35 protein-coding genes are annotated in these 42,096 nt (G+C 72.2%); 19 read left to right on the top strand and 16 right to left on the bottom strand.

Annotation, left to right across the window (positions count from 1 at the left end):
- Positions 1-2,058 precede the first annotated feature (2,058 nt).
- The 4 genes from ABT336_RS14235 to ABT336_RS14220 all read right to left on the bottom strand — a co-directional run bounded on the left by ABT336_RS14235 (position 2,059) and on the right by ABT336_RS14220 (position 4,756).
- Positions 2,059-2,217 (bottom strand): DUF6760 family protein, encoded by a 159-nt coding sequence (locus tag ABT336_RS14235; RefSeq protein WP_350897000.1) that lies wholly within the window; start codon positions 2,215-2,217, stop codon positions 2,059-2,061.
- The gene (locus ABT336_RS14230; RefSeq protein WP_350896999.1) at positions 2,214-2,693 is read right to left on the bottom strand and encodes a hypothetical protein; all 480 of its coding nucleotides are present in this window, start codon (positions 2,691-2,693) and stop codon (positions 2,214-2,216) included. The genes ABT336_RS14235 and ABT336_RS14230 overlap by 4 nt, the downstream gene beginning before the upstream one ends.
- A complete protein-coding gene (locus tag ABT336_RS14225; RefSeq protein WP_350896998.1) occupies positions 2,690-3,130 on the bottom strand; it encodes a phage tail protein in 441 nt (146 codons plus the stop codon). The genes ABT336_RS14230 and ABT336_RS14225 overlap by 4 nt, the downstream gene beginning before the upstream one ends.
- A 75-nt stretch (positions 3,131-3,205) precedes the next feature.
- The gene (locus tag ABT336_RS14220; protein WP_350896997.1) at positions 3,206-4,756 is read right to left on the bottom strand and encodes a phage tail sheath family protein; all 1,551 of its coding nucleotides are present in this window, start codon (positions 4,754-4,756) and stop codon (positions 3,206-3,208) included.
- 199 nt (positions 4,757-4,955) lie between these two features.
- Between ABT336_RS14220 and ABT336_RS14215 the strand changes: the two genes are divergently transcribed.
- The gene (locus ABT336_RS14215) at positions 4,956-7,619 is read left to right on the top strand and encodes an eCIS core domain-containing protein (protein ID WP_350896996.1); all 2,664 of its coding nucleotides are present in this window, start codon (positions 4,956-4,958) and stop codon (positions 7,617-7,619) included.
- On the opposite strand, the gene ABT336_RS14210 is transcribed toward ABT336_RS14215, so the two are convergent.
- From ABT336_RS14210 to ABT336_RS14195, 4 genes are all read right to left on the bottom strand, one after another.
- Positions 7,600-9,756: an ATP-binding protein gene (locus tag ABT336_RS14210; protein ID WP_350896995.1), complete on the bottom strand. Its 2,157-nt coding sequence runs from the start codon at positions 9,754-9,756 to the stop codon at positions 7,600-7,602. The two genes, ABT336_RS14215 and ABT336_RS14210, sit on opposite strands and share 20 nt — an antisense overlap.
- Positions 9,753-10,478 carry a Pvc16 family protein gene (locus tag ABT336_RS14205; protein ID WP_350896994.1) on the bottom strand — a complete coding sequence of 242 codons (726 nt, stop codon included), beginning with the start codon at positions 10,476-10,478 and terminating at the stop codon, positions 9,753-9,755. The genes ABT336_RS14210 and ABT336_RS14205 overlap by 4 nt, the downstream gene beginning before the upstream one ends.
- A gap of 28 nt (positions 10,479-10,506) precedes the next feature.
- Positions 10,507-13,641 (bottom strand): hypothetical protein, encoded by a 3,135-nt coding sequence (locus tag ABT336_RS14200; protein ID WP_350896993.1) that lies wholly within the window; start codon positions 13,639-13,641, stop codon positions 10,507-10,509.
- 159 nt (positions 13,642-13,800) lie between these two features.
- Positions 13,801-14,421, bottom strand: a complete 621-nt coding sequence (locus ABT336_RS14195) for a helix-turn-helix transcriptional regulator (RefSeq protein ID WP_350896992.1) — start codon at positions 14,419-14,421, stop codon at positions 13,801-13,803.
- A 169-nt stretch (positions 14,422-14,590) separates the two neighbouring features.
- On the opposite strand from ABT336_RS14195, the gene ABT336_RS14190 reads away from it, so the two are divergent.
- Entirely contained in the window at positions 14,591-15,904 is a 1,314-nt protein-coding gene (locus ABT336_RS14190; protein WP_350896991.1) for a COG1470 family protein, read from the top strand.
- Positions 15,905-15,910: 6 nt separating this feature from the next.
- On the opposite strand, the gene ABT336_RS14185 is transcribed toward ABT336_RS14190, so the two are convergent.
- From ABT336_RS14185 to ABT336_RS14175, 3 genes are all read right to left on the bottom strand, one after another.
- Positions 15,911-17,851, bottom strand: coding sequence for a protein kinase domain-containing protein (locus ABT336_RS14185; protein ID WP_350896990.1), 1,941 nt, complete (start codon positions 17,849-17,851; stop codon positions 15,911-15,913).
- Between the two features lie 183 nt (positions 17,852-18,034).
- Positions 18,035-18,667 (bottom strand): hypothetical protein, encoded by a 633-nt coding sequence (locus ABT336_RS14180; RefSeq protein WP_350896989.1) that lies wholly within the window; start codon positions 18,665-18,667, stop codon positions 18,035-18,037.
- A gap of 102 nt (positions 18,668-18,769) precedes the next feature.
- A complete protein-coding gene (locus tag ABT336_RS14175) occupies positions 18,770-23,251 on the bottom strand; it encodes a cation-translocating P-type ATPase (protein ID WP_350896988.1) in 4,482 nt (1,493 codons plus the stop codon).
- Positions 23,252-23,405: 154 nt separating this feature from the next.
- On the opposite strand from ABT336_RS14175, the gene ABT336_RS14170 reads away from it, so the two are divergent.
- From ABT336_RS14170 to ABT336_RS14155, 4 genes are all read left to right on the top strand, one after another.
- Positions 23,406-23,666: a hypothetical protein gene (locus ABT336_RS14170; protein ID WP_350896987.1), complete on the top strand. Its 261-nt coding sequence runs from the start codon at positions 23,406-23,408 to the stop codon at positions 23,664-23,666.
- A gap of 57 nt (positions 23,667-23,723) precedes the next feature.
- Positions 23,724-25,094 carry an MFS transporter gene (locus ABT336_RS14165; protein ID WP_350896986.1) on the top strand — a complete coding sequence of 457 codons (1,371 nt, stop codon included), beginning with the start codon at positions 23,724-23,726 and terminating at the stop codon, positions 25,092-25,094.
- A 160-nt stretch (positions 25,095-25,254) separates the two neighbouring features.
- On the top strand, positions 25,255-25,449 hold the full coding sequence (locus tag ABT336_RS14160) for a hypothetical protein (RefSeq protein ID WP_350896985.1): 195 nt from the start codon (positions 25,255-25,257) through the stop codon (positions 25,447-25,449).
- A gap of 66 nt (positions 25,450-25,515) precedes the next feature.
- A complete protein-coding gene (locus ABT336_RS14155; RefSeq protein WP_350896984.1) occupies positions 25,516-26,067 on the top strand; it encodes a YbaK/EbsC family protein in 552 nt (183 codons plus the stop codon).
- Between the two features lie 63 nt (positions 26,068-26,130).
- Here ABT336_RS14155 and ABT336_RS14150 read toward each other — a convergent pair whose 3' ends face one another.
- The 4 genes from ABT336_RS14150 to ABT336_RS14135 form a co-directional block, all read right to left on the bottom strand.
- Positions 26,131-26,766 carry a DsbA family oxidoreductase gene (locus ABT336_RS14150; RefSeq protein WP_350896983.1) on the bottom strand — a complete coding sequence of 212 codons (636 nt, stop codon included), beginning with the start codon at positions 26,764-26,766 and terminating at the stop codon, positions 26,131-26,133.
- Between the two features lie 67 nt (positions 26,767-26,833).
- A complete protein-coding gene (locus tag ABT336_RS14145; RefSeq protein ID WP_350896982.1) occupies positions 26,834-27,265 on the bottom strand; it encodes a SufE family protein in 432 nt (143 codons plus the stop codon).
- A gap of 153 nt (positions 27,266-27,418) precedes the next feature.
- Positions 27,419-27,844 (bottom strand): CBS domain-containing protein, encoded by a 426-nt coding sequence (locus ABT336_RS14140; protein WP_350896981.1) that lies wholly within the window; start codon positions 27,842-27,844, stop codon positions 27,419-27,421.
- 111 nt (positions 27,845-27,955) lie between these two features.
- Positions 27,956-28,156 carry a DUF397 domain-containing protein gene (locus tag ABT336_RS14135; RefSeq protein WP_350897003.1) on the bottom strand — a complete coding sequence of 67 codons (201 nt, stop codon included), beginning with the start codon at positions 28,154-28,156 and terminating at the stop codon, positions 27,956-27,958.
- A gap of 199 nt (positions 28,157-28,355) precedes the next feature.
- On the opposite strand from ABT336_RS14135, the gene ABT336_RS14130 reads away from it, so the two are divergent.
- From ABT336_RS14130 to ABT336_RS14110, 5 genes are all read left to right on the top strand, one after another.
- On the top strand, positions 28,356-28,526 hold the full coding sequence (locus ABT336_RS14130) for a hypothetical protein (RefSeq protein WP_350896980.1): 171 nt from the start codon (positions 28,356-28,358) through the stop codon (positions 28,524-28,526).
- Positions 28,526-28,849: a hypothetical protein gene (locus tag ABT336_RS14125; protein WP_502891178.1), complete on the top strand. Its 324-nt coding sequence runs from the start codon at positions 28,526-28,528 to the stop codon at positions 28,847-28,849. The genes ABT336_RS14130 and ABT336_RS14125 overlap by 1 nt, the downstream gene beginning before the upstream one ends.
- Positions 28,850-28,978: 129 nt before the next feature.
- Positions 28,979-29,767 (top strand): SGNH/GDSL hydrolase family protein, encoded by a 789-nt coding sequence (locus tag ABT336_RS14120; protein ID WP_350896979.1) that lies wholly within the window; start codon positions 28,979-28,981, stop codon positions 29,765-29,767.
- 103 nt (positions 29,768-29,870) lie between these two features.
- On the top strand, positions 29,871-30,773 hold the full coding sequence (locus tag ABT336_RS14115) for a sulfurtransferase (RefSeq protein ID WP_350896978.1): 903 nt from the start codon (positions 29,871-29,873) through the stop codon (positions 30,771-30,773).
- 140 nt (positions 30,774-30,913) lie between these two features.
- On the top strand, positions 30,914-32,551 hold the full coding sequence (locus ABT336_RS14110; RefSeq protein ID WP_350896977.1) for a hypothetical protein: 1,638 nt from the start codon (positions 30,914-30,916) through the stop codon (positions 32,549-32,551).
- Here the strand turns inward: ABT336_RS14110 and ABT336_RS14105 are convergent.
- Positions 32,520-33,032: a DUF7144 family membrane protein gene (locus ABT336_RS14105; protein ID WP_350896976.1), complete on the bottom strand. Its 513-nt coding sequence runs from the start codon at positions 33,030-33,032 to the stop codon at positions 32,520-32,522. The genes ABT336_RS14110 and ABT336_RS14105 overlap by 32 nt on opposite strands.
- A 127-nt stretch (positions 33,033-33,159) precedes the next feature.
- On the opposite strand from ABT336_RS14105, the gene ABT336_RS14100 reads away from it, so the two are divergent.
- The 8 genes from ABT336_RS14100 to ABT336_RS14065 all read left to right on the top strand — a co-directional run.
- The gene (locus ABT336_RS14100) at positions 33,160-33,768 is read left to right on the top strand and encodes a TetR/AcrR family transcriptional regulator (protein ID WP_350896975.1); all 609 of its coding nucleotides are present in this window, start codon (positions 33,160-33,162) and stop codon (positions 33,766-33,768) included.
- An 89-nt stretch (positions 33,769-33,857) separates the two neighbouring features.
- The gene (locus ABT336_RS14095; protein ID WP_350896974.1) at positions 33,858-34,880 is read left to right on the top strand and encodes a hypothetical protein; all 1,023 of its coding nucleotides are present in this window, start codon (positions 33,858-33,860) and stop codon (positions 34,878-34,880) included.
- A 37-nt stretch (positions 34,881-34,917) separates the two neighbouring features.
- Positions 34,918-35,955 (top strand): hypothetical protein, encoded by a 1,038-nt coding sequence (locus ABT336_RS14090; RefSeq protein WP_350896973.1) that lies wholly within the window; start codon positions 34,918-34,920, stop codon positions 35,953-35,955.
- A 90-nt stretch (positions 35,956-36,045) separates the two neighbouring features.
- Positions 36,046-37,383 (top strand): acetyl-CoA carboxylase biotin carboxylase subunit, encoded by a 1,338-nt coding sequence (locus ABT336_RS14085; RefSeq protein ID WP_350896972.1) that lies wholly within the window; start codon positions 36,046-36,048, stop codon positions 37,381-37,383.
- 459 nt (positions 37,384-37,842) lie between these two features.
- A complete protein-coding gene (locus tag ABT336_RS14080) occupies positions 37,843-39,003 on the top strand; it encodes a nitric oxide synthase oxygenase (protein WP_350897001.1) in 1,161 nt (386 codons plus the stop codon).
- 3 nt (positions 39,004-39,006) lie between these two features.
- On the top strand, positions 39,007-40,239 hold the full coding sequence (locus tag ABT336_RS14075) for a globin domain-containing protein (RefSeq protein ID WP_350896971.1): 1,233 nt from the start codon (positions 39,007-39,009) through the stop codon (positions 40,237-40,239).
- The gene (locus ABT336_RS14070) at positions 40,236-40,934 is read left to right on the top strand and encodes a hypothetical protein (protein ID WP_350896970.1); all 699 of its coding nucleotides are present in this window, start codon (positions 40,236-40,238) and stop codon (positions 40,932-40,934) included. The genes ABT336_RS14075 and ABT336_RS14070 overlap by 4 nt, the downstream gene beginning before the upstream one ends.
- 212 nt (positions 40,935-41,146) lie before the next feature.
- A partial coding sequence (locus ABT336_RS14065) for a hydroxymethylglutaryl-CoA lyase (protein WP_350896969.1) occupies positions 41,147-42,096 on the top strand: 950 nt, incomplete at its 3' end.

Raw genomic sequence — 42,096 nt, 5'->3', positions numbered from 1 at the left:
GGACCGGTCGGTGGCGGACCGGTCGGTGGCGGACCGGTCGGTGGCGGACCGGTCGGGGGCGGACCGGTCGGGGGCGGTGGAACGGGTCACCGGGGTGGGGTTACCCGGGCCGGTGGCGCGGCGCAGGACCGCGTCCGGCCCGGGTGTCCGTGGCGGTTCCGACAGCGGGGGTACGGGTGTCGGGGGCGCAGAGGAACGCCACGTGCCCGAAGGGTCGACGTCGGCCCCGGCACCAGCCTCGGCCCGGGAACCGGCAGCGGGTCGGAGGGCGTTCGGGATGCCGGAGCCTGGCCGGGTCGTGCCGGTGGCCGGGGGACCGACACCGGGTCGGGGAGAGCCGGTGCCCGGGTCGGGTCGGGGAGAGCCGGTGGTCGGGGAGCCGGGGTCGAAGGTTGCTCCAGTTCGACCGGCGTCGGTGCGGGCACGCTGGACCGTCGGACGGTCGGCGGAACCACCACCTGCGGAACTGCCACCTGCGGAGCCGGGGCGGGCGGGAGGGTGCGGGGTGACCACCGGCGGAGTGGTGCCGGTGGGAAGTGGTGCGCCGAGGCCACCTCGTCGAGGCGTGTCACCTGCTTCCGGTGCACCGTCGCCGCCGGTCACCGGTCCGCCCGCCTGTTCGGAAGGTGGCGGTGCCGTCGGGGCGGCCGGGCGCGGTTGGGCGGGGCGGTGCGGTCCGGAGGGCGCCGTACCAGGTGTGCGCTGTACAGCCGGTGTCAAGGAATGCTGCCCGCCGGTGATCTGCTGCTGATCCGGTGGGGTACGGCGCGCAGGGCTGGCGGGTGCCCACGCTGGTGGCGGCCCACCACTGCGGCCGGTGGCTCCCGGGGGGCGGGCGGTGTCGGGCATCCCGGTCAGCGGTTCCCCCAGCCCGAGGCGGGGACGGTGGCGGACCGGAGGTGCCGTGCCGGGATCCGCCCCGGCCGGGCGTCGGCCCGACGCAGGTTCACCGGGGTTCGGCAGAGGCGGGCGGTGCTCCGGCCCGAAACCCGTCTGGCGGTCCGCCCGGCCCGACGCTTGGTCACCGAAACCCGTCTGGCGGTCCGCCCGGCCCGACGCTTGGTCACGGGAACCGGTCGGGCGGTCCGCTCCGTCCGGAGACGGGTGACCAGGGGGCGTCCGGCCCGGGGACGGGTCACCGGGGGGCGTCGAGGGAGCCGCCCGGCCCGACGGCTGGTCACCGGGGTGCGTCGAGGTGGTTCGCTGCAACGTCGGGAGGTCGGACCGTACTGGAGGCGGGTCTTCGACCGGGTCGCGTACCGAGGATGGGTCCTCGGCCGGACCGGGGCGGACGGCGCTGGTCGGGGCCGCCCCGCCGGGGCGGTCACCGGGGGGTACGGGACTCCGGGCGGGAGGGGGTGTCCGCGCTGCCCCGGTCAGCCGCCGGATCGGTGACGGTGGGCGGGCGGTGACCAGGCGACCCGTGGAGGCCGGGCGGTGGAGGGTGCTCCGGGGCGGCCGACCGGGTTCGACCGCCGGGGCAGGGCCGGTGTCGGCGGGCGTGCCGGTGGCGGCTCGTCGCTGGAGGGTGGGCGGCGGTTCCGTGGTGGCGGAACGGTGCGGGGAGGTGGGCGGTGGTGTCGAGGTGGCGGAGCGGTGCTGGGGGGTGGGCGGCGGTGCCGAGGTGGACCTCGGGTGCTGCGGTGCCCGGTTCGTGGGGCGGACCAGGTCCCGGATGACCCCGAGCGGAGCCTGGTCGGTGACCAGGTGGTCGAGGGGGGTACGCAGGGTCGGATCCTGGTGGGTGGCGAGCCTGTCGGTGAACCGGGCCAGCTCGCTGACCAGCGGCGACCCGTCCCCCAGGGTCCGCTGGATCGGCACCACCTCCCGCCAACCACTCCCGCCGAGAACGGCGTCGCTCGCTGAATCTTGGACACTTCCCGTTCGTAGCGAACGGGAACTGTCCAAGATCTCCTCGGAGCCAGCGCCGGAGGCGCTGGCGGAGCGGGGAGCGCCCGCACCAGTGGCGGAGGTGGGGGAAGGGTCAGTGGCGGAGGTGGGGCGGCGGGGGGTACGGGCGGCCAGGTGCCGCAGCCTGTCGCGTAGCCCCATCGCGCCTCACTGACCTTCGTTCATCCGGGTGTTGATGCGGGCGATCTCCGAGACGTACCGGGCCCGGTCGGCGTGGGTGAGGTCGAGGATCTCCGCTCGTGGCCAGTGGAAGTGGTAGGCGACGTACGAGACCTCCTCGTGGAGCCGGTCGGTCCCGTACGTCACGATTCCCCCGGTACACCACCGGCCAGGTCCACCTCGAAGACCGTCTCGCAGGACGGGCAGGTGACCTCGGCGAGGGTGTGCCCCTCGGCGTTGATCCGCCGGTACAGGTCCTGGAGGAACGCCAGGTCGGAGGCGAAGAGCCGTTCGACCACCTCCGCCCGGACCTGGGTGATCGTGCCCAGCCGGGTCACCACCAGGCTGAGCAGGACGATCGACAGGTACGCCGGGTTCTGCTTGACCCGCAGGTCGACAAGGGGCGCCAACTCGTCGCGTGCCGTGGCGAGCCGCATTGTCCCCTCCCGGTGCACGGTGCCGTCCTCGTCGACGTACCCCCGGGGTAGGTGGAAGGTGAACTCGGTCTGGAGTCGGACCGGCGCGGGTGGAGTGGGCAGCGGCTGCGTCGGCGCGTCCGACGGCCCGCCGGGGTCGGCCGAGGGGACGTCGAGGGTTCCGGCGGAGACGCCACGCCGTCTCATGAAGTGCTGATCTCCTCGTACACGACGGTGACCTTCTCGGTCGCCGCTGTGGTGTCGCCGGCCTTCAGCGCCGGTCCCTCCCACCGGCTGACCCACGCGTTGGTCAGGTCGAACCGCCGGTTCTGCGACTTGTCGGCGTTGGTGATGATGATGCTGATGTTCTGCCGGGCGGCCTCGACAGCGCCCTTGAGGAACGTCTCCTTGATCCACTCGGTGAAGGAGCTGCTCTGGTCCAGCCCCCGGGTGATGGTCACCTCGCCCGCCTTCCGGGCCCCGGGGATCTTGCGGATGATCAGCTCACCGGTGGGGGTGACCTGCTTGACCTCGATCGAGTCCAACTCGACGGTCAGCCCGCTGACCTCCTCCACCAACTCCACCTGGATGCCGCCCAGCTCCACCTGGAAGGTGTGCACGACAAAGCTGTCACCAGTGGCCATCGTGGCCGCCTCTCGTCATCGTCGGTTCGTCGTACCCGGGTCGGGGTGGTCGCCCACCCCGTCGGCCTCGGCTGGTCAGTCGTTGACCAGGCTGGTGCTGTCGGAGAACTGCGACAGGCGGAAGACGACGAACTCGGCGGGCTTGACCGGGCAGATGCCGATCTCGCAGACCACCTGACCCCGGTCGACCACCTCCGGCGGGTTGGTCTCGCGGTCGCACTTGACGTAGAAGGCCTCCGCCGCCGTCGCCCCGAACAGGGCACCCCGCCGCCACTCCTCGGTGAGGAAGGCGGTGATGTTGCGCCGGATCGTGCCCCACAGCCGCTGGTCGTTCGGCTCGAAGACCACCCACTGGGTGCCGAGGAGGATCGACTCCTCGACGTAGTTGAACAGCCGCCGGACGTTGATGTAGCGCCAGGCCGGGTCGGAGGAGAGGGTCCGTGCCCCCCAGACCCGGATGCCCCGGCCGGGGAAGGCCCGGATGCAGTTCACCCCGATCGGGTTGAGCAGATCCTGCTCCCCCTTGGTGACGTTGTTCTGGAGGTCGACGACGCCCCGGATCACCTCGTTGGCAGGGGCCTTGTGGACGCCGCGCTCGGTGTCGTTGCGCGACCACAGGCCCGCCAGGTGACCGCTGGGCGGCATGAACACGCCGCGCCCGGTGGCCGGGTCGAAGATCTTGATCCAGGGGTAGTAGAGCGCGGCGAACCGGGAGTCGTAACCGGCTTCGTCCTGCCGCCAGGCGCGCACCTGCTGGGCGGTCAGCTCCGGCGGCGAGTCGAGCAGGGCGATCCGGTCGCCCATCTGCTCGCAGTGCGAGATCAACGCGAGTTGGCCGGCCTTCACCGCGGTCAGGTCGATCACCCCCGCCTGGTACGCCCCCATCAGGTCGGGCGCGGCGACCATGGTGATCTCGTCGATCGCCTCCAACCCGGCCAGGCCGGTACGGGAGTCGACGTCCCCGGTGAACTCGTCGGCCGAGAGGGTGGCCGGTACGGCCTCACCCGGTGCGGTCGGCGGTGCCAGGGTGACCGTCTGCTTGGCCGGACGGGCCAACGCGTTGGCCGCCGTGGCCTCCTCCATGGCGATCAGCTTGGACCGCTCCCGGACCTGGTTCACCACGTAGCTCTTGTTGCTCTTGCGGAACGAGGCGTCGTACTCCTCGGTCGGCTGCCCGTCCGCCCGGACGACCAACCGGAACCGGTCCTCGCCGACACCCTCCCCCTCGACGTCGGTGACCTCGACGGTCACCTCGCTCCCGGCGGTGGGGAGGGCGGCCACCCGGAAGGTCCCCAGCTGGGACGGCTCACCGGCGGGCAGTTCCTTCTGTCCGCCCCGCCCGCCACCCTTACGGCTGGTGGAGGGGTCGCCGATGCGGACGATGTAGCAGATGCCGCCGCCGTTGGCGAAGTACCCGTACACCGCCTGTGCCAGGTAGGCGCCCTCGACCATGCCACCGAACAGCTGGACGTACTGGCTCCAGTTGGTGACCAGGGTCGGAGTGTGGAAGGGGCCCTTCTCGGCGAACCCCACGAAGGCCGCGACGGCGGTTCCGACGCCCTCGATGGGACGCGAACCGCTCGGGACCTCCTCCACGTACACGCCTGGGGACAGGTACGTCGGCATGCAAGCTCCTCTGCCAGGTCGGCGGACGCTGGCCAGCCTCGCGCGGCCTCGAACCGACGGGAAGGTCCCTACGGGCCAGTGCCGGGGCACTGTTGCGTACCTCAGGGGCAGCCGAGCCCGTGATCCTGGCCGGACGAACCTCGGTCGGTCGGCTCCCACGGAACTACCCTGTGGGTCGATGCCGAGGAGGTGGCCGGCCGTGCGTCTACAGGGATCCGACCGGGGGTCGCAGCGCCAGGACCGTCCCGAGCAGGTCCGGTCCGGCCCGACCACCGACCGGGAGGAGGCCGCACCGCAGGCCACGGGTGCGGACCGGAGCCCGGGGGAGCTTCTCGCCCTGCAACGCGCGGTGGGCAACCGTGCCGTCGGGTGGACCCTCCAGCTCGACCGGGACCAGCACGAACACGGTGCCGACTGTGGGCACCTCCCCGCAGACCCGGTGCAGCGCACGGTCGACCCCGTGCAGCGGTCGGTCGCCTCGGTGCTGGGTTCGGGCGGGCGGCCGTTGGACGACTCGACCCGCACCGACATGGAGTCCCGGCTCGGGGCGGACTTCTCCGACGTACGCATCCACGACGACGCGGCGGCCCGGGAGTCGGCCACCGGGGTCGGTGCGCGGGCCTACACCTCCGGCAACCACGTGGTGATCGGGGCGGGTGGCGGCGACCGGCACACCCTGGCCCACGAGCTGACCCACGTCATCCAGCAACGGTTGGGTCCGGTGGCGGGCACCGACGACGGTTCCGGGCTGCGGGTCAGCGATCCGGGTGACCGGTTCGAGCGGGAGGCCGAGGCGAACGCCCATCGTGCCCTGGCCTCCACGCCCACGTCGGCGACCGGGTCACCTGCCGCCGAGTCGTCCGACGCGCCGGCACCCGCCACTGCCGGGCCGACGGTGCAACGGGCGCTGATCGCCCAGGTCACCGCGAACGCCGAGGAGCAGGTGGAGGGCCTCAACATCGTCGGCCGCCCGGATTCTCCCTACAGCGGGACGATGGGGGACCACACGACCGGGTTCGTCGTCCACAAGGAGGCGCTGCGGCGGGCGGTCGCGGGCAAGTCGGCGGCCGGAGCGGCTGAGGCGATCATGGATCTGGTCAAGACGGTCGACGCGCTGCCGAGCCAGAAGCTGGCCGCGAATCTGGAGGGCAAACACAAGAAGCGGTTCGACGATAGTCGTACGGAGCTCGACAAGCAGCACAAGGAGATCACCACGGGTGACGGAGGGCTGCTCTCGCTCCAGTCGATGGCGGAGACCTTCCTCCAGTACCGCGAGTTGGTCCCGCTGACCACCATCAAGGTCAACGAGGGGTCGCAGGGCCTTGCCGGTAAGGGACAGGGCGAGTCCGGCCACCACAGGGTGTTGACGAATCCGTCGGCCACGCCGGAGCAGATCCAGCAGGCAGTCCTCGGGCTCCTCGGTGACCTGGCGGTGACCATGGTGGCGACCGCCTCGTCGGCGCAACTGTCCGAGATGGCACCGGGCCTCAAGGACGAGTCGTCCGACGAGCGGGTCCGGCTGATCCTGCTCCAGCATCTGGGGTCGATCGAGGAGGCGTACCCGACGGCGCTGACGACCGGCTGGCCCGAGACCTCGACGGACCTGTCCGAGCCGCTGGCCTGGCTCACCGAGAAGCTGAAGCCGCAGATCGAGGCACGCAGGACGGCGGACCGGGAGTACTACGAGGACAGGCTCAAGAAGACCGACGAGACGATCAACCTGAGCCTGATGAGTGCTTCGAGACCCAAGGACCGAGAGGCGGTCTGGTCGGAGTGGCGGGAGAAGCGCGACGAGTTGGTGGAAGGGCTGGAACGTAGCGGCGGGACGGCACCCGCAGAGCCGACGGGCGTGCTGGAGGGACGTCGGCAGCGCAAGCCGGCCTCCCAGCCGAGCGCAGCGGAGCCCTCGGCCAAGACCGGCGGGGCGAAGTCGGCAGCCAAGAGCAGCAAGGCGAAGTCGTCGGGCGCGAGCAGCAAGGCGAAGTCGACGTCGGCCGACCCGGCGGACCTCGTTGCCGACCTCGAAGCGGTGAAGCTCTCCGCGGAGCAGGACCCGGGCGGGGAGACGTCGGCTGAGGGCGGCGGGGCGGCAGGGTCGGTGGAGGAGACGGCGGCCGAGCCGAGCTCGACAGTCGACGTCGACGCGGATCCGATCGTGGAGGAGATGAGCGCCGCGCCGGTCGCGTCGAGGATCACCCTCGACGGGGAGCGGATCATCGGCTACGAGTCCGCCGGACGTCCCCCGTCACCGTTCCCGGGCGGGACGATGGGGGCGCACACCACCGCCTGGACTGTCTACCTGGATCTCGTCAGGGCGAAGGTGGTCGACAAGTCCGTGCCGGACGCCGTCGCCGGGATCGCCTCACTGTTCGTTGAGGCAGTCGACACGTACGCGGACCGCCAGGACAAGTTCGGGGAGTCCGGTCCACTAAAGAAACTGGTGAGCGAGACCAGAGATCGGCTGGAGAAGGCCGTGGACGACGCCAAGGCGGCGACCGGCCAGCTGGCGGCGATCCGGTTGCAGACGGCGATCAACGAGCTCCTGACCCTGTGGAACTACATTCCCGGTGCCACTCTGGAGTCCGCCGACACCGGCGGCAAGGGTGAGGGCACGACCCGCAAGGCCCTGCTGGCTCACGAGCAGGATGGGAAGCTCAGCCCGTCCCAGGCGGAGGACCACCTGTGGCAACTGCTCGACCTGAACGTGGTCGAGAATGAGGAAGACCAGAAGATGCTCGTCGAGCATCACTACGACCTGGTCAGCGTGGCCTACCCGAAGTCGGTGGAGACGGCGAGGCTGAAGAAGGATCCGGACAAACTGCTCGCGCGGTGGAAGAAGTTCGTCAGCGGGAAGTCGACATGACGGCTGTGGGAGGAGAACCCGGCCGGGGCGGCGATCCGGGCCGGGCCGGGCCGGTCGGCAGGACCAGGCGGCCCAGCTTGCGGTACTCGGCCTCGGCGGCGGCGACCACCATCGCCATCGTCACCGGGCCACCCGCCTCGGCGGCGAGATAGCCGGCGCTCACCGCGCACGCCCGGATCCCGCCCCCGCTCAGCTCGAAGGACCGCGCACAGGCGGCCAGGTCCAGGTCGTCGGCGCGGGGCAGGACCGTGCCGAGGCACCGGTCCCAGAGCGCCGACCGCAACGCGACGTCCGGCACCGGGAAGTCCACGATCACGTCGAGGCGGCGCAGGAACGCCTCGTCCAGGTTGGCCCGCAGGTTGGTGGTGAGCACCGCCACCCCGTCGAACGACTCCATGCGCTGCAACAGGTACGCGCTCTCCAGGTTTGCGTACCTGTCGTGTGCGTCGCTGACCTCGGACCGTTTGCCGAAGATCGCGTCGGCCTCGTCGAAGAGGAGGACCCCGTTCACCCCGGCCGCCTCGGTGAAGATCCGTTCCAGGTTCTTCTCGGTCTGACCGACGTACTTGTCGACGACTGTGGAGAGGTCGACGACGTACAGGTCGAGGCCGAGGTCGGCGGCGACCACCTCGGCGGACATCGTCTTCCCGGTGCCGGAGTCCCCGGCGAACAGGGCCGTCACCCCACGACCCCGCCCGCCGCCGGGACGCATCCGCCACCGGCCGAGGACCTGCTCCCGGTGCCGTACCCGCAGGGCCAGCCCGGTGAGCTGTTCCCGGGCGGCGTCCGGCAGCACCAGGTCGTCCCACCCGACGGCGGGCTCCACCCGACGGGCCAGCCGTTCCAGACCCGCCGCGTTCTGCGCCCGCACGCCCGCCCGTACGTGTGCGACAGTGACCCGGTCGGAGCCGACCAGCCGGGCCTGCTGGGCTGCGGTGGCCGCCGCCCGGCGGAGCTGGCCCGGGGCGAGGACGTACGCCGACAGTTCGCGTACCGGATCGACGTCGTCGGCCGGCATCGCCGACTGGGCGGCAAGGGCCTCCCGCCACAGGTGGACTCGTCGGGCTGCCCCGGTCGGCGGGGCGGTCTCCAGCACCGGCGACCGGTCCGACCAGTACGGATCCCACCGGACCCGCCCGGTGAGCAACACCGGTACGGGGAGTGTGGTCAGCCGACGCAGCAGCCGCAGGTGGGCCGGTTCGGTCTGCGGGTCCAGGGCGTCGACCGGCCCGACGACGAGCCCCGCCCGGCGCAGCCGGGCCTCGCGTACCGCCACGGCGAGGGTCCGGACCGGGTCGGGGTCGGCGTGCAGCGTCGGCAGGTCGAGGGTGAGGACCGACAGGTCGGCGGCGTGCAGGGCGGCGGCGGCCCGCTCGTCCGCCGCGCCCCCCGGCTCCTCCCGCAGGTAGACGAGGTCGTCCCCGGCCCGGATCGCCGCCGCCAACCCGTCCGGGGCCGGATCAGGGTCGGTGCTCGGGCGGATCAGGCCGTCGAGCCGGGGGTCGACGGCGGCCATCCCGAGCAGGTGCCCGGCGACCCGGTCCGGCACCCGCAGGGAACGGGTCAGGAAGGGCCGGTCCACCTCCTCGACCAGCAGCAACCCGTCGGCGACGAGGGGACCGGCGCTCAACGCGGCCCGCCCGGCAGCGCCGACCGGGGAGAGTCCGCACAGGCGCAGGGCCAGCCCGATCGTGGCCCGGCGGCGGGTCACGTCGTCGTTGAGATAGCCGTACAGCTTCTCGTAGCGGTGGTCGAGGTCGGGCAGGAGCGCGATCAGCAGCAGCTCCACGTCGAGCGGGGTGAGGGCGAACTCCTCGGCCAGGTCACGCAGGGGGATCCGGGCTCCGGCGGCCCGGGAGTCCTCGGCCCACCGGTCGGCGGCTTGCACCGCGTCCGCCGCGATGTCGTCCGGCCCGGCCGACGACGCCTCGTCCACCAGCCGCCAGGCGTCCTCGTCGGAGACGTACAGCCCGCGCAGGTGGTCGTCGGGAGTCGGGTCGGCCGCCCGTGCGGCCACGACAGCCCGCCGGACCCGCTGCTCGACCAGGAAGAGCCGAGCCTGCAGGTACGCGGTGCCCGGGTCGGTCCGCTCCGCCGGATCCGCCGCCCCGGCAAGGACGTACGGCGGTGCGGTCACCGATTTCCGTCCCGGATCGGCCCGCCGGTGCCCGGGCGGCCCTGCCTGTCGGCGGCGGTGCCCCTGACGCGGCGGACCCCGACCGGGGTGGCGTCGGCACCGTCCGCCGGATCCGGATACCGCAGCCGCCGGGCCTCGGTGGGGTCACCGCCGGACCTGTCGACGGTACGCAGCAACAGGCCGTCGGTGACCGGCCGGGCGGCGAACGCAGTGGCCGAGGCGATCGGAGTGGTCACCACCAGGTCCAGCGAGGGCTTCAGCGAACCACCGAGGGCCGACCAGATGTCTGCCAACCCCCGGTCCCGCTTCGGCGGCACCGCGATGGTGATCGGCACCGTCAGCCCCAGGTCGGCGAGGCTGCCGACCAGACGCTGACCGGGCAGGACGTCGTGCCCGAGCAGGCCGGTCAGCAGCAGGGAGAGCAGCCGGTGTTCGTCCTCGGGTCGGGCCGTCCAGGCGGTGACCAGGTACGACAGGGCGAAGTACCGGGGCGGGGAACGTTCGGCGACGACCACCCCGTCGGCGTCGTACTCCTCGATCCGGCCCTCCCGCCGGTGGGCCAACTCCTCCCGGATGTCGTACAGGAAGAGGTTGACCGTCGGTGCGTTGCGTTTGGCCTCCCACTCCCGGGTCGGCGCGTCGAAGGCCAACTGCACGTCCACGCCGGCCAGGACCTCCTCGGTCAGCAGCGCGTGCAGGATCGAGTCCACCTCGTGGATCACGTCCGTCCTCCCCTGTCGGCCCGGTCGCTCACCAGCTGCGCCGCACCAGGCCGGGGGGCTGCTGGGCGGGAAGGACCACCCGGAAGTCGGTGCGGACCGTCCCGAAACCCGCACCGGTGGCCGACACCACCCGGGGGCCGAGTTCGTCACGGGGCAGCACCAGCATCTGGGCGGCGAAGGTGCCGTTCCTCGCCGGTACGGCCGGGTTGGCGGCGGCGGTGATGCCGACGTCCCAGGTCAGCCGGACCCGTACGCCCGGCGGGAAGTCGACCCCCCGGATCGAGGTGACGAAGCCGGGTGGCCCGATCTCCGGGACCGCCACGATCCGGGGTTGGAGCACCCGCAGGACCGCCGTGTCGGTGTCGTCGAGCCCACCGTCGCCGACCACGGAGCCGCGTACCGTCGTGCTCGTCGCCGCCCTCGGTACCAGCACGAAGGTCAGGGTCCGGGTGGCCCCCGGGGGCAGGTCGGCCACCGGGCAGGTGGCGACGCACCCGGGGGGACGGCTGCGTACCGGGATGCCGGGGGGCAGGGACGGGGTGATCCGTACGCCGGTGGCGGGCAGCTCACCGATGTTGCGGACGGTGTAGGTGACGGTGATCCGGCCGCCCACGTACCCGGGGCGGGGTTCGACCCGGACCGTGATCCGCAGCCCGGTCGACGGCGGCGGGGAGACTGTCGGCGGTGGCGTGGTCGGTGGTGGCGTGGTGGGTGCAGGGGTGGTGGGGGGTGGCGTGGTGGGCGGTGGCGTGGTCGGGGGTGGTGTGGTGGGCGGCGTGGTCGGAGGCGGGGCGGGGAGGACTGTCACCGGGGTCGACGCGGTGTTGTCGGAGGGCCGGGAGTCCGCCGACCACCCGCCCACCGTCCACTCCAGCGGGTACGTCCCCGGAGTCACCCCGGTCAACTCCACCCGGACCTCGACCGTGTTGCCCAACCCGATCGCCCCCAACGAGCAGCCGGGCGGGTCCAGTTCGCAGGAACCGACCTCCGGCTCCAGGGCGGTGACCCGGACCCCGGCCGGCACCCGCAGGTCGAGCCGGACCTCGACGGCAGCGACCGGCCCCCGGTCGGTGACGGTGAGGGTCAGCGAGGTCCGCTCGTCCACCCGCACCGGGGCGGGAGGTTCAAGCACCTCGGTGGCCACGTCCACGGCCCGCTGCCAGGTGGGCTTGCGTTGCCGCCCCGGGGGCAACTCCCAGGTCAACCCGTCGTGCTCGGCAGTGTCGAAGTCGTACGTCTTCACGTACTCCGGGCTGGCTGCCTCACCGTAGCGGCGGGCGTTGTAGGCGAGTCGACTCCCGTCCGGGGACCAGGCCACGTCACGGGGCCGGTGCGGGCCGTCGTCCGGGCCGGTCAGCGGGCCGGAACAGGTGGCCCCCGGCGTCTGCGGGGCCAACACCTGGCAGTTCGCGCCGGAGACGTCGGTGACCAGGAGACCGTCGGTGCCCCGGCCGAAGGCGATCCGGGTGCCGTCCGGCGAGAAGGTCGGCCCGTAGTCGGGACCTGTGCAGTCCGGGCAACCGACATCGGTCAGATCCAGTGGGTCCCCACCGTCGGAGGCGTCGACGGTCCAGACGTGACTCGTCGCCCCCGCCCCCTCCGGCCGACCCCGGACGAAGGCGAGCCGGGTCCCGTCCGGGGACCAGGCGGGCTGGCTGTCGGAGAGATCCCCCTGCCCGGGGACCGTGAGCAGGCGCTCCCCGGTGCTCGGGTCGGCCACCACGATCCGGCTGGGCTGCCCCGGGGTGGCCGACGCGTACGCCACCCGGTCACCCTGCGGCGACCAGGCCGGATCGGTCTCCACGTCGCCGGGACCCCGGTCGGCGAGCGGTACCAGATCCGGGTCGGCGCCGTCGGCACCGACGATCCACAGCCGGGAGACCCGCTGACCATCCACAGTGTCGAACCTGTTCACCACGATCTGCCGGCCGTCCGGCGAATAGTCGGGGCGGGCGTTCCACGGGTCGCCGTTCACCGGCCGCCAGAGCAGGTCCGGGTCGGTCTCGGCGCCGGGATCCTCACGCAGCACCGTCAACCCCAGGTCCCGGGGGTCCGTGGCGTCGGGGCGGATGTCCTGCAACGTCACCGTGTACCGGTCGGGGGCTGTGGTCCGGCCGACGAGCAGTTCCGGCTCGGCTCCGGGGGTGGGGACGTACCAGGTGGGGTGGTCGACCTGGCGGTCCTCGGCGAGCCGCAGCACCGCCTCGCACGGACACCAGTCGTCGCGCGGCTGCCCGGTGTAGACCAGGTCGATCGGCCCCCGGGTGCCGTCGGTGCCGGTGGTCCGACTGAGGAAGACCAGGGTGTCACCGTCCGGGGACCAGCTCGGCGCGTGACTGTCCCACAGGTCGTCCAGCAGCGGCCTGTCGTCCCCGCCGACGCTGTTCATCAGGTGGATCCGGCGGGTGTCGACGCTCCCCGGCCCCACCGTGTACGCGATCCGGTCGTTCACCGGATCCGGATCCCAGGCCGGCTCCCCGGCGCCCTCCGGACGGCCGGTGATCGGGAACGCCGGGCCGGGGACGTCGACGGGCACCCGCCAGATCTGCGGTACGCCGCCGTCGCTGCGCTCGAAAGCCAACCCCGTCCCGTCCGGGGACCAGGTGGGGTGACTGTAGTCGCCGACACCGTCGGTGACCTGCCGCAACCCGGTCCCGTCGACGCCGACGACGAAGATGTCCCGCCAACTGTTCACCCCCGTCCGGGTCTGCTCGAAGGCGATCCGGGTGCCGTCCGGGGAGATCGCCGGTTCACCTGCCACCTGCACCGGGTCCTCTGTCACCGCCGTCACCTCGCCGGTGGTGCGGCGTACCCAGAGCTGGGCCAGCTCGGACTGGCGTCGGCTCACCCAGGCGACCACCCCGGCGGTGGAGGTGACCTCGTCGTCGAAGTGGGCCGGTCCGGGGCCGAGGAACGGCACGGAGACCGCCGTCGCCCCGGTGCCCTCGATCAGCCCGATGCTGCGGTGCCCGGTCGCCAGGTAGCCGACCCGCAGCTCGGTCAGGGGTGGCGGATCCTCCTGGGCGGACGGCTCGGCGTACGACACCCCGCTGGGCGAGACGGCCACCGCCACCCCGCCCAGCAACACGACCAGACCGGCCAACACGGCGAGCCCGGTGCGGGCCGGGCTGTGCGGGACCGGGAACGTACGAATGGAACGCAATCGGCACCTCGGACGCGATCAGTGGTCGCCGGGACGGGCCAGGAACCCATCGTCGTCGCCCGACACGGCTCGGCACAGGGACACCCGGGCAGGGAAACGGGCACCCTTGACGCCGGTACGGGCAATCCCGTCCCCCTCCCGGCCCGACACCCCCCGCGGCTAGATGAGGTCGTGGCGGAGGGCGTAGGCGACGGCGTGGGCTCGGTTGCGCAGGTGCAGCCGGGTGGTGATGCCGTGCATGACGTTCTTGACGGTCCGCTCCGAGTAGGACAGCTTCGTGGCGATCTCCCGGGTCTCGAAACCGTCGGCGACCAGGCGCAGCACGTCGACCTCCCGGGTGCTCAGGCCACCCAGGGTCAGCCCCCGGGGGTCGAGGACCTCCCGCTGGAGCCGGCGCATCTGGTTCAGCAGCCGGCCGAGCAGGTCGGCGGGGACGCTGCCCTCACCCCGGGAGGCGGCGAGGACCACCTCCACCAGGCGGTTGCCGGACGCCTCACCACGCCGGACCACCCCCACCACCCCGCATTCGACGGCAGTGGAGAGCTGGCTGTCGTCGATGGTCGCCGGGACCAGCACCAAACGGGTCTGCTCGCGCCGGAGCCGTCGGAGGGTCTGGGCGGTCTGGGCGGTCAGGGCGTCGGCGACGACGAGGGTCACCACCGCGTTCGCGGCGTCCGATTCGCTCAGCAGCCTGATCTCCGGCCGTCCCGCGAGTTGGCCTGTCACACCCGTCCACGAGATCGGATCGGTCGCGTGCACGTAGACCGGTATCCGGTGCATTCTCGACTCCTCACTGCCCGGCCGTCGGCCCACGTGCCGTCGGCGCGGCAAGTATGCGTACTCCGTCTTCGCGTTCACTTAACGTCGCCTGGAGGGGCAGTGAGCTGTGCCCGTCGACGTACCCCGATGGTCGCTGGCACGGAGCGGACCCGTGCCTAGGCTCGGGCAGATGCGGGCATCGGCGAACCTGGCCAGCACCTCCGTGAGCGTCGCCCCGGGCGGTTCCGTCGAGGTCCCTGTCACTGTGCGCAACGCCGGGGACACGGTGGAGGCGTACCAGATCGAGATCCTCGGGGTGCCTGACGAGTGGGTGTCGGTGCAGCCACCGACGCTCACCCTCTATCCGGCCGGGTCCGACACCGTCGTGGTCACGTTCCGGCCGCCCCGGTCGGCCCGGGTCGACGCCGGGGACCGGATCTTCGGCGTACGGGTGGTGCCTTCGGAGTACCCGGACTCGGCGGTGGTGGAGGAGGGCGTGCTCACCGTCGAGCCCTTCACCGAGCTGGGCGCCCAGGTGCAGCCCCCGTCGCGTGGTGGGCTGCGCAGTGCCCGCTACCGGGTCGACCTCGACAACCTGGGTAACGTGACCGAGCAGGTGGCCTTCGCCGTCACCGAGGGCACCGACCAGGTGACGTTCGCCCTGCCCGCCGCCCCGGTGTCCGTCCCGAACGGCACCCGGGTCGAGACCCGACTGCGGGTCCGGGCCCGTCGGCTCCTGTGGTGGGGCGCGCCGAGGGAGTACCCGTTCACCGTCGAGGTCCGTCCCGGTGACGGGCAGGCCCGCACGCTCGACGCCCTCTTCGTCCAACGGCCGATCTTCTCGCCCGGACTCCTGAAGCTGCTCGCCGCGTTGCTGGCCCTGTTGTTGGCGCTCCTCGCACTCTGGTTCGGGCTGCTGCGTCCGCAGGTGGAGTCGGCGGCGCGGGAGGCGGTGGAGGCGGAGAACGCCCGTCGGGTGGCGCAGGACGGTCCGCAGTCCCCGTCGGCCGAGCCGGTTCCCCCGGGTGCCTCACCCCCGGCACCGGGTGACGGGGCACCGGGTGCCGGCCCGGGAGCGACTGTCCCGCCCGGTGGTCCGGGTGCGCCGGGCGTGCCGGGTGGCCCGGCTGTCGGCGGGGAGCAGTTCGGGGCCGCGATCACCTTCCGGACCAGCCCGAACGGTTCCGCCGAGCGCAGTTACACGGTCCCGGAGGGGCGGACGTTCCTGCTCACCGACTTCCTGGTGGACAACGTCCAGGGCGACGAGGGCACCCTCACCGTCACCGCGAACGGCGTCCGGGTGGTCACCTACGCCCTGGAGAACTTCCGCAACCAGGACTACCACTCGGTGACTCCGATCCGGGTCCCCGAGCGGGGTCGGGTGACCCTGACGGTGGTCTGCCGTCGCCCGGGTCAACCGGTGAACGCACCCCGCGCCACCACCTGCCGCGAGTCGCTCTACCTCAACGGTCTGCTCACCGGCGCACCGGCCGAGGAGGACTGACCGGGGTCACCGGTCGCCGTCCGGTTCGGCACCACGGCTGGGCGAGGCGTCGGCGGACCGGCTCGGCTCCGGCGTCGGGTCGTCGTCCGGGTCGGTGGAGGCACTCGGTTCGGGGGCCGACGGGGAGGTGATCGGCGACGGTGAGGTGCTGGGGGACGGGGACCCGCTGGGGGCGGTCGGCGACGGCCGATCCCCGTCGTCGTCGCCGGTCGAGGACTCTGAGGGGCTGACCGACGGCTCACCGGCGGTCGGGGTGGGCTCCACGGGGACCGGTCGGCCCGGTGACCGGCTGTCGGCGGCACCGACCCCACCGCTGTCGACTGCGGAGGTCGGCTCGGAGGTGCCCGAGGCGGAGGTCACTGTGGCGAAGGCCTGCTCGCAGGTGGCCCCGTTGAGGCTGAACTCGCGCGGGGCGGCGGCGCTGTTGCGGTCGTGGGTGCCCTGTAACGACAGTGCTGTCGTCTCACCGGGGGCGAGGGGACGGTCGACCCGGATGACGACGTCCCGGTTCTGCTGGCTGACCTCGACGTCGTCGGGGCTGTCGGCGTACTGCTGCCCGGCGGGCAGGGCGAATCCGAGCTGCCAGGTGGGCAGCGACACCGTACCGGCGTTGGTGACAGTGACCCGCGCGGTCAGGCTCCCGTCGAGGTCGTGCTGGGCGACGTACCTGGCGGCGCAGCCGCTGGTGGGGGAGGCGGGCGCGGCCTCGACCCGGTTGACCTCACCGGGGTCGTCGGACGAGTTCCCAGGCAGTTGCGTGCCGAGGACAGTCACCAGCACCGCCATCGGTGCGGCGGCCAGCAGCAGGGGTCGCCGCAGCGGCCGCCGTCCGGTCCCGCGCCTGGGCGCGACGTCTCCACCGGCCCGGGGCCGTCTCCGACGGGGTCCGTCCGCCGCAGCGCTGTCGGCCGCCGCCGTCCGGACCACCGGTACGCCGCCCCGGCCCGCCGGGACCGGTGCCGGAGTTCCTGCCCGGTCGGCCGGACCGGCACCGGTGAGTGCCCCGGTCTCGGTCATCGCGCCGGTGCCGGTCATCGCGCCGGTGTCGGCGTCGGCCGGGTCACCTGGCGGGCTCGGGGTCCGCACCGCAGCGACCGGCGGTACGTGGGCGTTCACCGTCAACGGCCGGGGGCCGACGACCCGGGCCAACGCCTCGAACGCCTCGACGGCGTCGGGGCGGTCCGCCGCCGCCGGAGCCAGGCAGCGTCGACAGAGGTCGGCGATCGGCTCCGGGAGGCCGGGCACCGTGGGCACCTCCGGTCCGATGCCCTCCTGGCGCTGCCGGATCAGCTCCGTGGGGGTCGATCCGTGGGCCGGGGGCCGACCGGTGAGGCACTCGATCAACAGCAGGCCGAGGGCGTACAGGTCACTGCCGGGTCCGGCCGCCTCACCACGGGCCTGCTCGGGGGCCATGTAGCGGGGGGTGCCGAGGACCTCTCCGGTGCCCACAGTGGTCGAGCCGCCGATCGTCTCGGCGATGCCGAGGTCCACCACCTTCACCCCGGCCGGGGAGAGCATGATGTTGGCGGGTTTGACGTCCCGGTGGACCAGTCCGGCGGCGTGCGCGGCGGCGAGGGCGGCGGCCACGTCGGCACCGATGCGGACCGCCTCGGACCAGTCGAGAGCGCCCGACTCACGGAGCCGGTGGGCGAGCGTCCCGCCCTCGACGAACTCCATCACCAGGTACGGGACCTTGCGCCGTTGCCGGCCGTGGCGGGTCTCGCCGTAGTCGTACACGTTGGCGATGTGCGGGTGGTTGAGCTGGGCGGCGGTGTACGCCTCCTGGCGTACCCGGTTGCGGAACCGCTCGTCGGCGGCGAGCCGTGAGGCGAGGAGCTTGACCGCGACGGTCCGGCGCAGCACCTTGTCGGTGGCGCGCCAGACGACGGCCATGCCGCCCTCGCCGACCGGCTCGACGAGCTGGTAACGGCCTCCCAGCAGTTGCATCCGGTCCTCCCAGGTCGTCGGTCGAGACGATCCGGTGCCGTCTCGGCGACCGCGCCTTGGGATGAGCCGGGCCGCCTGGGTCGTGGCTGACGTACCCGACACTTGCTGGGCGGAAACCATCTGCCCGACGCTTGTCGCCGGCCGGCTCCCATGATCGGGGCCGCCCGCCGACTGTGCGACGACTCAGCGGCCCGACCCCGCGCCCGGTTGCTGTCCGCCCGGCCGCTGTCCGCCGGGCAGATGCCTGCGGAACGCCTGCCAGCTGTCCCGCATCGCCTGTGAGAACGATCGCGACCCTCCGCGCCACTGCGGGGAGCGCATCGCCGCCACCTCGGCGACCGACACCTCCGGTCCTGGGCGCTGCTGGTTGTCCGGCGGCTCGTCGTACCCCGGTGGCCGCGTGTCGTGCCTCGCCGCCGGTGGCGCGTGCGACCTCTCCTGTTGCTGGACGTACGCGGGCGGTTCGGCGGGCCAGCGGGCCGCTCGGCCCTCCACGTCCACCAGCTGGTGGAATCGAAGGTCGAACCGGGAGCGGGTCCGGTCGTCGGGGCTGATCTCCCGGCCCCCGTTGTCGAGCAGGTGGAGCCTGGACACCTCTGCGTAGGGACTGACGAAACGCAGTTCGAGAGACTGCATCGTGGCGCGTTCCAGGAACGGGACCCGGCTCGGGTCGAACCCCTGGTTCAGGTCCCGGACGTAGTCCCCGACGGGGAACCGGGTCCCGTCGGTCAGCTCCACAGTGCTGTCGTACGCGGTGAACCGCGCGTTCCTCTTCCGTTCGGTGTCGGAGAACCACTCGACCAGTCCCTCGCTCACCGTGTCGGCGGGCCAGGATCGTCCTCGCCGATCGTTCCAAGAACCGTCCCACGGCATGTCGACTGCTCCTCGATCTCGGTGCCGTCGACGGTACGCGGGCGGTCAGGGGCGGTGAAAGGGTGCGACGAGCCTGTGCAGCGCGGTGTCGCCCTGGTCGGTGTCGGGCGGGGGGAGGCGTTCCAGGAGGCGGGTCAGCGCCCCGTTGGCCACCGTCGCGCCGATCGCCGAGCCGGTGGCGATGCTCCAGCCGACCGGGCCGAGCGGGGTGCACCCGAAGAACTGGCTCAGGCCGGGGGTCTGCACCACCACCACCAGGACACCGACCGAGGCGGCGGTGGCGACGAGCACCCCCGGGCTGGTCCCGCCGGCCAGGACCGTCTGCCCGAGTTGGGTCCCGACCAGGGACGCCAGCCCGACGGTCCCGGCCCGGCGGCGGGTGCCGGTCCACCTGGCCAGTGTCCATCCGGCAGTCGCGCCCAGCGCGGTCGAGGTTGCCCGCAGGGCGATCTCCTGGTCCAGGGTCCGGCCGAGGGAGGTGTCGGGTCCCTCCCGGAGCAGGTTCTCCCGGTGTCCGGCGCCGGGTGGCCGGACCGCGATGGCGAGCGCCGGTGCCAGGTCGGTGAGGAGGTTGACCAGCAGCAGTTGGCGGCCGTTGAGGGCGGAACGGCCGGTGGCGGCGGCGGTGACGATGCTGAACGCGATCTCGCCCAGGTTGCCGCCGACGAGGATGCTCAACCCGTGCCGGACCGAGGACCACATGGCCCGCCCCTCGGCCAGGGTGGCGATGATCGTCTCCAGCCGGTCGTCGGTGACCACCAGGTCCGCGGCGGCGCGGGCGGCAGGGGTGCCGCGCTGACCCAGGGCGATGCCGACGTCGGCGAGGCGGATCGCCGGGGCGTCGTTCGCCCCGTCCCCGGTCATCGCCACCGTCCGGCCCTGCGACTGCAACGCCTTGATGATCCGTACCTTGTGGGCGGGGGTGCACCGGGCGACGACGTCGGTGGCGGTCAGGCGGGCGGCGACCGCCGCGTCGTCGAGGTCGTCCAGCTCGGTGGCGGTCACCACCCGCTGGCCGTCCCCGGGGCTGATCTGTCCGGCGATCGCCGCGGCGGTGGCCGGGTGGTCCCCGGTGATCATGATGGTGTGGACGCCGGCCCGACGGATCTCGGCCACCGCCGGGGTGGCGCTGGCGCGTACCCCGTCGGCGAGGGCCAGTAGCCCGACGAAGGTCAGCTCCCGGACCTGGTCGTCGTCGGGGTCGACGGCGTCGACAGGGCGTTCGGCCACGGCGAGGATCCGCTGGCCGGAGCCGGCGTGCCGGGTCAGCTCCTGCTGGATTCGCTTCCGGTCGGCCTCGGTCAGCGGCACCACCCCGGTCCGGGCACGGCGGTTCGCGCACCGGGGCAGCACCGTCTCCGGGGCCCCCTTCACGCTCAGCAGCAGCCCGCCGTCGTGCCGCCCGCTCGTCGCGTGGTAGCCCCGGGACGGCTCGAACGGCAGACTCCCGGACGGGTGCCACGCCTCGGCGTCGACCTGCTCGGTGACCCGGGCGGCCCCGGCTCCCCGGCGGATCGCCCGGTCTGTCTGCTCGGGCAGCTCCTCGGGATCGTCTGCGGCCGGGGTGGCGCGGAGTCCCACCGCCAGCACCCGCCGGAGGTGGTCGTCGAGGTCGTCGACGGGGGCGTACCGGTCGCCGTCGCCGACCCCGGAGAGAACCAGCCGCCCCTCGGTGAGGGTGCCGGTCTTGTCGAAGCAGAGCACGTCCACCCGGCCGAGCGCCTCGATGGTGCGCGGGTTGCGGACCAGGGCACCGTGTTCGGCCAGCCGCCGGGCCGCCGCCAGCTGCGCGGCACTGACCATGAAGGGCAACCCCTCCGGGACCGAGGCGACGGCCAGGTTCGCTGCGGTCGCCGCCGTCTCGGCCACCGGTACGCCCCGGAGCACCCCGGCCCCGGCCACCGCGACCGCCGAGGCGACAGCCAACGGGACTGACTTGTCGGTCAGCCGACCCAACCGGGCCTCCACCCCGCCGGCGGGGTTCCCGCCCCGGGCCAGGGCCATGCTCCGTCCGGCCTCGGTGTCCGAGCCGACCGCGACGACCAGGGCGCAGCCGTGACCGGCGGCGACAGTGGTCCCCTCGTACAGCATGGACCGGCGTTCGGCGACCACGGCGGCGACCACCGGCTCGTCGGTCTTCGACACCGGGAGGGACTCCCCGGTCAGGGAGGACTCGTCGGCCTCCAACCCGACCGCCTCCAGCACCCGGCAGTCGGCCGGCACCGCGTCACCGGGCGCCAGCACCACGACGTCCCCGGTGACCAGCTCCTCGGCGGGCACCACCTGCTCCGCGCCGTCGCGCCGTACCCGGGCGGTGACCGCCGAGCGGGACAGCAGCTCGGCCAGGGAACGTTCGGTGCGTCGCCGGTGCACCGCGCCGACCAGCGCGGACCCCCCGACCACGCCGCCCACCAGGGCCGCGTCGACCACCGAGCCGAACGATGCGGAGAGCACCGCACCGGCGGCCAGGACCGGGGTGAGCGGGTTGTCGAGCTCCTCGACGAAGGCCCGGAGCAGTCCGGCCGGTCCGAACTCCGGCCCGGCGTCCCGCCCGCGCCGCCGGGCCGCCTCAGCCGAGGTCAACCCGGACCGGTCGGCCCGGAGCTGGTGCAGGGCGGTCGCCACCGGCATCAGGTGCCAGGCGGTGGTGGGTGCGACGGGGGTGTCGGCGGGGGCGGGCAGCTGGTGGGCCCGCCACACCCCGTGCGCGAAGGCCAGCGCCCCGGCCGCGTTGACCGCCCCGAGGGTACGCCCCGGCAGGGTCTCCGGCGGGGCGGTGAACGCGTTGAGCGTCCCCAGCCCGGTGCCCGCCATGGCCAACCGGATGTTCTGCCTGGTCATCCGACGGGCCACCCCGGTCGCCTCGACGACCAGGGCCGCCACCCGCAGGTCGGCCCCGACGAGCAGGTGCGCCCCCCACGGTGGGGGGTCGTCGGGTCCGGCGACCCCGAGGCCGCAGTCCGCCGCCGCCAGCGCCGACCGGTCCCCGGAGACCACCAGGACCACCGCCCCGTCCCGTTGCAGCTGCCGGACCGACTCGGCGAGACGGGAACCGTCGGGGAGGACGACGTCGGCGTACCCGTACCGGTCGGGGTGGTCCTTCGCGGCGACGACCAGGCGCAACCCGGCCCGGCGGGCGGCGGCGGGCAGCGCCTCCACCCCCGCTGCCGGTTGCGCCTCCAACCGCAGTACGGCGGCGAGGGTGTCACCCTCGGCCAGGCCGAGCAGGTGCCCGCCACCGGCCCGCAGCTCCCGGCTCCGGTCGGTGTCCCCGGGGTCGGTGGCGTCCAGCCCGGCCAGGGGACCCAGCCGCCACCCGTCGGCCTGCTGGATCCGGTCCGGGGCGTCGGGGTCGAAGAGGGCGAACGCGTGGGCGGCCACCCGCCCGGTCTCCGCACCGGCCAGCGGGGCCAGGTCGGCCAGGGAACTCCGGTCCGATCCGAGTACGGCGGCGTCGACCAGGACGGTGTCGATCCGGTCCAGTTCCCGCAGCACACTGCGGTCCATGGCGATCACGCCCCGCCTTGCCAGCAGGGCACCGAGTTGGGCGGCGTACCCCTCCCGGCCGCTTCCGGGGGCCTTGGGGAGGGTGGACAGCCCGAGGGCGGCAGCCCGTTTCCCGCCGAGGGAGGCCACTGCGGCTGCCCCGGCCACGGCCCCGGCGGCAAGCGCCTGCTTGACGTAACGTTCGGCCGGTCCGTCGGGCTTCGGCCGGGGGCGCTCCCCGTCCGGGACCCGCGCCTTGGCCCGTTCCGGGGTGCCGGTCAGGTCGGGCTCGGCCTGTTCCCACGTACGGAGCTGGGCCCGCGCCTCACCCCACTGGACGATCCGCTGGGCACCGTCCAGGACGATCCCGGTCCACCCGCCGGTCAACCCCTGCACCACCGCCTCGGCGAGCGGGAACAGCACGTCGGCACGGGGGTCGGCGCGGAGTCCCCGACTGGCCAGATCGTGCAGCCGAGGGTGCAGGTCGACGGCGGTGAGCAGCCCGGCCACCTCACCGGGGACCGGGGTGAGGGGCAGGATCCGGGTTGCCGCCGCGAGGGTGAGGCCGAGACCGTCGGAGACCAGGGCGCCCAGGGTCCGGGCGGTACGCGGCCCCTCCTCCGGTGGGTGCGGCGGGGGGATGTCCGGGTCGGGTTCGTGGTCGCACCGGGTCTCCGCCCGGACGACTGTGGAGATCAGGTCCCGTAGCCGGGGGCGGGGCTCCTCGACGGCTACCACCACCCGACCGGACGGGGCGTTGACCCGCGCCCAGGTCACCCCGGGCATCCGTTCCAGGGCGGCCTCGACCTGACGGGCCAGGACGTCACCGCCGTCCTGGCAGACCCCGTGGACCTCGATGTGGTGGCGTCCGTCGGCCGACCAGACCCGGCGTCGGTTCAACCCGGCCGCCCGGGTCAGCCGCGTCGTCGCGGTCGTCGCGGCCCGGGTGGCCTCGGTGACCAGCCGAGGCACGAACGGCAGCGCGGGCACCCCGGTGGAGGCGCGAAGCAGGCCGGTGATCCGGTCACTGACCTGCACCATTGTTACCTCCCCGTCCCGCCTGGTCCGGCCGCCTGCCTTCCCGTCGTCGCGTCGGCCATTCCTGCCCGAGGGGGGTTTCTCGACCCGGGTCGGATGCATGGACCGGGACGGGGGTGGAATCCGGCGTGGGTCGTCAGTCACCGGGGAGGCCGACATGAACACCAGATCCCAGCACCTGCACCACGCGCACGAGACGGTCCGGTCGTACGCCCACCGGATGGAGATCCCGCTGCTCGGCGAGGTGGCAGTACCGTCGCCGGACAAGCTCGCCTACTACGCCGGGGTGGGGGTGCTCGCCGTCGCCGGGGTGATCGAGTGGCCGTTGGCCCTGGTCATCACCGCCGGTCACCTCCTCGCCGACCAGCACCTCTCCGGGCTGGCCCGGGGGGTCGGCGAGGCGATGGAGACCGCCTGACGAACAATCTCACAGCCACTTGACCTGAAGCCCGGTTGACGTCGCAGGCTGACGGTCATGGCTCTCGATGCGCCGGCTCCCGTTGGTGACCGGCTGTACGCCCCACCGCTGCGGGCGATGACAGTGGGCAGCGTCGCCCTGGTGTCGCTGCTCGCCTTCGAGGCGCTGGCGGTGGGCACTGCCATGCCGACGGTGGCCCGGGCGTTGGACGGGTTGGCCCTGTACGGCCTCGCCTTCGGGGGCACGTTCGCGGCGGGCGTGATCGCCATGGTCGTCGCCGGCATCTGGTGCGACAGCCGGGGACCCGCCGCCCCGATCCGGCACGGGGTGGGCTGGTTCCTGGTCGGACTCGTCATCGCCGGGACCGCCCAGACAATGCACCTCGTCGTCGTCGGGCGGATGGTGCAGGGGATCGGTGGCGGGCTGCTCATCGTCGCGATCTACGTGACTGTCGGGCAGGCGTACCCGGAGCAGTTGAGGCCACGGATGTTCGCCGCCTTCGCCGCGGCGTGGGTCGTACCGTCGCTGGTCGGACCGGCGGTGGCCGGTCTGGTGGTCGAGCACCTCGGCTGGCGGTGGGTCTTCCTGGCGGTGCCGGTGCTGGCGTTACCGGCGGCGCTGCTGGTGGAGCGGGGTCTGCGCGGGGTCGGGCCGGCGGCCCCCGGTGAGACGGCCACCGACGCACGGGCGCGGATCGCCTGGGCGTGTGTGGCGGGGGTGAGCGCCGCGCTGTTGCACTACGGGGGGCAGCAGCGCGGCGCGCACGCCGTGATCGTGGTCGGGGCGGCGCTGGTCGGTCTGGCGGTGGCCGTACCCCGGTTGTTGCCTGTCGGGTTCCTTCGTGCGGCCCGGGGACTGCCCGCGGTGATCGGCCTGCGCGGGCTGTGCGCCGCAGCCTTCGCCAGTTCCGAGGTGGTGATCCCGTTGATGCTCTCCCGGGAGCGGGGTTTCTCCCCTACCGCCGCCGGGATGGTCCTCACCGTCGGGGCGGTCTCCTGGTCGCTCGGCTCGTGGGCGCAGGGACGGATGCCGCCGCCCCGGTCCCGGGCCACCCTGCCCAGGATCGGGATGACGGTCATGACCCTCGGGACGGCGACCGTGGCGGTAGCCGTCCTGCCGCAGGTGCCGGTGGCCGTGGGTGTCATCGGGTGGGCGCTGGCCGGACTCGGTACGGGGTTGACGTTCCCGTCGCTGTCGGTGCTCACCCTGGCCCTGTCCCGCCCGGGTGAGCAGGGGCGCAACAGTTCCTCGCTGCAACTGGGCGACAACCTCTGTACGGCTGTCGTGCTGGCCCTGACCGGTACGGTCCTCGCCGCCGGTGCCGCCCCGGGCACCGGCACCTACCTGGCGATGCTGTCGGTGGCGGTCGGCTGTGCCCTGCTCGGCGCGCTCCTCGCCGGCCGGGTGGTGCCGACCCCGGTCACGTGAAAGCGCGCCACTTCTGGTGGTTGCCGCCGTCACCGGGCGGGGTCTGGACGTCGCCTGGATTCCGGTCCGGGTGGCGCCTCGTGGCCGACGGTTCACCCGGTCGGGGGAGGAGGCGCGCAGACCGGTCCGACGTCCGCCCGGGTTCTCCTACCGTGACGCCATGCTCACACTCGTCACGATGGTGATCCTGTACGTCTTCGGCTTCGTCTTCCTCTACGGGCTGATCCGGGTGTCGGTCCGGCACGCCATGGAGGACCTGGAGAACCGGCGGGCCGAGGCGCTCCGGATGGAGCGGATGGCAGCCGACCGGGACCGCGCCTTCGTGCAGGACAACGCGTTCCTCACCAACAACTGACCGCCACCGCCGACATCGGGGGCAGTCGGGGTGGGCGGGACCCCGGGGTGCGAGGATCGTCACGTGATGGGGACGCTGAAGACCGAGCCCGCCCGGACCCGCCTCGACCTGCTCGCCCCGCCGGTCGCCGCCGCGGTCGGCCAGTGGCCTGCCGAGGCCCCGGTGCACGTCGACGACGTACTGGTGGCGCCGATCAACGCTGACCTGGCCGACACCGCCGCCTTCTGCGAGGCGTACGACGTGGGGCTGGACGTCTCGGCGAACTGCGTGGTGGTCGCCGGCAAGCGGGAGGGGCAGGTCCGGTACGCCGCCTGCATCGTCCTCGCCACCACCCGTGCCGACGTCAACGGGGTGGTCCGCAAGCTGATCGGGGCACGCAAGGCGAGCTTCGCCCCGATGGCCGACGCCGTCGATCTGACCGGGATGGAGTACGGCGGGATCACCCCGATCGGGCTCCCCGAGGAGTGGCCGATCCTTGTCGACTCCCGGGTGATCGCCACCCCGCACGTGATCATCGGATCCGGCGTACGGCACAGCAAGATCGCGCTGCCCGGCCCGGCCCTCGGGGTCCTCCCCGGTGCCCAGGTTGTCGAGGGGCTGGCCAGGCCGGCCCAGTGAGCCGAGCCGGTCTGATTCGTCATCATCGATGTTGTTGCACGTGAAACATTGCCCCGCCGCTGATCAGAGCGGTGCGGACTCCCGTCGTTCCACCTCGGCGAGGGCGGCGAGGAGGGTCTCCGGTTCCTGGGCGCCGGTCACCACGTACTTTCCGGCGATCACGAAGGTCGGGACGCTGCTGACCCCGATCTCCCGCGCGGTGGCCAGGTCGGCGGTGACCTCGGTGGACCCGGCGTCGGCGTCGAGGTAACCCCGGACTGCCTCGGCGTCGAGACCCACACCGGCGGCGACCTCGGTCAACGCCGCCCGGGAACCGATGTCCACCCCGTCGCCGAAGTGCGCCAGGTGCAGGGCCTCCACCACCTCGGGACCCTTCGCCTGGGTGTGGGCGTACCGGATCAGGCGGTGCGCGTCGAAGGTGTTGGCGGTGACGGCCCGGTCGAAGTTCATGGTCAGCCCCACCTGGGCACCGACCCGGGTGACCTGGTCGGCCAACTGCTCGGCCCGCTCCCGGCCGCCGAACTTCGCCCCCAGGGCGTCGACCAGCGGGGTCGGCTCGGCCACCGGCGACGGGTCGAGCTGGAACGGGCGGTACCGGACCGACACGTCACCGTCGTACGACGCCAGGGCCTGCTCCAGGCGGCGCTTGCCGATCCAGCACCACGGGCAGACCACGTCGGAGTAGATCTCGATCTCCATGATCCGGGACAACACCCGCCCCGGCAGGTCTGTTCCCCGACCTGGTGGCGTACCCCCGGGGTCGGGGTCAGGGGGTGGACTGCTCGCGGACCTGGCGTTGGAGTCGGGCCAGGACCGCCGTCCCGCCACGCACCCGCAGCGGGCTGATGGCCTTGTCCAGCCCCATCCGGTGGTACAGGTCACCGGGGACGGCGAGGACCTCGCCGACAGTCGCCCCGGCCAGCCCCTCGGCGAGGATGCCGGCGAACGCCCTGGTGGTGGGGGCCTCCGGCGGGCAGTCGAACCAGGTGGTGACGGTCCCCTCCGGGGTCACCTCGGCACGCAGGAAGAACGCCGTCTGGCACTCCGGGACCTGCTCCATCCCCTCCCGGCCGACGAACTCGGCGGGCAGGGGCGGGATGGCGTCGGAGTATTCGAGGAGCATCTCCAGGACCACGTCACGAGGGGCGGTCGCGAACTCGTCGACGATCTCGGCCAGCTTGGTAGGCATCTCCGGCATCAGGTCAGGCTACCGGCCGCCCACCGACGTCCCTGCACTGTCGCGTCCCCTCGCGCTGTCGCGGCAGCCCCTCCCTGCACGGCCGCCTGCCGGGCAGCCGCCTCTCCCTGCGCTGTCGCCTCTCCTGCGGTGGTCGTCGGGCCGTACCCGCCGTCAGACGCTCGGGGCGTGCTCGGCGATCTCCCCCAGCGCCGACCGGGGGTCGAGCTGCATTGCCAGGTCACCGAGGGAGACGATCCCGACGAGCTTGCGTTCGACGTCACAGACCAGGACCCGGCGGATGCCCCGCTCCCGCATCAGCGCCGCCGCCTCACCCGCCGCCGAGTTCTGCTCGATCATCACCACCTCCCGGGTGGTGATGGAACCGATGGTGGTCACCCGGGGATCGCTGCACTCGGCCACCGCCCGGACCACGATGTCCCGGTCGGTCACCAGCCCAGCGAGGGTGGCCCCGTCGGTGACCACCACGTCGCCGATGTCCGCCTCCTTCATCACCCGCGCCGCCTCGTCCAGGGTGGTCTCGGCGGGCAGGTAGACGACCTGCTTGGTCATCACGTCGCTGACCCGGTAAACGGTCATGGGAAGCCTCCGAAGCACGCTGAAGAAGGGGGTGTCCCACTTTTACCCGGTGACGTGATCGCTACACCCGGGTGACAGTGTGCCGAGCACCCTTTCGGGGTGGGTGTCGGGTCAGCTCCGCCTGGTGTGGTCGACGAAGACCCGCCAGGCTCGCGGGTCGAAGGTCAGCACCGCCCCGCCCGGGTCCTTGCTGTCCCGGACCCCGACCACCCCGGGCAGACCGTCGGCGACCTCGATGCACTCGCTGTTGCCGCTGCGGGTGGACCTGCGCCAGGTCGCGCCGCTCAGATCGTCGAGTCGTAACCGGCGCAGCTGCGACCGGTTCAACTCCGAGGGCGATTGACTTTCCACAGTCCCTCCACGATTCGTGATTCCACTTCGAGATCGCCTCGTACGGCGCCGCCCCACCTCCCGGCCGTCCCCCCGGCCGGCTTCGGCGACTTCCGGCGGCAGTCCTGGGGTAACGAGACTGTCACGGAGGGCTACCACCCCGCTGACCACGGAGGACGAGATGCGCAACCTTTTCCGTCGATGGAGCGCCGCCCGACAGACCCGGCGCGCGTACCCCGTGCCACCCGACTGGATGCGGGGGCCGACCCGGGCGCTGCCGACCGTTCCGCCCGGCTACCCGGGGCGGTTGACGCCGGGGCAGCAGTGGCGGGCGAACGGGGGTCGGTCGTGATGCCGTCCGGGATGCCGGTGCCCCGGCTGGGGCCGTACCCTGATCGGCCGCGCGGGCAAGGCGCGGGCCGACCGCCGCACCTGCCGATGCGGCCGATCTGGTTGTGCCGGGCCTGCGGTGGGCCGTGGCCCTGCGCCGAGGCCCGGTTGCTGCTGGTCGAGGAGTACGCGGACCAGCCGATCAGCCTGGCGATCTATCTGTCCGGGCTCTACGACGAGGCGTCGCACGACCTGTTCCGGCTGAATCCGTACGACGGACCGACGCCCCGGGAACTGTTCGAGCGGTTCGTCTCGTGGGCGCCGTACCGCCGGAAGGCCACGTGAAAACCCTCACGGCCGACGCCGGTGACCCCGTGCCAAACTGTCGTGCGGTGGATCTGTGAGAAGGGGACCCCTCTCGACTGTGTGCGTTAACAAGGGGCCCTTCCTTACCCGCGAGGCGGAGGGTTGCTCGTGCGTTGGGGCAGTTACGTGGCGGTGGGGGACAGCTTCACCGAGGGCATGGACGACGCGTACCCGGACGGGACGTACCGGGGTTGGGCGGACCTGGTCGCCACCCGGCTCGCGGCCGAGGCGGGACCCGAGTTCCGGTACGCCAACCTGGCGATCCGGGGGCGGCGCTTCGCCGGTGTGGTGGGCGAGCAGGTGCCGCTGGCGCTGGCCATGAAACCCGACCTGATCAGCTTCGCGGCCGGGGGGAACGACATCCTCCGGCGGACCTTCGACCCGGACACGATGATCTCCCGGTTCGAGACGGTCGTCGGTGACCTGCGGGGGAGCGGTGCCGACCTGATCCTGTTCCGGTTCGCCGACCTGATGGCCCGGCTGCCCGGTCAGCGGCTGGTGGCACCCCGGGTCGAGCTGCTCAACCGGGTGGTCGGGGAGACCGCCGAGCGGCACGGCGCGATCCTCGTCGACCTGTACGCCGACGACACGTACCTGAACCCGCTGTTGTGGAGCACCGACAGGCTGCACCTGTCCGAGGTGGGGCACCGGCGGGTCGCCGCCCAGGTCCTCGACGCTCTGGGGGTCGGCTGCGACGAGCAGTGGATGCTGGTGCCGCCGCACCCGGAGCCGTCACCGTGGTTGGCGGCCCGCGCCGCCGACCTGAGCTGGGCTGGTCGACACCTGGCCCCGTGGATCACGCGCCGCCTCACCGGCCGCTCCTCCGGCGACACCATCACCGCCAAACGCCCCACCCTAACCCCCCTAACCCCCCACCCCCCGGCCCCGGAGCGTTGATCAAGGGATTTGCGTCAGGTTCGGCCCCCGGGATGACACATTTCCCTTGATCAACGCTTCGGTACAGGGGGTGGGGAGGGGGAGGCGGCGTAGGTTGGGGGGTATGGGTGTCTCTGGGGATCCGGATCCGCGTCTGCAGGCGTACGCCGACCCGCAGCGGCTGGTCACCACGGGGTGGCTGGCCGAGCACCTGGGCGAGGAGGGTCTCGTCGTCGTCGAGTCGGACGAGGACGTGCTGCTCTACGACACCGGGCACATCCCCGGGGCGGTGAAGGTCGACTGGCACACCGAGCTGAACGACCAGGTGACCCGGGACTATCTTGACGCGTCCCGGTTCGCCGAGCTGTGCGCCGAGAAGGGCATCGGCCGGGACGACACAGTGGTCTTCTACGGCGACAACTTCAACTGGTGGGCCGCGTACGCCCTCTGGGTGTTCGGCCTCTTCGGCCACCCCGACGTCCGGCTGCTCGACGGTGGGCGGCAGAAGTGGATCGCCGAGGGCCGGGAACTGAGTCGTGACCGGGTGACCCACCCCCGTGCTGCGTACCCGGTTCCGGAGCGCAACGACACCCCGATCCGGGCGTACCGGGAGCAGGTGATGGGGCACGTCGCCGCCGGTCGTCCGCTCGTCGACGTCCGGTCGCCGGGGGAGTACACCGGCGAGATGCTGCACATGCCGGACTACCCCCAGGAGGGCGCGCTGCGCGGCGGGCACATCCCGGGGGCGGTCAACCAGCCGTGGAAGTCGGCGGCGAACGAGGACGGCACGTTCCGCTCCGCCGACGAGCTGCGCACCATCTACGCCGACCGGCTCGGGTTGGACCCGTCCGACGACGTGGTGGCCTACTGCCGGATCGGCGAGCGGTCGAGCCACACCTGGTTCGTCCTGCGGCACCTGCTCGGCTATCCGCAGGTGCGTAACTACGACGGGTCGTGGACCGAGTGGGGCAACCTGGTCCGGGCTCCCGTCGTCCGGGGTGACCAGCCCGGCGGTCTCACCCGCTGACGACCCACCACACAGCCCGGCGGCCCGACCCGCTGACCACGCACCACACTGCCCGGTGGAATCTGCCGGTTGGCCACCCGTGGGCCGGTCGGTCGGGGGAGTCTGCTCGCAGGGGTCCCGTCGACCGGAGGGGGATGGGGGTGCGACTGCCTGACGCACGGTTCGCCGCACTGCTCCTACTGGCTGCCCTCCCGCCGGTGGTGGAGGCGACCTTCCTGGTCTCGCAGGGCTTCCTCGCAGCTCAGGGGCTGGCAGCTCAGGGCAGCTCGCTCTGGCCGTACGACACCTATCACGACCTGCGATGGATTCTGGTCTACCACAACTCCTGGGCGAGTTTCGGGGTCCTGATGGTGGCGGCGATCCTGCTGCGTGGCCTGCTCTCGACCGGGCTGGTGGTGCTCTCCTGGCCCCGGGAGGTCCAGCGTCCCTCAGCCTGGTGGCTGCTGAGGCGGAGCATCCTGCTGTCGGCGGTGGTGGCGGGACTCGTCGCCCCCTGGGCGGTGATCTCGGTGGCGGCCTCGGTGGTGGCCCTGTCGTGGCTGCTGTTCGCCTCGCTCCTGCCGATGTTCCTTCTCGCGCCGTTCCTGCAACGGGCCGCCGTCATCGGGAAGTGGTGGCGGGGGCTCCCGTCGCTGCCTGTGGTCGGCTGGTCCCTGCTGAACTTCGTGGTGATCACGGTGGCCGGGGCGATCTGCTGGTCCGTACCCGGGTGGTGGACGGTGCCGGTGGCCGCGGTGGCCGGGATGATCAACGGTCTGTTGTGGCAGCGGACGGTACGCGATGCCGTCCTGGAACCCACCTACCGGTGGGCCCGGGTGCCTGTCACCCCACTGGTCTTCGTCCTCGCCCTCGCCGTACCGCTGATGATTCCGGCGCTGGTCCAGTTCGTGCCCGGCGGGTCCACGAAGGTGGAGGAGTCGGTGCTGACCGAGCCCCTCCCGGACAGCGTCGGACACGCGGTGATCGTCCTGGCCGGGTTCGGCTCGGCGTACGACGGGAAGCAGCCGGTGGACCCCAACGTGCAGCGCTTCTCCTACCGGGGGTTGGCCCCGGACGGGCGACCGTTGCCGTACGAACCAGTCGACACCTTCCAGTCGGTGGACGCCAGCGTCGACCGGCTCGCCACCCAGGTGCAGCTGCTGCACGAGCGGACCGACCGTCCGGTGACCCTGATCGGGCAGAGCGAGGGGGCGATGGTCGCCCGGACCTACCTGGCCGAACGTCGACACCCGGCGGTGGACACCCTGGCCATGTTCAGTCCGCTGGTGAACGCCGGTCGGGCCTACTATCCCCCGCCCCACGACCAGACGGGGTGGGGGGTGGCGACGGGGTGGCTGTTGCGTGTCGTCTTCGGGGCCGTCAACCTGATCCGGTCGCCCGACACCGGCCCGGACGAGCCGTTCATCCGCTCGCTGCTCGACGACGCCCCGTTCTACCGCAACCAACTCATGTGCCCGGTGCCCGGCGTACGGATCCTCGCCTTCCTGCCGACCACCACCGCCATCGAGGCCCCGCCCGGTGACTACACCGAGATCCCTGTCTACCAGCAGCCCGGGGTGCACGGTGGCCTGCTCGGTCAGACCCAGGTCCAACAGCGGCTCGTCGAGTTCGTCGCGGGCCAACCGATCGAACGGCAGCGTCGGGAGTACCCGGTGTTGCAGCGGCTCACCGCCGCCTGGCAGGCCCCACCACTGGCGATCCACCTCAACCCGGCGTGGCCCGAGGGTCAGGAGTCGGACCCGGCCTTCACCGGGAAGGTCTGCCAGCCGAAGAAGTGACCGGAGCGGACGGTCTCCGGAACCGCCCGTGTTTGATCAGCAGTCGGGCGGCGGCCAGCGCCAGCCCGACCACGATCGAGGCGGGCAACGGCTGGTACGGCCAGATGAACAGGTGCAGGCCGACACCGACGACGACGCCGGTGAGGGCCAGCCAGGTGGACCAGACCCGGCCCAGCGGAGCGACGGTGCCTCCGACCACCATCACTCCGGCGACCACGAGGTGCGCCCCCAGCCAGCCGGCGAGATCGTGTCCGACGACGCCCTCGTCGGTGAGGCTGACGTACCGGTCCGCTGTGAAGTCGCCGACCCCGGCCAGGAGGTCGAAGAGGCCGGCTCCACCGAGGAGCAGCCCCGCCAGCACCAGCGGGCGACCTCGGCGTGCCGACGGGGGCGGCACCGTCACCACGTCGGCACCCGCCGTCGCGTACCGGTCCTGGCCACGACCCCAGGTTAGGAGATTTTCCGACAGGTATCCGGCCACCCGACCGATCCGCAGCCCCGTCGTCGGTGGTCACCCCACAGACGGTGTCCGACGGAGAGGCAAGTGAGATCACACCGCAGCGCGTCCGATCGACCACACCGGGTCGTCGGGGGTCTACGCTTGCCGGGTGACTGTCGAGCAGCAGACCCGGGGTGCCGCCGGGAGCCGGCGGCGGTCCCGGCGGGACGAGATCCTGGAGATCGCGGTCGGGCTCTTCGCCGCCCGGGGCTACCACGGGGTGTCGATGGACGACATCGGTGCCGCCGCCGGGGTGACCGGCCCCGCCCTCTACCACCACTTCGCCGGCAAGGAGGCGATGCTTGTCGCCGCCCTGGTCCCGGTCAGTGAGGGGCTGCTCGACGGCGGTCGGGAACGGGCCCTGCGCCACGCCGCCGACCCCCGGGCGGCGGTCGAGTCGCTGATCGGGTTCCACGTCGACTTCGCCCTGGCCAACCCGGCAGTCATCGCACTGCACCTGCACGAGCTCGACCGACTGCCCGAGGAGCCCCGCCGGGAGATCCGCCGGCTGCAACGGCTCTACGTCGAGCAGTGGGTGACGGTCCTCACCGCCCTGCACGAGGGGCTTCCCGCCGCCGAGGCCCGGGTGCTCGCCCACGCTGCCTTCGGTCTGATGAACTCGACGCCCTTCCTCGGCGGTGAGATCGACCGACTCCGCTGCGCCGAGCTGCTCCGGGGGGCCACCCTCGCCGCCCTCCTGGACCATCCCCGCCGGTAGCGATTGCCTCCGGCGAGCAGGCGGAGTGAACCACTCGACCCCACCGACCGTAGAACCGGCGTCCGTAAGCCGATGGTGGGGAGAGGTTCATGGCAGGCGACGTGTCACCGGACGACGAGGTGGAGCAGAACTTCGACGTCAACGTCGAACGACTCGCCCTCCGGGTACTGGCGCATGACATCGGCGTCCTGGACCAGGACCGGGTCTGGTCGGCAAGGTCAGCGGAGATGAAGGCGGCCGTCACCTTCGTCAAGGAAACCCGGAAATGGATCTTTCCGGATCAGGGGCGGCCGGACACCGCTGTGAAGAAGTGGGTCAACGAGTTCAGGAGCAAACCAGCGGACCTCAATCTGTACTGGGCGCGTACGGACCCTCCCCCGTACGGTGGCACGAGCGAGCCTAACCAGGCCGTCGACCGTCTAAGTTTCGATCCGCCGTACGGGATGTCGGAGCCGCAGTCCCCCATCGTCGGTCTCGATCTGAACGTGGAGAATGATCTGCGTATCCGGATCGCCGTGGCGCGGAAAATAAGCGACTGGCTGTCCGCCAGCAAGGATCTCCGCAATCTGCATGAGTCGGGAAGCCTGGAGCAGGTCTCGGCGATCTACCGTGGTCATCCGGAACGCCAGTTCGGGCCGGGGATCCAGTCCGGGCCGAGTGGGGGCAGCAAGCCGGAACGTGGTCCGGGCCCCGTCTTCGACGCCAGGGGTGAGCTGAATCCGACGCTCAGGGAACTGGCCTCCGAGGACCTGTCCTCGTTCGACTACCGGTACTACGCGAGGGTGGTGGAGTCGAGGAACTCGACGTCCTTCGCCCAGGTGGGACGCTGGGGAGCCGAGCGGGTCGAATATCCCATCGAGGCGTACCTCGCACAGGGGAACCGGGTGCCCGGCCCGGTGTCGTCGGCTTCGTCTACTCGCCCCACGAAGCCGACGGAGTTCCGGGTCGACCAGGCGGCGTCGAGTTTCCGCCCCACCGGTCCGTCGATGAATCCGTCCTCGGATCGCGGGTCGCAGCGGCCGGAACTCGGCTCGAACAATCCGTACCGTCAGAGCCGGGCCCAGGGTGCGGGAGCGCCGTACGACCGGCCGGGAGCCGGGCGGAGTCGGTAGTGGGTAGTCGGTGGTACGTAGGGTCTGAGGGAGCGGCATGAGCGGTCTGGGTGTGGGAAGTGAGCCGGGGCGCGAGGACCCCTTCTACAGCGCCAACATCGAACGGTTGGCGGTGTGGTTGCTCAGGCAGGACGTCGGCCGGATGGCAGACGAGAGTTCGCGGTGGAGCGCTCAGTCCAGGGACGTCAGGGCGGCGGTCAGGTTCATCGACGACAAGCACCACGCGTTGCAGCAGGAGCCGAGCCGGAGCGGCAAGGCCAAATCCGCTGTCAAGGACCTGGCGGGGCGGCTCCGAGGCAAACCTCTCATCCGGTTCGACTGGAGGTTCGTCTCCCGGCCGCCCTATGACAGGTTCGGTGGCCCGTCCACCGACACGAAGAACATCGGGATGGGGCCCTACCTGATGCCGGGGAACATCTCGCCGATGTTCGGCCGAGAGCAGTCTCTCGAGAATGATCTGCTGGTTCGTCAGGCGGTAGCGGAGAAGCTCAAGGAGTGGATCTCCGCCGACCCCTCCCTCGCCGGCCTCCACCGTGGGGGCGAGCTGAAGAACATCTCGGGCTCCTTCTACCAGCACGACTCGAACCACTTCCAGAATTTGACGACGAGCGCCGGAGTCGGATGGCGGGCGGAGCCGGTGCTGAACGCGAAGGGTGAGGTGAGGAAGGAGATCCGTGACCTGATCACGAATCCCCCGAGATTCGACTACGGCGACTACGTAGGCCAGATCGAGGGCTATCGGCAGCGTGGCGCGGAGGCCGAGAAGCGTGCCAGAGCCGGCGGTGTCGGCACCTACTACCCCGATCTGCCGTTCTCCCCGCCCATCGAGGCGTACCTGACCCAGGTCCGAGAGCGGGCGAAGGCTCAGGCGAGCGGTGCTCCGGTCCAGCGGGCGGGGTACGAGCAGCCGAGGTTCCAGGTCGCGCAGGCGACGGCGCGTTTCGTACCCGGTTCGGGTTCGGGCGCACCGGCCGATCCCTGGGCGGGGGCCCTGCCCCCGGGGGCGCGGCCCTCCACTCCGGCTCCGGCGCGGCCCGATCTTCCCCCGCAGGTGTCCGGCGGCCGGAGCCGGTGACCCCGCACGACCCCCTGTCCCGACTGGTGGGACAGGGGGTGATCGTGGTTCGCTACTGGCGTCCGCCACCCCTTGGACGCTGGAGGGAACATGATCGAGTCGCTGCTCGTCGCCAACCGGGGCGAGATCGCTCGTCGGATCATCCGTACCGCACGACGGCTCGGGATCCGGACCGTTGCTGTGCACTCCGAGGTCGACGCCGGGCTGCCGTTCGTCACCGAAGCCGACGAGGCGGTCTGCGTCGGCCCGGCCGATCCGGCGCGGAGCTACCGGAACACCGAGGCGATCCTCGCCGCCGCCGAGTCCACGGGTGTGCAGGCGATCCACCCCGGATACGGCTTCCTGTCGGAGAACGCGGAGTTCGCCCGTACCGTCGAGGGTCGTGGGCTGGTCTGGGTCGGGCCGGGAGCGGACGCGATCACCGCGATGGGGGACAAGATCAACGCCCGGAACCTGATGGCCGACGCCGGGGTGCCGGTCGCCCCCGGCACCACCGAGCCGGCCGCCGACCTCGACGCGGCGGTGGCCGCCGCCGGGCAGATCGGCTACCCGGTGATGGTGAAGGCCGCCGCCGGTGGGGGCGGGATGGGGATGGGCGTGGCCACCGACGAGGCCGCGCTGCGCACCGAGTACGACAAGGTCCGCGCCTTCGCCGGGCGGATGTTCGGCGACGGGTCGGTGCTGATCGAGCGCTACTTCCCCCGGGTACGCCACGTCGAGGTGCAGATCCTCGGCCTCGCCGACGGCCGGGTGGTGGCCCTCGGCGAGCGGGAGTGCTCGGTGCAGCGGCGCAACCAGAAGCTGGTCGAGGAGTCGCCCTCACCGGCGGTCTCCCCGCAGCTGCGCGAACGTCTCCTGGCGGCGGCGGTCCGCGCCGGTGAGGCCGTCGGCTACCGCAACGCCGGCACCGTGGAGTGCCTGCTCGATCCGACCTCCGGCGAGTTCTTCTTCCTGGAGATGAACACCCGGCTCCAGGTCGAGCACCCGGTGACCGAGCTGGTGTACGGGGTCGACCTGGTCGAGGAGCAGCTGCGGGTGGCCGCCGGGCTCGCCCCCACCTTCGACCCGGACGGCCTTTCCCCGCAGGGCCACGCCATCGAGCTGCGGGTCAACGCCGAGGACCCGAAGCGGTTCCTTCCCGGACCGGGGGTGATCACCACCTGGAACGAGCCGTCGGGCGTCGGGGTCCGGGTGGACTCCGGCTACGTCTGCGGTAACACCGTGACCCCGTTCTACGACAGCCTCCTGGCCAAGCTGATCGTGTACGCGCAGACCCGGGACGAGGCGATCGAGCGGGCCCGCACCGCCGTGGCCGGGTTCGAGGTGGCCGGTCCGAAGTGCAACCTGCCCTTCTTCGCCGAGCTGCTCGACAACGCCGAGTTCCGCTCCGGCGACTACGACACCGGCGTCGTCGCCCGGATGAGGTGAAGTGGAGGCGAGGTGCCGCCACTGTGCGAAGTGGCTGGTCGCCGATGCGATGTGGCTTTCCGGGTTCTGGCGCGTTCGGAGAGTAGTCGGGTTGCTGTGATGTTCCTTATGCTGTGTGGCGGCGGGGGTGGCGGGATCCGGGTGGGCCGGACTGCCGTACGGCACCGCGTCCTGACTTGTCGGTCAGGCAGTTTCGGCCGGTCCGTTGAGCGTCGGCCCTCGCTCTGACCAGTGGCCCCCGCTATTGACATGTTGATCGTTCCGGGGAATCGTGGTTGCCGCACCTAGCCAGCCGCGTCGATATGCTCACTGTGCGTAGTTGGTGACAGGTGGGCCACGTTCGACCGGCGGGTATGCGACGACGCGCCGAACCTGCCAACGACCGGAGACGAGTCCACATTGACGACCGGCAGTGTAGCCACTGACCAGCAGCTCAGGTGCCCCTTCGGTGGCGGCACGGTGCCGCCGGTGGAACACGAGGGCGACGTCGCCACCGAGGCGATCGAGTTCCTCACCACCTACTACACCGAGCGTCGGCTCCCCGGGCTCCGCGAGCGGATCGACCAGGTGCTGGACGAGATCGCCCACACCGGGGCGTACTGGCAGACCGAGTCGGAGCTGACCTACGGCGCGAAACTCGCCTGGCGGCAGTCGACCCGGTGCATCGGCCGCGTCCGGTGGGCCGGCCTCAAGGTCCGCGACCGGCGTACCGTCACCCGGACCGCCGACATCGCCACCGAACTCGCCGAGCACCTCGTGGCCGGGGACAACGGCGGGCGGATCCAGTCCGTCATCACCGTGTTCGCCCCGGACCACCCGACCGCCGGCCCCCGGGCCCGGATCTGGAACGACCAGCTCGTCCGCTACTGTGGCTGGCAGTTCGACGACCAGGTGCTCGGGGACCCCGCGCAGGTGACCATGACCGCTGCCGCAGTGCGCCTCGGCTGGCGACCGCCCGCCGAGCCGAGCCGTTTCGACCTGCTGCCCTGGGTCATCGAGACCACCGACGAGGACCCGACCCTCGTCGACGTCCCCGGTCACCTCATCCGTGAGGTCGCCCTCAGCCACCCCGTCCACGCGTGGTTCGCCGATCTCGGGCTGCGGTGGCACGCCCTGCCGGTGATCAGCAACATGCGGCTGCGGATCGGCGGGATCGACTACAGCTGTGCCCCGTTCAACGGGCACTACCTCAGCGACGAGATCGGCACCCGCAACATGGGCGACGCCGACAGGTACGACCAACTGCGGGTGGTCGCCGCCGGACTGGACCTGGACACCAGCGACGAGTCCACGTTGTGGCGTGAGCACGCGGTCCTGGTGCTCAACCAGGCGGTCCTGCACAGCTTCCGCGCCGCCGACGTGCGGATCTCCGACCCGCACACCGAGTCCGAGCTGTTCATGCGCTTCTGCGAGGCCGAGAAGCGCGCCGGTCGCCCGGTGTACGGCGACTGGTCCTGGATCAACGGCAGCGTCGGCTGGGCCGCCCTCTACCCGGTGCACCACCGCTACTACGACACCAGGGTCCCGAACCCGAACTTCTGGCCCGGCACCCCGTCCACCCAGACGCTGGAGCCCAGCCTGCGGGACCGGCACCATCCGACCGGTCAGCGGGTGCACTGAGTCATGGACATCGCCGCACTGCGCCAGAGCTGGAGTCAGCTGGCGGTGGCCGGACCGGAGGCAGCCCGGTTCTTCTACGCCACCCTGTTCGTCATCGCCCCGGAGACCCGGGCCATGTTCCCGCCGAACATGCAGCACCAGGAGGACAAACTCCTGGCCTCGCTGGGACACATCATCACCTCCCTCGACGACGGTGAGGCGTTGACGGCGTTCGCCAGCCGGCTCGGGGCCGACCACCGGCGGTTCCACGGGGAGGACCGGCAGGGCCGGATGGTGCACCTGGCCGAGCGGCACTACATGTGGGTGGGGCAGGCGCTGCTCGGCACCCTTGAGCACTTTCTCGGTCCACGCTGGACCCCGGCCCTGAAGGCGGAGTGGTCGGCGGCGTACGAGGCGGTGGCCAAGATGATGCTCACCGGGGCCGCCGAGTCCGAGCGGTCCGCCCCGCCGTACTGGGAGGCGGAGGTGGTCAACCTGGAACGTCGGCGGGTGGACATCTGCGTCTTCACCGTCCGGCCGAACTACCTGTGCAACTACCTGCCGGGTCAGTCGCTCCCCGCCCAACTTCCGTCGCTTCGCACCTGGCGGTACCTGTCCCCGGCGAACGCCCCACGCGCCGACGGCACCCTGGAGTTCCACGTCCGGGCCACCGGCCGGTTCTCCACCCACCTGGTACGCCGGCTGGCCATCGGGGACACCCTGCTGCTCGGGCACCCGATGGGGACCGAACTGTCGTCGTACGACAGGGCTCCGCACCGCCCGCTGCTGATGATCGCCGGTGGGACCGGTGTCGCACCGCTGCGTGCCGTCCTGGAGGCGATCCAGCAGGGTTCCGGTCGACCGGTGACCCTCGTCGTGGGCGGGCGGACCCCGGACGACCTCTACGACCACCTGGCGTTGACCAAGCTGGCGGCGACCCCGCCCGCCGGGTTGCGGCCGGGCACCGGAGACGACCGGTGGCTGCGGTACGTCCCGACGGTGGAGAACAGCTGGGGGTGGGACGGCGAGGTCGGGCGGGCCGTCGACACCGCGCTGCGGCTGGGCTCCTGGAACAACGCCGACATCCTGGTCTGCGGCTCCCCGGCCATGACCCGGGCCACGGTGGGCACCCTGCACAGCAACGGGCTACGGGCCGATCAGGTGTTGACCGAGAGCTACGACCACACCGTCTACCCACCCGTCAAGGCGACCGCCGCGCCGGCGTCGCGTGACTTCAGCTGGACAGGATCCCGATGACTGACCAAGGCGCCCGCCACCTCGCCCCGCAGACCGCCGCCGACATGCCCGGCGAGGTGGCCCAACGCCTGCGGTTGGTGGCGAGCCGCCGGTCCCGGGGGACCCAGTGGTACGCCGTCGAGGATCTCGAAGAGGTGGTGCGCTTCGCCGACGAGCGGATCGGGCTGTTGCAGGGTGACCTCGACCGGAAGGGGCGGGAGATCACCACCCTGACCCGGCAGGTGGAGATGCTCCGGCACGGCACGCTGCCCAGCGTCGCACCCCAGGGGGCCGACCCGATGGCTGTCGAGTTGACCATGAGGGCGCAGGAGGAGGCGAACCGGACCATCGGTGACGCCAGCGACGAGGGCGCGGAGATCCTGGCCGAGGCCCGTCGTCAGGCCGACGACATCATCGCCGCCGCTCACCAGCAGGCCAACCGGCTGGCCCGGCTGCCCTCCCGGTCGGAGCCCGAACCCACCGTCCCGTCCACGCCGCCCACCCCCGACCTTCCCGCCGGGCAGGTCGCCGACCTGCAACGACAGCTGCGGGAGCTGCGGGAGCGGCACGCCGCAGTGCTCGCCGCCGCGAACAGCGCCCAGCAGCACCTGAGCCAGTGGCAGACCTACCTCACCGCCCAGGCCGAGCAGTTGCAGGCCAACGCGGTGACAGCGGCCACGGCCAGCGAACGACTCCAGGCCGCGATCAAGGAGTGAGCGGTGATCGCGGGCCAGGCGAGCCGACGGCTCCAGGCCGCGTCCAGACAGTGACGTGATCGCGGCCCCGGCGAGCCGACGGCTCCAGGCCGCGTCCAGGCAGTGACGCCCCGCCGACGGTGGCGGGGAGCCGTCGCCTCTGCTTCGCTGTAGACGACACCCAGGTGCGTGGCCGTCACGAGTGGCCGCGCCCGGTCGCAGCGAGGTGACACATGACCCACTTCCCAGACTCCGTGACGATCCGCGAGGTCGGTCCCCGCGACGGGCTCCAGAACGAGGATCCGATCCCGACCGAGGCCAAGGTACGGCTGCTCGACGCGCTCTCCGGCACCGGTGTCCGACGGATCGAGGCGGTCTCCTTCGTCCACCCGAAGGCGATTCCGCAGATGGCCGACGCCGACGAGGTGTGGCGGCGGGCCACCAGGGTCGACGGGGTGCGCTACTCGGCGTTGGTGCCCAACACCCGAGGTGCCCAGCGGGCCCTGGCCGCCGGGTTCACCGAGATCGAGGTGGTCGTCTCGGCCAGCGACACCCACAACCGGCGCAACGTCAACCGGGGCACCGACGAGTCGTTGGACGACATCGCCCAGCTGGTCGACCTGCTGCACGGGGCGGGCGCGACAGTCGAGGTGATCGTGGCGACCAGCTTCGGCTGCCCGTACGAGGGTGACGTGGATCCGAGGCGGGTGGCCGGCATCGTCGACCGGGTGGTCCGCGACGGTGCCGACCGGGTGGCGTTCGGCGACACCACCGGGATGGGGACTCCCCGCCGGGTTCGGGAGCTGCTGACCGAGGTACGCGACAGCAACGCCGACGTGCCGGTCCTGCTGCACTTCCACAACACCCGGGGTACCGCCCTGGCCAACCTGTTGACGGCGCTGGAGCTCGGGGTGACCGAGTTCGACGCCAGCGTCGGAGGGCTCGGCGGGTGCCCGTACGCCCCGGGGGCGAGCGGGAACCTGGCCACGGAGGAGGCGGTGCACATGCTCCACGACATGGGCATCGACACCGGAATCGACCTGTCCGCCCTGATCGAGGCCGCCGAGCTGGCCGAGCGGATCGTCGGCACCCCCCTCCCCTCCGCCATCCTCCGCGCCGGCCCCCGCACCGCCCCCGCCCCCCCGCCCCCCCCCGCCCCCCGGCCGCTCTCCCCGCCTCGAAG

This window comes from Micromonospora sp. NPDC000207, assembly GCF_040300925.1.
Classification (GTDB): domain Bacteria; phylum Actinomycetota; class Actinomycetes; order Mycobacteriales; family Micromonosporaceae; genus Micromonospora.
The sequence above is the reverse complement of the archived record's forward strand: the minus strand, read 5'-3'. Positions and strand labels throughout refer to the sequence as shown.

Coding starts and splice junctions, on each gene's coding strand:
- ABT336_RS14230 (WP_350896999.1), bottom strand. CDS start 2,693: ATGAGACGGCGTGGCGTCTCCGCCGGAACCCTCGACGTCCCCTCGGCC.
- ABT336_RS14225 (WP_350896998.1), bottom strand. CDS start 3,130: ATGGCCACTGGTGACAGCTTTGTCGTGCACACCTTCCAGGTGGAGCTG.
- ABT336_RS14220 (WP_350896997.1), bottom strand. CDS start 4,756: ATGCCGACGTACCTGTCCCCAGGCGTGTACGTGGAGGAGGTCCCGAGC.
- ABT336_RS14195 (WP_350896992.1), bottom strand. CDS start 14,421: ATGCACCGGATACCGGTCTACGTGCACGCGACCGATCCGATCTCGTGG.
- ABT336_RS14190 (WP_350896991.1), top strand. CDS start 14,591: ATGCGGGCATCGGCGAACCTGGCCAGCACCTCCGTGAGCGTCGCCCCG.
- ABT336_RS14185 (WP_350896990.1), bottom strand. CDS start 17,851: ATGCAACTGCTGGGAGGCCGTTACCAGCTCGTCGAGCCGGTCGGCGAG.
- ABT336_RS14175 (WP_350896988.1), bottom strand. CDS start 23,251: ATGGTGCAGGTCAGTGACCGGATCACCGGCCTGCTTCGCGCCTCCACC.
- ABT336_RS14170 (WP_350896987.1), top strand. CDS start 23,406: ATGAACACCAGATCCCAGCACCTGCACCACGCGCACGAGACGGTCCGG.
- ABT336_RS14165 (WP_350896986.1), top strand. CDS start 23,724: ATGGCTCTCGATGCGCCGGCTCCCGTTGGTGACCGGCTGTACGCCCCA.
- ABT336_RS14160 (WP_350896985.1), top strand. CDS start 25,255: ATGCTCACACTCGTCACGATGGTGATCCTGTACGTCTTCGGCTTCGTC.
- ABT336_RS14155 (WP_350896984.1), top strand. CDS start 25,516: ATGGGGACGCTGAAGACCGAGCCCGCCCGGACCCGCCTCGACCTGCTC.
- ABT336_RS14150 (WP_350896983.1), bottom strand. CDS start 26,766: ATGGAGATCGAGATCTACTCCGACGTGGTCTGCCCGTGGTGCTGGATC.
- ABT336_RS14145 (WP_350896982.1), bottom strand. CDS start 27,265: ATGCCGGAGATGCCTACCAAGCTGGCCGAGATCGTCGACGAGTTCGCG.
- ABT336_RS14140 (WP_350896981.1), bottom strand. CDS start 27,844: ATGACCGTTTACCGGGTCAGCGACGTGATGACCAAGCAGGTCGTCTAC.
- ABT336_RS14130 (WP_350896980.1), top strand. CDS start 28,356: ATGCGCAACCTTTTCCGTCGATGGAGCGCCGCCCGACAGACCCGGCGC.
- ABT336_RS14125 (WP_502891178.1), top strand. CDS start 28,526: ATGCCGTCCGGGATGCCGGTGCCCCGGCTGGGGCCGTACCCTGATCGG.
- ABT336_RS14115 (WP_350896978.1), top strand. CDS start 29,871: ATGGGTGTCTCTGGGGATCCGGATCCGCGTCTGCAGGCGTACGCCGAC.
- ABT336_RS14095 (WP_350896974.1), top strand. CDS start 33,858: ATGGCAGGCGACGTGTCACCGGACGACGAGGTGGAGCAGAACTTCGAC.
- ABT336_RS14090 (WP_350896973.1), top strand. CDS start 34,918: ATGAGCGGTCTGGGTGTGGGAAGTGAGCCGGGGCGCGAGGACCCCTTC.
- ABT336_RS14085 (WP_350896972.1), top strand. CDS start 36,046: ATGATCGAGTCGCTGCTCGTCGCCAACCGGGGCGAGATCGCTCGTCGG.
- ABT336_RS14075 (WP_350896971.1), top strand. CDS start 39,007: ATGGACATCGCCGCACTGCGCCAGAGCTGGAGTCAGCTGGCGGTGGCC.
- ABT336_RS14070 (WP_350896970.1), top strand. CDS start 40,236: ATGACTGACCAAGGCGCCCGCCACCTCGCCCCGCAGACCGCCGCCGAC.